A 56400-nucleotide genomic window follows, 5' to 3' on the forward strand; every position below is an offset into this window, starting at 1 on the left:
CGCAAGGGCATGTCGTGACCTCGCCGATGGTCGGCACGTTCTATCGCGCCCCGTCTCCGGGCGCCGATCCGTTCGTGCAGGTCGGCGATACGGTCAAGGAAGGCCAGACCATCTGCATCATCGAAGCGATGAAGCTTCTGAACGAGATCGAATCCGATCTCTCCGGCGTGATCAAGGAAATCCTCGTCGAAAACGGGCAGGCCGTCGAATACGGCCAGCCGCTCTTCGTGATCGGCTGACGCGAGTCGAATATCCGCTATGTTTGAAAAAATCCTCATTGCCAATCGCGGCGAGATCGCGCTCCGCGTTCAGCGCGCCTGCCGCGAGCTCGGCGTCAAGACGGTCGTCGTCTATTCGGAAGCCGACAAGGAAGCCAAGTACGTGAAGCTCGCGGACGAGGCGGTCTGTATCGGCCCGGCGCCGTCGAATCTCAGCTACCTGAATATGCCGGCGCTGATCAGCGCGGCCGAAGTGACCGACGCCGAAGCGATTCACCCCGGCTACGGCTTCCTGTCCGAAAACGCGGACTTCGCCGAGCGCGTCGAGCAGTCCGGCTTCGTCTTTATCGGCCCGCGCCCCGAGACGATCCGTCTGATGGGCGACAAGGTCTCGGCCAAGCAGACGATGATCAAGACCGGCGTGCCCTGCGTGCCCGGTTCGGAAGGCGCGCTGCCCGACGACCCGAAAGAGATCGTCAAGATGGCGCGCTCGGTCGGCTATCCGGTCATCATCAAGGCGGCGGGCGGCGGCGGCGGACGCGGGATGCGCGTCGTGCACACCGAAGCGGCGCTCGTCAACGCGGTCAACATGACGCGCGAAGAGGCAGGCCGCGCGTTCGGCAACTCGCAGGTCTATATGGAGAAGTTCCTCGAGAACCCGCGCCACATCGAAATTCAGGTGCTCGCGGATTCGTACAAGAACGCGATCTGGCTCGGCGAGCGCGACTGCTCGATGCAGCGCCGCCACCAGAAAGTGATCGAGGAAGCGCCGGCGCCCGGTATCGCGCGGCGGCTCATCGACCGCATCGGCGACCGCTGCGCCGACGCCTGCAAGAAGATGGGCTATCTCGGCGCGGGCACGTTCGAGTTCCTGTATGAGAACGGCGAGTTCTACTTCATCGAGATGAACACGCGCGTGCAGGTCGAGCATCCGGTCACCGAACTGATTACCGGCGTCGACATCGTGCAGGAGCAGATCCGCATCGCGGCCGGCGAAAAGCTTGCGTTCCGCCAGCGCGATATTCAGTTCCGCGGCCACGCGATCGAATGCCGGATCAACGCCGAAGACCCGTTCAAGTTCACCCCGTCGCCGGGCCGGCTCACGTCGTGGCATATGCCGGGCGGCCCCGGCATCCGGGTCGACTCGCATGCGTACAACGGCTATTTCGTGCCGCCGAACTACGATTCGATGATCGGCAAGCTGATCGCTTACGGCGCGACGCGCGAGCAGGCCATCAAGCGGATGCGCATTGCGCTTTCCGAGATGGTGGTCGAAGGCATCCAGACCAACATCCCGCTGCACCGCGAACTGATGCTCGATGCGAAGTTCGTCGAGGGCGGCACGAGCATTCACTACCTCGAGAACCGGCTCGCCGCGAAGCAGCAGGTTGCGCCGGAAGAAGCGTAAGCCGATGAGCTATCGGGAACTGGTCGTCGAACTCGCGCGCGAGCACGCGGAAAGCTTGTCCGACGCGCTGCTCGAGTTGGGGGCGCTGTCCGTCTCGGTCGAAGACGCGGACGCCGATACGCCCGACGAGCAGCCGCTGTTCGGCGAACCGGGGCTCACTCCCGAGCGCACCGCGTGGCAACACTCGCGCGTGGTTGCGTTGCTGGCGCCCGAGCACGAACCCGGCGTGCTGCTCGCGGCGGCGGCGAACGAGCTCGGCCTCGCGCCGATGCCGCCGTTCGCGGTTCGCGATGTAGAGGAGCAGGACTGGGTGCGGCTCACGCAATCGCAGTTCGATCCGATTCACATCGGCAAGCGGATCTGGGTCGTGCCGTCGTGGCATGACGCACCCGATCCGGACGCGCTCGTGCTCGAACTCGATCCGGGCCTCGCGTTCGGCACCGGCAGCCATCCGACCACGCGGCTTTGCATGGAGTGGCTCGAAGAAACGGTGACGCCGGAACAATCGCTGCTCGACTACGGCTGCGGCTCCGGCATTCTGGCAATTCTCGCGAAGAAATGCGGCGCGAACCCGGTGGTCGGCATCGATATCGACCCGCAAGCGGTCGACTCCGCGCGCTACAACAGCGAGCGCAATCATGCAGAGGTCACCTACGGATTGCCGGCCGACTGCCCTGCCGGCGAGTTCGATATTGTTGTCGCGAACATCCTGTCGAACCCGCTCAAACTGATGGCGTCGATGCTCGCGTCGAAGGTGAAACCGGGCGGACATCTCGCGCTGTCGGGCATTCTCGCGCGCCAGGCGCTTGAAGTGGCGACCGCTTACGCGCCGTGGATCGACATTTCGGTTTGGCGCGAACACGACGGCTGGGTGTGTCTCGCCGGGACCCGCCGCGAAAGTCATTAGAATAGGGCATATTTTCCACTCAACAGCCCGCGCGGCTCCCGGTTCAATATGGCTCTTGCGACGCGCTGTCCCTTCTGCGAAACAGTCTTCCGCCTTCAACCGGCGCAGCTCGCACTGCGCCGCGGTCTGGTGCGCTGCGGACATTGCCGCGAAGTATTCGATGCGTCGAGCAGTCTGTTCGATCTCGCCGACGGCGGCGATTTCCGCAGCGCCACGCCGATTACCGCCGATGAAGTTGCGCGGCTGACTGCGCAGGAGCCGCGCGCGGCCGGTGAAGGGTTGAGCGCGGCGGCGGCCTCCACTTCGTCCGCGGCTGCGTCCACTGCATCCAACGCGCAGAACGCGTCCGCTGCGGAGGAACGCGCCGCGCCGGTGCCTCCTCCGGCTGCTACGGCAGCCGCAGCTGCCGCTGATCTCCCTGCCGCTCCCGGAACGCCCGCGGCACCCGCCGCGCCGTTCGAGCCGGCATCGCCCGAAGCGCACGCACCGGGCTCGAGCGACGATCCGAACTCACCGGATTTCCGCGCGGACACATGGAACCCGTGGGCGCCCGCGCCGGACGCATCGGTCGATCGCCGTATCCGCCATAACGCCGCGACGATTCCGTACAACCCGGTCACGATTCCGCGTTCCGCGCAGCCGAAGCTCAAGCTCGAGTTCACCGAGGGGCAGGATCTGCACCTCGAAAATGCGACTGCGCGTCCGATCGAGCCGGCGTTCAGAACGCCCCCCGAGCCCGTCGTTCCGCATGCGGCCGCACAGCCGGGGGCGCAGGCGCCGCGCGACACCGCCGTGCCGCCGCCGCACGTGTGGCGCCGTCGCGAAGACGAGACGCGCCCCGAACCCGCGCTTGAACCTGCGGGTGGAGCCGTGGGTAGAGCCGATGAGGATCGCACACGAATCCCGCCGAACCTGTCCGACAACGAGCCGCGCTTCGGTCCCGGCTCGGCTGCTGCCGCAGCAGCAGCGGGTCCGGCTGCCGCGCCGCCGTTCGCCGCCGCGCCGCCCGGCGACGACGACAACGCATTCGCCGTCGTGCGCGAAAAGCGCACGTCCGAACCGCGGCGCCTTGGCTGGCGCATTGTCGGTATTCTTGTCGCGCTCGTGCTGTTCCTCGTGCTGCTCGCGCAGCTCGCCTGGTGGCAACGCGAAACGGTGATGGTCTACGCACCGGGTTCGCGGATGGTATTTGCGCAAGTCTGCGAGCACCTCGGCTGCACGGTCGCGCCGCCGCGCGATATCGACGGATTGCAGGTCGAGCCGTCGGATCTGCGGCAGGTGGACGGTCCGCACAAGCTCGAACTGCGCATGCCGCTGCACAACCGCTTCAACGTGCCGCTCGCGTACCCGGCCGTCGAACTGACGCTGCTCGACGAGCACAACAACATCGCGGTGCGCCGCGTGCTGTGGCCGCAAGACTATCTGAAGCCCGGCACGCAGATCGCCGCCGGCCTTGCACCGCGCACGACCGAAACGATGTTCGTGCGGCTCGACACCGGCAGCGCAACGGCAACCAATTTCCGCGTGCAGATTTTTTATCCATGACCGACCTCACGCGCGAGCACCCGCGGTCGCGCGTTTCCAACCATCGCGAATCTCACCAATCTTCGGAGCACAACATGAGTCAAGTTACGCTGGGCGGCAACCCGATCGACGTATCCGGCACGTTCCCGTCGGTCGGCCAACAGGCGCCGGCTTTCACGCTGGTCGGCCGCGACCTCAAGTCGGTCACGCTCGCCGAGTTCCACGGCAAGCGCAAGGTGCTCAATATCGTGCCGAGCCTCGACACGCCGACCTGTGCGACGTCGACTCGCAAGTTCAACGAAGCGGCCGGCAAGCTCGCCAACACCGCGGTGATCGTCGTGTCGGGCGATCTGCCGTTCGCCGCGTCGCGCTTCTGCACGACGGAAGGCCTCGCCAACGTCACCACCGCGTCGACGTTCCGCGGCCATGAGTTCGCCCGCGCCTACGGCGTCGACATCACGAGCGGCCCGCTCGCCGGCCTCACGGCACGCGCGGTCGTCGTGATCGACGAAAACGACAAGGTCGTGCACGCGGAGCTCGTCAGCGAGATCAAGACCGAGCCGAACTACGACGCCGCGCTCAATGCACTGAAATAAGGTGCGGGTGCGCCAGTAAACTACTGACGTAAACTTCACGCGCCGCGCGCACTCTACGTTCATTTTTCCGCGCATGCGCTTGCGCCGCGCTTCGGGTCCGGGCGACCACGAACGCGCGGCGCTGTCGTATCGACGCACCGGTTTTCACCTTTTTGCACATTTCCGTTCTTTCGACTTTTACAGGACGCTCGCCTTGGCTACGTTGATTTGCGGTTCGCTCGCCTACGACAACATCATGACCTTCGAAGGCCGGTTTCGGGAGCACATCCTGCCGGAACAGGTCCACATCCTGAACGTCAGCTTCCTCGTGCCGACGATGCGCCGCGAATTCGGCGGCTGCGCGGGCAACATCGCCTACGCGCTGCATCTGCTCGGCGGCGATGCGCACATCATGGCGACGCTCGGCGCCGTCGACGCGCAGCTCTATATCGACCGCCTCGATCAGCTCGGCCTCGCGAAGACGCACGTGCGCGTGCTGCCCGATACGTACTCGGCGCAGGCGATGATCACGACCGACCTCGAGAACAACCAGATCACCGCGTTCCACCCGGGCGCGATGATGCAGTCGCACCTGAACCGCGCGGACGAAGCGAAGGGCGTGACGCTCGGCATCGTTGCGCCGGACGGCTTCGACGGGATGATCCAGCATTCCGAACAATTCGCCGCGGCCAAGGTGCCATTCATCTTCGATCCGGGCCAGGGGCTGCCGCTCTTCGACGGTGCGTCGCTGCGGCGCATGATTGAACTTGCCACTTACGTTGCGGTCAACGATTACGAAGCCAAACTGGTGAGCAACAAGACCGGCTGGTCGATCGAAGAGATCGCGAGCCGCGTCGATGCGCTGATCGTCACGCGCGGCGAGCACGGCTCGCAAATCCATCACGCAGGCGGCATCGAAGAGATTCCGGCAGTCAAGGCGCAACGCGTGCTCGACCCGACCGGTTGCGGCGATGCATTCCGCGGGGGTCTTCTGTACGGCATCGAAACGCAACTGGGCTGGGCCACCGCGGGTCGCCTCGCCAGCCTGATGGGCGCATTGAAGATCGAGCACCAGGGGCCGCAAAACTACGCGCCGTCGCGCGCGGAAATCAACCAACGATTCAAGCAGGCGTTCGGCTACGCACTCGACGCGTAGACGGACCCGGTGCAGTATCGCAGTCAGGAAGTTTGGGGCCTGTCGGGGGCCCATAGGGAGTGAAAGATGAAAACAACGAATCGTTCGATGAATCGTTCAACCGAGCGGCGCGTCGCCGCGGCGGCGCTTGCTTGCGCCATCGGCGGCGCGCTCGCGCTGTCGGGGTGCGCGTACAACAGCAGTTCCGCCGACGTCTACACCGCGTCGCAGGCGCAGCGCGAGGAAACCGTGCGGATGGCCACCGTCGATAGCGTGCGCGCCGTGAAGATCAGCTCGAACAACGGCCAGCCGACCGGTCTCGGTCTGCTCGGCGGCGGCGCGCTCGGCGGCATCGCCGGCAGCCAGATCGGCGGGGGCACCGGGTCGATCGTCACGGGCATCATCGGCGGCCTCGCGGGCGCGGTGGCCGGCAATGCCGTCGAGAACGCCGCGGCCGTGCGCGATGGCGTCGAGATCACCGTGCGCCTCGACAACGGCGACATGCGCGCGATCACGCAGACCAACACCGGCGAGGTCTTCCTCGCGGGCGAGCGCGTGCGGCTGCTGTCGAGCGGCGGCATCACGCGGGTTACACACTGATCGACACACTGATCGACGCACCGCCGCCCAACGCAGCCCTGCTCAGGCAACACTCTCAGGCAACACTCTCAGGCCACGCTCCCGGGCCACACTCTCGTGGCCACGCGCAGGCGAAAAAAATCCCGCCGCCCACAGGGGGCGACGGGATCGAGGATTGAGTAGCGCTACTCAACCGAGCCGGCACACGCCTTGAATGCGCGTACCGCCGGCTCTCACAGCTTGTTGCTCTGCGTACTACCCTTACGGACGCGGACCCGTCGGAAACGGCCATGCAGCAGCCGGATTCAACGCGGTCTTGACCGTCGAAGCAGGCGCCGACGATGCAGCGGGCGCAGCCGGAGCAGGGGCGGCCTTCTTGGCGACTGCCTTCTTCGCAGGGGCAGCCTTCTTCGCAGGCGCAGCGGCCTTCTTCGCGGCAGCCTTCTTCGCAGGGGCAGCCTTCTTGGCGGCAGCCTTCTTCGCAGGCGCCTTTTTCGCGGCAGCCTTCTTCGCTACCTTCTTCGCAGCGGCTTTCTTGGCCGGCGCCTTCTTCGCAGCAACCTTCTTCGCTGCGGTCTTCTTCGCCGGTGCAGCCTTCTTCGCCGCGACCTTCTTCACTGCGACTTTCTTTGCTGCGACTTTCTTTGCTGCTGCCTTCTTCGCCGGCGCCTTCTTGGCGGCAACCTTCTTCACTGCTACCTTCTTCGCAGCAACCTTCTTCACTGCGACTTTCTTAGCAGCTGCCTTCTTCGCCGGAGCGGCTTTCTTCGCGGCAACCTTCTTCACTGCCGCTTTCTTTGCAGCAGGCTTCTTTTTGGCCATTGCCATGGTTTTCTCCTTCAGGTTTCAGATGAGAGTTAAATCAAACAACACCCTTCGTCATCAAAACCCGTTTCCCGCGGACGCTTTTCAGGGCGCGCGCTACGAAGCGGGCTATTCATCGGCGTACGCATATCCGACGCGCTTACGCTAATGAATACGGTAAGGCGCGCGTTGCCCCGTGGCATCGCGCGCCAAGTCCAGTCGACGTCGGATACCGACGCCGGCAAGCGTTTGATCGAGCCGCCCGAGCTCGCATGAGCCAGACGAGCGGCTTTTCGTAAGGGGAAGTTTGCCCATCCCACTGAAGGGTTCGCAAAGTGCCTCTGACCTTGGTGGGTCCGCTTTTGGACCCATGGGATGCCTATGGCACCCGGCACGCTCTGCATCAGGCAGTCAAACTCCTAACCAAATATGCCGCGGCCCGTGCCGGCGGCATCCCCATCAATCTCATACGCGGCGCGAGGGACGTTTACTCCCAGGAGAGCGCGCCGCCAGTCTGATATTCGATTACCCGCGTCTCGAAGAAGTTGCGTTCCTTCTTCAGGTCGATCATCTCGCTCATCCACGGGAACGGGTTTTCCTCGTTCGGGTACAGCGGATCGAGACCGATCTGCTGGCAACGGCGGTTGCAGATGAAGCGCAGGTAGCTCTTGAACATCGACGCGTTCAGGCCGAGCACGCCGCGCGGCATGGTGTCTTCGGCGTAGCGATATTCAAGATCGACCGCTTCCTTGAACAGCTCGCGGATTTCCGCGCGGAATTCAGCCGTCCACAGATGCGGGTTTTCAAGCTTGATCTGGTTGATGAGGTCGATACCGAAATTGCAGTGCATCGACTCATCGCGCAGGATGTACTGGTACTGCTCCGCCGCGCCGGTCATCTTGTTCTGGCGGCCGAGCGCCAGGATCTGCGTGAAGCCGACGTAGAAGAACAGGCCCTCCATCACACAGGCGAACACGATCAGCGACTTGAGCAGCTTCTGGTCTGCTTCGAGCGTGCCGGTCTTGAAGGCCGGGTCGGTCAGCGTATGGATGAACGGGATCAGGAATTCGTCTTTGGCGCGGATCGACGCGACCTCGTGGTACGCGTTGAAGATCTCGCCCTCGTCGAGCCCAAGCGACTCGACGATGTATTGGTAAGCGTGCGTGTGGATCGCCTCTTCGAACGCCTGGCGCAGCAGGAACTGCCGGCACTCGGGCGCCGTGATGTGGCGGTACGTGCCAAGCACGATATTGTTCGCCGCGAGCGAGTCGGCCGTCACGAAGAAGCCGAGGTTGCGCTTGACGACGCGGCGCTCGTCCTCGGTCAGCCCGTTCGGGTCTTTCCACAGCGCGATGTCGCGGGACATGTTGATTTCCTGCGGCATCCAGTGGTTCGCACAGCCCGACAGGTATTTCTCCCACGCCCACTTGTATTTGAACGGGACGAGCTGGTTCACGTCGGTCTGGCCGTTGATGATGCGCTTGTCGGCGACATTCACGCGCGCTTCGGCCGAAGCGGCGGAAGGGTTAGCGGTAGCGCCCGCAGCAACGGTCGAAGCGGTGGTGCGAACTGAAGCCTGGTCAGCAAGACGGGTGACAGCGGGAGCGACGGCGATGTCGCCCGCGAAGATGTCTTGCGCGGAGGGAGCTTGATGAGCGGAACGCGTTTCGACTTGCGAACCGACAACCGTTCCCGCAGCGTTACGCAACACGTTTTGTTGCGAAGCGCTCGACGGAGTTACGGCAGTGATCTCGTCATCCCAGTTGAGCATAAATGTCACCATCAATTTAGATCGGTTTGTACCATCTTTTCACGAGCGATAAAAGGGCTCGCTCATGAAAATTCGTGTTTTCGATTCACGTTGCGACCTTCATACAACACTTTGTTCAACAGACTGTGAAGGTCGATGCAGTGAACGCGATTGAAATGCGTGTCGTCGAATGCATGTCGACGCGTTGCGCTTCATCGTCGAGCGTCGTTTTGGAAGCGGCTTCGATGATGTGTTCGATGAGGCTTCGACATCACAAAAGCGACTTCGGCGCGCGCTTGCGATGTGCGGCGTTTCATTGCCAGAGGTGCTCGTGCACTACCGCTCGATCGACAACGTGCAGGCTTGCGCGAACCGCGTGCGTTGCATGTGATGCGCGTGCCGCGCTTGCCGCGCGTGTTGCACAGGTTGCTTCTGCTGCGCCGGCGGCGACGCGAATCGCGTGCCGCCGGCGTGTTACTGCGCGTTACTGGCAGGCTTCGCACTCTTCGAAGCCGGGGTCGCCCGGACGCATCATGCAGACGGGACCGTCCGCTTCCGGCGCCGCTTCGACAGCGGCGACAGCCGGCGCTTCCATTGCGGACGCAACAGCCGTTCCCGCTGCCAATGCCTGAACACCACCCGACGACACACCACCCAAGCCGCCTCCGACACCGAAGCCACCTGATGCACCACCGGCACCACCGGCACCACCGGCACCGCCGTCACCGCTCGGCACCGCGTTCAGCGCGCCGTGCGCGACCGTCGACTTCTCGACGTGCGTCGCCGCCATCGTGCGCAGGTAATAAGTGGTCTTCAGGCCGCGCAGCCATGCAAGCTTGTAGACCTCGTCGAGCTTCTTGCCCGACGCACCCGCCATATAGATATTGAGCGACTGCGCCTGGTCGATCCACTTCTGACGGCGCGACGCCGCCTCGACGAGCCACGTCGCGTCGACTTCGAACGCGGTCGCGTAGATCGCGCGCAGGTCGCCCGGAATCCGGTCGATGCGCGACAGCGAGCCGTCGAAGTACTTGAGGTCGGCGACCATCACTTCGTCCCACAGGCCGCGCGCCTTCAGGTCGCGCACGAGGTAGTCGTTCACCACCGTGAATTCGCCCGACAGGTTCGACTTCACATACAGGTTCTGGAAAGTCGGCTCGATGCACGCGGACACGCCGATGATGTTCGAGATCGTCGCCGTCGGCGCGATCGCGATGCAGTTCGAGTTGCGCATGCCGTGTGCCGCGATGCGCGAGCGCAGCGCGCTCCAGTCCATCGACTCGCTCGAATCGACTTCGACATAGCCGCCGCGCGCGTCGGCGAGCAGCTTCAGCGTGTCTTGCGGCAGGATGCCGCGATCCCACAGCGAGCCGCGGTACGTCGAGTAGCGGCCACGCTCCTGCGCAAGCTCCGTCGACGCCCAGTAGGCGTAGTAGCAGACCGCTTCCATCGACCGGTCGGCGAACTCGACCGCTTCAGCCGACGCGTACGGCGTGCGCAGCAGGTGCAGGCAGTCCTGGAAGCCCATGATGCCCATGCCGACCGGACGGTGCTTGAGGTTCGAATTACGCGCCTTGGCGACCGCGTAGTAGTTGATGTCGATTACGTTGTCGAGCATCCGCATCGCCACGCTCACCGTGCGCTTGAGCTTGTCGTGGTCGAGCACGAGCGTGCCGTCGGCCTGCTGCTTCATGTGCGCGACGAGGTTCACCGAGCCGAGGTTGCAGACGGCGATCTCGGTGTCGCTCGTGTTCAGCGTGATTTCGGTGCACAGGTTCGACGAATGGACGACGCCGACGTGCTGCTGCGGACTGCGGATGTTGCACGGATCCTTGAACGTGATCCACGGATGGCCGGTTTCGAACAGCATGCCGAGCATCTTGCGCCACAGATTCGCCGCCGGAATCTTCTTGAAGAGCTTGAGTTCGCCGCGCGCGACCTTGTCCTCGTAAGCCGTGTAAGCCGCTTCGAACTCGGCGCCGAACTTGTCGTGCAGGTCCGGGCAGGTGGACGGCGAGAACAGCGTCCAGTCGCCGCCTTCGTGGACACGCTTCATGAACAGATCGGGAATCCAGTTCGCCGTGTTCATGTCGTGCGTGCGGCGGCGGTCGTCGCCGGTGTTCTTGCGCAGCTCGAGGAACTCCTCGATGTCGAGGTGCCACGACTCGAGGTACGCGCACACCGCGCCCTTACGCTTGCCGCCCTGGTTCACGGCGACGGCCGTGTCGTTGACCACCTTCAGGAACGGCACCACGCCTTGCGACTTGCCGTTGGTGCCCTTGATGTGCGAGCCGAGCGCACGCACGCGCGTCCAGTCGTTGCCGAGGCCGCCGGCGAACTTCGAGAGCAGCGCGTTTTCCTTCAGCGCCTCGTAGATGCCGTCGAGGTCGTCGTCGACCGTCGTCAGGTAGCACGACGACAGTTGCGAGCGGCGCGTGCCCGAGTTGAAGAGCGTCGGCGTCGAGCTCATGAAGTCGAAGCTCGACAGCACGTTGTAGAACTCGATCGCACGCGCTTCGCGGTCGATCTCGCCGAGCGACAGGCCCATCGCGACACGCATAAAGAATGCCTGCGGCATCTCGATGCGCGTGCCATCGACGTGCAGGAAGTAGCGGTCGTACAACGTTTGCAGGCCGAGGTAGCCGAATTGCAGGTCGCGGTTTGCGTCGAGCGCCGCGCCGAGACGCTTCAGGTCGAACTGCAGCAGTTTTTCATCGAGCAGCTCCGCCTGCACGCCGCGCTTGATGAAGAGCGGGAAGTATTCGGCGTAGCGCTCGTCCATTTGCGCCTGCGTGACTTCCTCTTCGAGGATCTCGCGGCGAATGGTGTGGAGCAGGATGCGGGCGGTGACCTGGCTGTACGCCGGGTCTTTTTCGATCATCGTGCGCGCGGCGAGGATGGCCGAGTCGTAGACCTGGCTCATCGGCACGCCGTCGTACAGGTTCTTCACCGTTTCGGCGACGATCGGCTCCGCGCTCACGGCGTCGCCAAGGTTCGCGCAGGCCGATTCGATCAGCGCATGCAGCGCGGGCAGATCGAGCGGGCGCGTGACGCCGTTGTCGGTGACGTTCAGGCCCGCCTCGCCGACTTGCGCTTCCGCCGACTGGCTGCGCTCCTGATGACGCTTCTCGCGATACAGCACGTAGGCGCGCGCAACGTTATGCTCGCCGCCGCGCATCAGCGCGAGTTCGACCTGATCCTGAATGTCTTCGATGTGGAACGTGCCGCCGTTCGGGCGGCTGCGCACCAGCGCGCGCACGACGCCTTGCGTGAGCTGCTCCACGAGTTCGCGCACGCGCGCCGACGCTGCGCCTTGACCGCCGTTGACGGCCAGAAAAGCCTTCGTCGCCGCGATGGCGATTTTCGAAGGCTCGAACGACACCACGCTGCCGTTACGACGGATCACCTTGTAGTCGGCGAAAGTCGACGGCGCGAGCGCTTGCGCGCCCTGAGCCTCTCCGGCGTACGGGAGGCCAGTGGGTGCGCCCTCGTACCGGGTCGTCACGTTGTCGGTCGTTTGCATGTGCAAAAGCTCCTGGTCTTGGGGTGGTGCGGACCTAACCGCGGATTAAAACAATCGCTGCGCCGGCGCGGACGCGAGCGAGGTACGGATTGGATAAAAACTGCGGAGGGGATCACCGCCTGGATTGCCGCTGGAGTTGAGCTTCGGGTTGTCCCCGGAGCGCTCTGGAAAAACGCTACCGGGTTCGACCTCTTTGCGGCGGCGGGAACAGCGCAACGCGATGGCCGGTTCGGAACCACAAAGCAACTGATGACGACTCAGATGCGCGCGGACGAGCGTCTTCATCATGTGTGTTGCGATCACTGGCTGGTCCCTTTTTTCGAAATGGCTGAAGCTTCAACACGAGCTGGAAGCACGGAGTTGAAAACGCAAAACTGAAGACGCACGCCGCACTGCCTCGAGTGAGACGGACATCACTTCAGAACGCGTCACTTCAGTATTTTTTCAATGCCGGTAATGCTTTAGCACCCTTTGGTCACGATGCGGGTGCCGCCCCCGATCAACACAACATCTTGTGGAAAACTGCTTTAACGGCACCAAGTATAGTGGACTTTAGCGTTCCCGCAATCGAAAAATTTAGCCCGCGCGGGTTGACATTTCGCCCCACCGCAACCGGGCAAGGCCCGCGCACGAGCAAGCCCGGTCGAGCTTCGCGGGTTTTCGTCGCAGGCGCTCAGCGAGACGCCGGACGATGCCGATAGGGGAAATACTGATCGGGAAATGAAGTTTCGCGCTGCAGCCGCGCCCAGTCGAAATGCGGACCCGGGTCGGTCTTGCGACCCGGCGCGATGTCCGAGTGGCCGGCAATCGCATCGATCGGATAGTGCGCGGCCAACGCCTGCGCGAGTGCGGCGAGGGTCCGGTATTGCGCCGGTTCAAATGCGCTCGCGTCGCTGCCTTCGAGTTCGACGCCGATTGAAAAGTCGTTGCAGCGCTCGCGGCCGAAGAAGCTCGATGCGCCCGCATGCCAGGCACGCTCGTCGCACGACACGAACTGTTCGAGCGTGCCGTCGCGAAGAATGACGAAGTGCGCGGACACGCGCACGCCGCGCAGGTTTGCCGCGTAGTACGGATGCGCGTCGCAGTCGAGGCGGTTCTGGAACAGATCGGCGATGGCGCGGCCGCCGAACTCGCCCGGCGGCAGGCTGATGTTGTGCACGACGATCAGCGTCGGCACCGCGCCCGCGGGGCGCGCTTCAAAATTCGGCGACGGAAGTGGGCGCGCGGCCGCGACCCAACCGTCCGCGCCAACCGCAAAGCGCTGCTTCATCGGCCCTCGCGGCCTTTGGTTTGCGCGACGCGCGCCGCATAGCGCTGCGCGTGCTCATGACCGCAGAACGTCTGTCCGCCGACGGTCACCGAATCGCTCTTCGGCGCGTGCACGCCGCACTCGACGCAGCGGATCATCGGCTCCGGCAACTGGTGACGCGCGGCGCCGTTCGCTGCGCCCGCGGCACGGTTACTCGAAGACTGGCCGGCGCCGTTTGCATCGCTGTTTGCACCATGCGCCCCGGGTGCGCCGGGCTGGCCGCGCGTGCCATCGCCCGTGCGCGCGTCCTGACGCCGCAGCGCCTTGACGAGCCATTGGCCGACGAAGAAAAGCAGGATCAGCAGAATGATTTGCCGCATGGAAGCACTCAGACAACAGGACGGTGCAGCAGCACCTGGAACACAAAACGGCTGCCGATATAAGCAAGCAGCAACGCGACGAAGGCCGCGAGCACCCAGCGCAACGCGGCGCGGCCGCGCCAGCCCGATACTTTACGCGCAGTCAGCAGCGCGCCGAACATGAGCCACGAGAGGATCGCGAACACCGTCTTGTGATCGAAGCTGAGCGGCCGGTTAACGAGTTGCTCGTTGAACAGCATGCCGGACACGAGCGTGAGCGTGAGCAGCACGAAGCCTGCGCTGATCAGACGGAACAGCAGCTTCTCGAGCGTCAGCAGCGGCGGCAGCGTATCGAGCCAGCTCGACAGCCAGCCGTTGCCGGCTGCCGCATTGTGCCGCTGCAGCGCGCCGCCGCGGCCGCGCATCGCATGCAGACGCCGCTCGACGAGCAGCATCAGCACGGCGTGCAGCGCCGCAATCACGAAGAGCCCGTACGCGACGTTCGCGATCAGGAAGTGCAGTTTGAAAAGCGGCGCGGCCGCGTACGACAGCACGCGCACCCCGCCGAACACGAGCGGCAGCAGCGACGCGACGCAGGCAAGCGGCAGCGCGAGCAGCCGCAAGCCGTCGAGCGGAAAGAAGAAACTTTCGATCCAGTAGATGCCGACGCCGAGCCAGAACATCGCGGACAGCGCGAACGCGAAACCGAACACCATCGCGTCGTGCGGGAAGATGGTGGTGTGCAGCAATACGCCGTGCACGACCAGCGCGACGAACAGCAGGATGCGCGCGGCCGGCGACATGCCGACTGCCGTCCGCCTCGCGGATGCGCGTAACGACGCGCCTTCGATCGACGCGGCGCGCGCAGCCGTGGCCGGCGAATTCAGGTTGCCGCCCGCGGCCAGCGACGGCGCGCCCCCGAGCGCCGGCTCGCTCGCCGACTGCCGATGCGAACGCCAGCCCTCTACGGCAAGTCCGCCATAGAGGAGCGCAGTGAGGGCATACAGTACAATATCCATGTTCGAAGTTTACACTAGGGCCTTTGGCCGCGACGCCTGGCTACATGTGGGCCGGATGCGGGCTCCGTGCGGTGCCGCATGTGGTTGCTCCGCGTGGTGCGCCACGCAGGAGTGTCTGTGCCGCACACAGCGCACCGCATGCGCTGCCGCACACCCCGCCGTCGCGCGCATAGAGGGTCGCACTGCCCATCTGCACCGCACATCGTTACTCACCGGCTCCCCATGCTCGACAATCTCACTCAACGGATGGCGCGCGTCGTCAAGACGCTGCGCGGCGAAGCCCGGCTCACCGAAGCCAATACGCAGGAGATGCTACGCGAAGTTCGCCTCGCGCTCCTCGAAGCCGACGTTGCGTTGCCGGTCGTGCGCGACTTCATCGGCAAGGTAAAGGAAAAGGCGCTCGGCGAAGATGTCATCGGCAGCCTGTCGCCGGGTCAGGCGCTCGTCGGCGTGGTGCAGCGCGAGCTGACCGCGGTGATCGGCGGCGACTACGAAGGCAAGGCCGTCGAACTCAATCTCGCCGTCACGCCGCCCGCCATCATCCTGATGGCCGGCCTGCAAGGCGCGGGTAAAACGACGACGGTCGGCAAGCTCGCGAAGCTCCTGCGCGAGAAGTACAAGAAGAAGGTGCTCACCGTATCGTGCGACGTCTACCGTCCGGCTGCAATCGCTCAGCTGAAGACCGTGACCGAGCAGGTCGGCGCCGATTTCTTCCCGTCGGAACCCGATCAGAAACCGGTCGATATCGCGCGCGCCGCGGTCGATTGGGCCAAGCGCCACTATCACGATGTGCTGATCGTCGACACGGCGGGCCGTCTCGGTATCGACGAAGCGATGATGCAGGAAATTTCCGCACTGCATAGCACGTTGAACCCGGCCGAAACGCTGTTCGTCGTCGATGCGATGCTCGGTCAGGACGCCGTCAACACCGCAAAAGCGTTCAGCGACGCGCTGCCGCTCACCGGTGTCGTGCTGACGAAGCTCGACGGCGACTCGCGCGGCGGCGCGGCACTGTCGGTGCGGCATGTGACCGGCAAGCCGATCAAGTTCGTCGGCGTCGCGGAAAAGCTCGATGGCCTCGAAATTTTCTACCCGGATCGCATGGCGAACCGGATCCTCGGGATGGGCGATATTCTCGCGCTCGTCGAAGAGGCGCAGCGCGGCGTCGACGTGCAGGCCGCGCAGAAGCTCGCGGACAAGGTCAAGAAAGGCGGCGACTTCGACCTCAACGATTTCCGCGCGCAACTTTCGCAGATGAAGAACATGGGCGGCCTGTCGTCGCTGATGGACAAGCTGCCCGCGCAATTCCAGCAAGCCGCGGCCGGGGCCGATATGGGTCAGGCCGAAAAGCAGATGCGCCGGATGGAAGGCATCATCAACTCGATGACGCCGCAGGAACGCGCGAAGCCCGACCTGATCAAGGCGACCCGCAAACGCCGCATCGCGGCGGGCGCCGGCGTGCAGGTGCAGGAAGTGAACCGCATGCTCAATCAGTACGACCAGATGCGCACGATGATGAAAAAGCTGAAGGGCGGCAACCTGCAGAAGATGATGCGCGGCATGAAGGGCATGCTGCCGGGCATGCGCTAGACGCAATACTGCACGCAACATCGGGGCGCGATGCCGGGTTTATTCTGTGGCGCGCGGCGCCGTTGTCTCCCAAACTAATATGTATACCGTTACCGCCCGGCTACCGTCATGAACCGCGAAGAAGCCCTGCAGATTTTCAGCCAGTCCGAGGAGATCGTATCGGCCGCCGACGTCGACCGGTCGATCGAGCGGATGGCCCGCGAGATCCGCGCCGAGATGAGTGACGGGTTCCCGCTCGTGCTGTCGGTGATGGGCGGCGCCGCGGTGTTCACCGGCATGCTGCTGCCGCATCTCGACTTCCCGCTCGAGTTCGATTACATCCACCTCACGCGCTACCGGAACACCACGCAAGGCAGCCACGACATGCAGTGGCGTGTCGCGCCGGCCGAATCGGTGAAGGACCGCGTCGTGCTCGTGCTCGACGACATCCTCGACGAAGGCGAGACGATGGCCGCGATCCGCGACCGCATCCTCGCGATGGGCGCGAAGCGCTTTATGAGCGCGGTGCTGTGCGAGAAGGACATCACAAAGGCCAAGCCGCTGCGCCCGGACTTTTGCGGCTTCCAGGTGCCGGACCGTTATGTGTTCGGCTGCGGGATGGACGCGAAGGGCTACTGGCGCAATTTGCCGACAATCCGCGCGCTGACCGCGGGCGTGTGAGCGTCGCCGGCGCCGGTCGTCAAATCGGTCGTCAGAGCTGATGCACGAAGGCGCGGATGCCGGCCAGAATCATTTCGACTGAAATCGCGACCAGCACGAGGCCCATCAGCCGCTCGAACGCGGTAACCGTGCGCTCGCCGAGCCACTGCTGAATCCGCTCGGACATCACGAGCACGATTGCGCAGACCACCATCGTCACGCACAGCGCGGCGATCCACTCGAGCATCTTGCCGGGCGCTTGCGACGTCAGCAGCATGACGGTTGCGAGCGCCGACGGACCCGCCAGCGCCGGAATCGCGAGCGGCACGATCAGCGGCTCGCCGCCGCGCGTGACGCCGGTCAGGCCGTCCGGATGCGGGAAAATCATTCTGATCGCAATCAGAAACAGCACGATGCCGCCGCCGATGCGCAACGACAGATCGGTGAGGTGCATCATCCGCAAAAAGCGGTCGCCTGCCAGCATGAAGGCCAGCAGGATGCCAAACGCTATCGCAACCTCGCGCAGAATCACGACCGCCCGGCGGTGCGGCGTCACGCCCCTCAGACAGCTAACGAAGAGCGGAATATTGCCGAGCGGATCCGTAATCAGAATCAGCAGGATCGTTGCGGACAGGAAGTTGTACTCCATGCCCGCTCCGATTAGTGCGCGAGTGATGTCTTGATTTTATCGATCACCGATTGCGCGGCGGCGTCGACGGGCAGCAAGGTCGCCTCGGTATCGCGACGGCCCTGATACTCGATCTTGCCGTCTTTCAGGCCGCGATCGCCGATCACGAGCCGGTGCGGCACGCCGATCAGCTCCCAGTCGGCGAACATCACGCCGGGGCGCTCGCCGCGATCGTCGAGAATCACGTCGACACCGGCGGCCATCAGCTCGGCGTAGAGCCTGTCGGCCTGCTCGCGCACGGCATCGCTGCGGTCGTAACCCATCGGGCACAACACGACTTCGAACGGCGCGATCGATTCCGGCCAGACGATGCCCTTGTCGTCGAAGTTCTGCTCGATCGCCGCGCCGAGAATGCGCGTGACGCCGATGCCGTAGCAGCCCATCTCCATCGGCTGCGGCTTGCCGGTTTCGTCGAGGCACGTCGCGTTCATCGCGACCGAGTAGCGCGTGCCGAGCTGGAACACGTGACCGACCTCGATGCCGCGGCAAATCTCGAGCACGCCCTTGCCGTCCGGCGACGGATCGCCCTGCACGACGTTGCGGATATCGGCGACGGTCGGCTCCGGCAGATCGCGGCCCCAGTTCACGCCGGTCGTGTGATAGTCGACTTCGTTCGAGCCGACCACGAAGTCGCTCATGTTCGCGACTGTGCGATCGGCGATCACGTTGACCGGCTTCTTCGTATTCAACGGCCCGAGATAGCCCGGCGGCGTGCCGAACCACTCGACAATCTCGGCTTCTGTGGCGAAACGGAACTCGGCGAGGCCCGGCTGCTTGCTCGCCTTGATCTCGTTCAGTTCATGATCGCCGCGCAGCAGCAGCAGCCAGATGGTCGGCGCGGCGCCTTCGTTGTCGGTGGCGAGCACGATCGACTTGATCGTGCGCTCGAGCGGGATATTCAGATACTCGGCAACCTGCTCGCACTTCGCCTTGCCGGGCGTCGCGGTCTTCGTGAGCGGCTCGGCGGGCGCGGCGCGCTGCGCGATCAAGGGCAGCGCGTCGGCGGCTTCGACGTTCGCCGCGTACTGCGACGTCGGGCAATACGCGATCGCGTCCTCGCCGGTATCGGCGATCACATGGAACTCGTGCGAGCCGCTGCCGCCGATCGCGCCGTTATCGGCCGCCACCGCGCGGAATTCGAGACCGAGGCGCGTGAAGATGCGCACGTACGCGTCGTACATCTTGCGATACGACTCCTTGAGGCCTTCCACGTCCTTATCGAACGAGTACGCGTCCTTCATGATGAACTCGCGGCCGCGCATCACGCCGAAGCGCGGACGGATCTCGTCGCGGAACTTCGTCTGGACCTGGTAGAAGTTCACGGGCAATTGCCGGTAGCTCTTGATCTGGTTGCGCGCGATATCGGTGACGACTTCCTCGTGCGTCGGCCCAAGCACGAAGTCGCTCTGCTTGCGATCCTTGAAGCGCAACAGCTCGGGGCCGTACTTGATCCAGCGACCCGATTCCTGCCACAGCTCGGCCGGCTGCACCGACGGCATCAGCAGTTCGATTGCGCCCGCCCGGTTCATTTCCTCGCGCACGATCGCTTCCACTTTGCGGATCGAACGCAGGCCGATTGGCAGATAGTTATAGATGCCGCCGGCGACGCGACGGATCATGCCCGCGCGCACCATAAGCTTGTGGCTGACAATTTCGGCGTCGGCAGGCGCTTCCTTGAGCGTGCCAATAAAGAAACGGGAGGCTTTCATTCAGAGTTTTCCAAAAGCGGCGGAACCGGGTCGGGCCCGCCCGAAGAGATGAAACGGTAGCATTTGCGGACCGGTTCGCCAAATCCGCGCCAGATCTGTACGAAAAGCTCGCCAGTCGAGCGTGAAATGTGCGTGAAGCTCGCGCCGAATGCAATCACAGAATGCGTTCGCTTTGCCACGATCAGGGTCACGATCGGACGAGGAATCGCTTGACCGGTTGATCGGTTGATCGGCGACACGCGCTCAATGGCTTGCCGGCCGCCTTCGACATGTCCGCTCGCGGGCGACGATCCTGACGGCGCTGTCCGAAAATCCGCGCCCCATGTGCAAGCAACGGGGGATTGCGATCCGACATTTACCACGCGATATCGGACACGATCCTGGTCCAGGCCGGATCAAAGCCCGTGCAAACTAGGCGCAATACAGATTTCATTCAGATGAGTCTGAGGCGTCACCCGAGGTGCCGACTGCGGACCATCCGGGCTGCCACCGGGGTGCCGCCGGGGTGCCGCCGGGGTGCGTTTGGACCATTATCTGTTTATAATCAAAGCAATTTTAAAGGATTCGAAGGTGGTTGTATGCTGGATCGTGAAGGCTTTCGCCCGAACGTCGGCATCATCCTCTTGAACGCGCACAACGAAGTGTTTTGGGGTAAGCGGCTCCGTGAACATTCCTGGCAGTTTCCGCAAGGGGGCATCAAATATGGTGAGACCCCCGTGCAAGCGATGTATCGGGAGTTACACGAAGAAACCGGGCTGCTTCCCGAGCACGTCAAGGTGGTCGGTCGCACGCGCGACTGGTTGCGTTATGAGGTGCCGGACAAGTTCATCAAGCGTGAAGTACGCGGGCATTACCGTGGCCAGAAACAGATCTGGTTCCTGCTCCGGATGGTCGGGCGCGATTGCGATATCTGCTTGCGCGCCACGGATCACCCGGAGTTCGATGCATGGCGCTGGAATGACTACTGGGTGCCGCTCGACTGTGTGATCGAGTTCAAGCGGGATGTGTATCAGCTGGCGCTGACGGAGCTCTCCCGTTTCCTGCGCCGCGCTGCGCCGCGTACGGAAAAACCGGGCGGACATCATGGGCAGCGTTATCCGCGGATGGCGTCGTCGGTGAATGTGCCGCCGGGGTCGGGCATTTCTGCGCCCCCTGCTTCTTCGGCCTCATCTTCGCCGAACGTTGCGCCATCGGTCGGCAACACGTCGGGTGTTGCCGTTGAAGCGACTCTGCCCGCTCCGATGGAATCCGACTGTTCGGCAGCCGGAAGCGTCGCCGTTGGCGTGCCGGGTTTGCGCGAAGCGCCGCAAGACTGATATCGTGCAGCGCATTGCGGCGCCTCGCGCTGCGTCTGCCGGTGCGGCACATCGCCGCCGCGCCGGCGTTTCGGGGAATTTCACTTGAAATTGTTTGCTCTCGCGGTGGCATGTGTCGCCACCGGCGCCTTGCTCGCCGGCTGCTCCAGTAACAAGCAGCCGACGCCGCAAAAGGACGCGGACTTCCACTATCTGCTGGACATGCCGACCAACTGGACCGAGAACAAGGTCGACGCGCTGCCGCCGCTGCCCAACCAGGCCGACCTGCTGCCGTTCGAAGTCTCGCAAAATACGCCGCTCAGTTTCTTTATCGACGCGAAGTCGCTATCGGTGGGGTCGGACGGCGTCGTGCGCTATACGGTCGTCGTGACGAGCCCGAGCGGTGCGCGCAACGTCAATTACGAAGGCATCCACTGCGACAACTACACGTGGCGTCTGTATGCGGGCCTCAACGACGACCACGACGGCTGGGATCGCACGGTCGCAAACGACTGGGCACGCATCGAAAACGGTGACCTCAACGCGTACCGTGCGTCGCTGTATCAGGATTTCTTCTGCGCGAACCGGATGCCGGTGGGCTCGGCAAAGACCATCGTCAACAACATCCGGTACAAACGGACGCAGGGCGAATTGATGACCCGGTGATTGTGCTGAACCGTTGATTGACCGGTGCGTCGTTCTCGTGATGCGTTCTCGTGATGCGTTCTCATCGCGCGTTCGGATAGCGCAACCCGGGCGGCGCGATGCTCGCGCGCACTGCCGGGCCAAACGCTAAACGAGCACAAGATTATCGCGGTGAATCAGTTCGGGCTCGAGCATATAGCCGAGCACCGATTCGATCTCGCCGCTCGGGCGACGTTGAATCAGCTTTGTCTCCGAACTGCTGTAATTGGTCAGGCCGCGCGCCACCTCGCGCCCTGCCCCGTTCACGCACGCAATGACCTCGCCGCGCGCAAAAGCACCCTGCACGTCGACGACCCCGATCGGCAGCAGACTTTTGCCGCCCTCGGTGAGCTTTTCCACCGCACCGTCGTCGATCACGACATGGCCGCGCACCTGCAGGTGATCGGCCATCCATTGCTTGCGCGCCGCCATGCGTGCGGTGCGCGCGATCAGCTGCGTGCCGATCGCTTCACCCGACGCAAGCCGCGCGAGCACGTCCGCCTCGCGGCCGCTGGCGATGACCGTGTTCGCACCGCTGTGCGCCGCGCGCTTCGCCGCGAGAATCTTGGTCAGCATGCCGCCGCGGCCAATGCTCGAGCCCGCGCCGCCTGCCATCGCCTCCAGCTCCGGCGAGCCCGCGTCGGCCTGCTGCACGAGCGTCGCGGTCGGATCCTTGCGCGGATCGGCGGTAAAAAGCCCTTGTTGATCGGTGAGGATGATCAGCGCATCGCCTTCGATCAGATTCGCGACCAGCGCGCCGAGCGTATCGTTGTCGCCGAACTTGATTTCGTCGGTGACCACCGTGTCGTTCTCGTTGATGATCGGCACGACGCCAAGGCGCAGCAGCGTCAGCAGCGTCGAGCGCGCGTTCAGATAACGTTCGCGGTCCGCGAGGTCCGCATGCGTGAGCAGAATCTGCGCGGTGCGGATCGAGTGTTCGGCAAAGCGGCTTTCATAGACCTGTGCGAGCCCCATTTGCCCGACCGCGGCGGCGGCCTGCAATTCGTCGATTTCGCGCGGCCGTTTCGTCCAGCCGAGGCGCTGCATGCCCTCCGCGATCGCACCGGAACTGACGAGCACGACTTCCTTGCCTTGCTCGCGCAGCGCGGCGATCTGCGCGGCCCAACGGCCGATTGCCGCATGATCGAGTCCGCGCCCGTCATTCGTGACGAGGCTCGATCCGACTTTCACAACGAGCCGGCGGGAATCTGCGATGACGGAACGCATTGTGCGCGATCTCCAACAGGGTTCATGGGTGATTCGTCAGGCCGGCAACCACTAACGGCGCCCGAGGCAACCGCATTGCCGCTGTGATCAGTCGTGCGGTGGCGCCGATACGCCGCTGCTACCACCCTCGGACTCCGCGCGAAAACGCACATCGGCGGCGAGATCTTCCGCTTCGGCCGCGCGGTGCGCATCCGAGTGTTCGGCAAGATAGTCGTACACCGCGTAGCAAAGGCTTTCGCAACCCTGCCCCGTCAACGCGGAAATCTGATACACGGGCCCGTCCCATTCGAATTCTTTGAGAAACGCGGCGACGCGCGCTTCGCGCTCTTCTTCGGGAATCATGTCGAGCTTGTTCAACACGAGCCAACGCGGCTTCGCGTACAGCAACTCATCGTATTTGCGCAGTTCGTTGACGATCGCTTTTGCTTCGCCGACCGGATCGACCGCTTCGTCGAACGGCGCGAGGTCGACGATGTGCAGCAGCAAGCCCGTGCGCTGCAAATGCCGCAAAAATTGATGACCGAGGCCTGCGCCTTCCGCCGCGCCTTCGATCAAGCCCGGAATGTCGGCAATCACGAAACTGCGGCTCGGCCCCACACGCACGACACCGAGATTCGGTGCAAGCGTGGTGAACGGATAATCGGCGATTTTCGGCCGCGCATTCGATACCGATGAAATGAACGTCGATTTACCCGCGTTCGGCATGCCGAGCAGGCCGACATCGGCAAGCACTTTCAGTTCGAGGCGCACCATGCGACGCTCGCCGGGCTTGCCGTCGGTCTTCTGGCGCGGCGCACGGTTCGTACTCGATTTGAAGTGCAGGTTGCCAAGGCCGCCCGCACCGCCCTTCGCGACCTGCACGACCTGGTTGTGCTCGGTGAGGTCGGCGATCAGTTCGCCGGTGTCGAGATCGGTAATCACGGTACCGACCGGCATGCGCAGCGTAATGTCGTCGCCGCCCTTGCCGTAGCAATCGGAGCCGCGCCCGTTCTCGCCGTTGCGCGCCTGATGCTTTTTCGAATAGCGGTAGTCGATCAGCGTGTTGATATTGCGATCCGCGACCGCAAAAACGCTGCCGCCGCGCCCACCATCGCCGCCATCCGGCCCGCCGAACGGGACGAACTTCTCGCGGCGCATCGACGCGCTGCCATCCCCTCCGTCGCCGGCGATGACTTCGATTTTCGCTTCGTCAATGAACTTCATGAGTTGCTCCGTCCCGTTTGTTACTGCTGCTGTTTAGTGCTGTTTGGTGCTTTGCGAACCAGACGTGCTGCCGCTATTTTGCCCCGCGCCGCAAGGGTTCAACAATCTGCCGATCGGCCAGTTGCGGTGCGCACGCGAAGCGTGCTTGCCGCATGGAAGAAAAACCAATAAAAAAGGCCCCGCTCAATTCGCGGGGCCTTTTCCGGTGCTGAAGCCCAACCTGTTTAACGTAACCCAACTACGCGCAAATGCGCGCAACCGCGTTATCGCAACAAGTTAGCTCAGGCCGCTGCCGGGACGACGTTGACCGTGTGCTTCTTGTCAGCGCCTTTCGTCGTGAACTTGACGTGACCGTCGACCAGCGCGAACAGCGTGTGATCCTTGCCGATACCGACGTTCAGGCCCGGGTGCAGACGCGTGCCGCGCTGACGGACGATGATGCCGCCAGCGAGGATTGCCTGACCGCCATAAACCTTAACGCCGAGGCGTTTCGACTCGGAGTCGCGGCCGTTCCGGGACGAGCCGCCTGCCTTTTTGTGTGCCATCTGATAGCTCCTTGCCCGATGCGCTTACGCGTTGATCGCGTCGATGCGCAGTTCGGTGTAGTTCTGGCGGTGGCCGCCGTGCTTCTGGTAGTGCTTCCGGCGACGCATCTTGAAGATGGTCACTTTGGCGTGACGACCGTGAGAGACAACGGTAGCCTTGACGGAAGCCCCACTGACCAGCGGCGTACCGAACTTAATCGATTCGCCTTCGCCCACTGCGAGAACCTGGTCGAGCGTGATTTCTGCGTCAATGTCTGCCGGTATCTGTTCTACTTTAAGTTTTTCGCCGACAGCAACCTTGTACTGCTTGCCGCCGGTTTTTATGACCGCGTACATTGAAAACCTCACTCTTTATTCGTGATTCATTTTTCCGACGCACCACGCGCGGAAACCCGTGATTATACATAGAGTTAGCTGCACGGTCAAAGTCAATCGACGTTGCGCCGCAGGAAGCCGGCTCAGGTACGCGTGACAACCGTCCGGCGCCTGTCCGATGCGCGCCTCGTACCTCGAACATAGGCCGAATGGCCGGAAAAGCCGCGCACACCGACCCGGCGGCGCGGAAACTGCGCGATTCGCCTTATAATCCGCCGCATTACCCCAAATCGCCACCATGTCGTCGACCGCCACTCCCGCACCCAACGCCGCCAGCCTGCTCGCGCCCATCGCCGAAGACATGCAGCAGGTCAATCGCGTCATCCGGCACCGTCTGGCGTCCGAGGTGATGCTGATCAATCAGATCTCCGAGTACATCATCAGCGCCGGCGGCAAGCGCCTGCGTCCGGCGCTGCTGCTGCTCGTCGCGGGTGCGCTGGGCGATACCACCGGCCAGCGTCACGAACTGGCTGCGGTGATCGAGTTCATCCATACGGCCACGCTGCTGCACGACGACGTCGTCGACGAATCCGATCTGCGGCGCGGCCGGCAGACCGCGAATGCGCTTTTCGGCAATGCGGCCAGCGTGCTGGTCGGCGACTTTCTCTACTCGCGCTCGTTCCAGATGATGGTCGGCGTCGGCAAGATGCGTGTGATGGAAATCCTGTCGGAAGCAACGAACATCATTTCCGAAGGCGAAGTGCTGCAACTGCTGAACATGCACGACGCGGACGTCGACGAAGCGCGCTATATGCAGGTGATCCGCTACAAGACCGCGAAGCTCTTCGAGGCCGCCGCGCAGTTGGGCGCCGTGCTGTCCGACGCGGACGAAACGATCGAAGCCGCCGCCGCCGAATTCGGCCGGCGCATCGGCACCGCGTTTCAGATCATGGATGACTGGCTCGATTACACCGGCACGCCGGAATCGATGGGCAAGAACGCCGGCGACGATTTGCGCGAAGGCAAGCCCACGCTGCCGCTGATTTATCTGATCGAACGCGGCACGCCGGAGCAGGCGGCGCTCGCGCGCGATGCGATCGTGCAGGGCGGCACGGATCGCTTCGAAACCATCTTCGAAGCAATCACGCGTTCGGGCGCGCTCGACCACACGCTGCAATGCGCGAAGCAGGAAGCGCACGCTGCCGCGGCCGCGATTTCTTCGTTTCCCGATTCCATTTACAAGGAAAGCCTGCTAGAATTATGTTCTTACTCGACGACGAGACAGTCTTAAATAAGACCGAATCGCTGAGCGAGTCCAGTAAGAGTCACGCAGCATCATGCAGGATAAATCGGGGTGTAGCTTAGCCTGGTAGAGCGCTACGTTCGGGACGTAGAGGCCGGAGGTTCGAATCCTCTCACCCCGACCAGAATTTCTTGAAAAACCGCGCAACGACGTAGCGCGGTTTTTTTTCGCCCGCATTTTATCCCGCTTCGGCTCCGCTGCTGGGCGTTCCGCGGCCCGAGTCTGCAAATCCCCGTTCAAGCTCCGTCCAACGGCCTCTATCTTTCGGCCAATGGGGCGCACCGAACCCCTCTGCTATATTCTCCCCATCCCCTTCCCCTGACTTCACGACGCGTGGAACAACTTCCCTTATGGGCGCAGATAGGCGCCGTCCTGGTCCTTCTGATCTGTTCGAGTTTCTTCTCCATTTCCGAAACGGCGATGATGGCGCTCAACCGTCATCGGCTCAAGCACCTCACGAACAAGGGGGTGCTCGGCGCGAAAACGACGCAGGGCCTGCTCTCGCGCACGGATCAGTTGCTGAGCGTGATCCTGATCGGCAACAACCTCTTCAATACGATCATCCCGGTACTCACGACATCGATTGCACTGCGCACGTTCGGCAGCAATAGCGTCGTGCTGTCGGTGTCGACGGGTATCGTCGCGTTTCTGATTATCGTGTTCGCGGAAATTGCGCCGAAGATCGTCGGTGCGACGTACCCCGAAAAGATCGCGCTGCCTGCGAGTTTTCTGATTGCGCCGCTGATGCGCATCGCGAAGCCGCTTATCTGGTTCGTGAATCTGTTCGCCAACGGCTTTTTGCGCCTGCTGCACATCAATACCGGCGGCACGCGCGATCAGCGCCTGTCGACCGAAGAATTGCGCACCATCGTGCTCGAATCGGGCAGCTTCATGCCGACCAAGCACCGCAGCATCCTGCTCAATCTGTTCGACCTCGAGAACATTTCGGTCGACGACGTGATGATTCCGCGCCGCCGCATCGAGGCGCTCGACTTCGATGCGCCGTTCGATCAGATCCTGCATCAGCTCGAAACCTGCTATCACAACAAGCTGATCGTCTATCAGGGCGATATCGATCGCGTACTCGGCGTGCTGCACGTACGCAAGACGCTTGCGGCGCTTCACAACCAGGAGCTCGAGCGCGAAACACTGCGCGAACTGCTCGCGGAGCCTTATTTCGTCCCGTCCGGCACACCGGTCTTCCAGCAGCTGCAGTACTTCCAGGAGAGCCGCCATCGCACCGCCCTCGTCGTCAACGAATATGGCGAATTGCAGGGACTGGTCACGCCCGAGGACATCATCGAAGAGCTGATCGGCGAATTCACGACGTCCGTGCCGCGCAGCGCAAGTTCGCGCGGCGGATGGGACGACAACGGGGAATGCATCGTGGCGGGCAGCATGCCGCTGCGCGAGCTGAACCGCTGGCTGCAACTACGGCTGCCGACCGACGGTCCGAAGACGCTCAATGGTCTGATCCTCGAAATTCTCGAAGAGATTCCCGAGGGCGACGTCTGCGTGCGGATCGCCGATGTCAAGCTCGAGGTGATGCGCAGCGACGATCAGGCGATTCGCACCGTGAAGCTGTTCCGCCCGGGGCAGAAAGCCGGCGCGAAGGTCGCAAGACTGCTGGGGCGCTAGCGCAGGCACCGCGCACAGCGATCGCCACACCGCACACCGCACGCAGCACACATCACGCGGGGCAGCGCGCATCGTACTGCAAATGAATGCGGTGCACAGCTAGCCGAACGGCCTAATGGCGGTCCCCGCCGCGATCCCGGATGATGACGCCGTCCAGTTGCACAGGCGGCTCACGGCCGGTTTTCGATGACCCTTCTTCCTTCTTTCGCCCCACACGCGTCAAACTTCGCGGGCGCGCGGCACGCGACGCCCGGCGCGGCCTTTCGAACCGTCGCGCACGACGCTGATGCGGCGCAGCGCGCAGCACCGCTCGCCGCATCCACCGCTAGCGCCGCGCAACTGAGCGCGCTGACTGTATCAAGCGACGCCGACGCCGCACCGGCGGTTCGTCTGCTCACGGAAACGCTGCAGGAAGCGGCGCGCCGCAATGCGTCGGATCTGCATATCGAGCCGTCGGAACACGGCTGGCGAATCCGCTTGCGCATCGACGGCGTGTTGCATGAAACCGCGCAACCGCCTGCGCATCTGCGCGACGCATTCGTCACGCGCGTAAAGGTGCTCGCGCGCATGGATATCGCCGAGCGCCGCGTGCCACAGGACGGGCGCCTGCGACTCGCGAGCGGCGCGGGGCGAGTCGAAGACTATCGGGTGAACTCGCTGCCCACGCTGTACGGCGAAAAGCTCGTACTGCGCCGGCTCGAGTCTCTGCCTGCCGATCTTTCGCTCGGTGCGCTCGGCCTCACGGCCGAACAGTGCGCGAGCGTCGAACAGGCGATCCGCGCGCCGCACGGCCTCATGCTTGTAACCGGTCCAACGGGCAGCGGCAAGACGCTCTCGCTGTACTGTTTCCTGCAGATGCTCAATGCCGTCTCGCGCAACCTGTGTTCGGTCGAAGACCCGGCGGAAATCCAGCTCGCGGGCATCAACCAGGTCAGTGTGCGGGAAAAGGCCGGCCTCACGTTCGCCACCGCATTGCGCGCATTTCTGCGACAGGACCCGGACGTGATCATGGTCGGTGAAATCCGCGATGAAGAAACCGCGGACGTCGCCGTCAAGGCCGCGCAAACGGGACACCTCGTACTGTCGACGCTGCACACGAACGACGCGCCCGCCGCCGTCGCACGGCTCATCGACATCGGCGTCGAACCGTACAACCTCGCGGGCGCGCTGCGCATGGTTACCGCGCAGCGTCTCGTGCGCAAACTCTGCATGACGTGCAAGACGCCGGACGCGCAGTCCGCCGCCGCGCTGAGCGCCGCACTGAGCGCCGCGCTGCACGCGGCCGGCGCCTCCGCGGACAGCGTCGAAGGCCGGCTGCCCTATGCGGCGGTGGGTTGCGCGGCATGCCACGGCATCGGCTACCGCGGACGTATCGGCATTCATCAGGTGATGCCGGTATCCGACGCGATGCGCGAGTTGATCGTCACGCGCGCAAGCACGCAGACGCTCGCGCAACAGGCGCGCGCCGAAGCGGTCGGTACGCTGCGCGACGCCGCGCTCGCGCGCGTGATCGACGGCACGACGAGCCTCGCCGAAGCGCTATGCGCAACCGAGATCGCATGAGGACCGCCGCAATGGTGATGGATTCGTTATCGCAGGAACTGCGTTTCCGATGGCGCGGCATCGAGGCTGACGGCACACACCGGAGCGGCTCGGTCATCGCGCCCGATCTCGCAGCGGCGCGCGCGAAGCTCAGACGCGACGGCCTCTTTATCGTCGAACTCGCCGCGCACGGCCCTGCGCCGCGTGCGCAGGCACGCCCCGCCGACGTCACGCGCTTCACGCGGCAACTCGCGAGCCTGTTGCGCGCGGGCTTGCCGCTTGCGCCGTCGCTCGAATTGCTGGCCGACGCGCCGGCGTCCTCCGGCAAAGCGCTCGGCATGTCGCGCATCGTCGGCGCGCTCGCGCGCGACATCGTCGCGGGCGTCAGCTTCTCGCAGGCGCTGCGCTCGCGAGCGGAGCCGTTCGGTCCGTTGTACGCGCAACTGGTTGCGGTCGGCGAAGCATCGGGCTCGCTTGCGCAAGTGCTCGCTCGCATTGCGGACGACCGCGAGCGCTCTGCCGCGCAGCGCGCAAAGGTACGCGCGGCGCTGACCTATCCCGCTGCCATCCTTGTACTGGCGATCGCCATCACCGCGGCGCTGCTGATAGGGGTCGTCCCAACCTTCAGGCAAATCTTCGACGGCTTCGGCGCCGCGCTGCCCGCGCCGACGCAAGCGGTACTCGCGTTATCCGCCGGAGCCGCAAAATGGAGCGTGCCGATCGGCGTGTCCTGTATCGCCGCGGGCGCGAGCTTCGCGAAATGGCTGCGCATGTCGGAGGCCGCGCGCCTCAAATGCGCGCGGTTATCGTTGCGCGCGCCCGTTATCGGACCGCTCCTGACCACGCTTTGCGCGGCCCGCTGGAGCCGCGCGCTCGGCACCTTGCTCGCGGCCGGCACGCCGCTCGCCGATGCGTTCACGTCGCTCGATCACGCAACCGGCAATGCGTACTTCGATCGCGCGACGGCCGGCATTGCCGCGAGGTTGCGCGATGGCGAGCGGCTTGCGGCCGCCATGCAGGCCACCCAATGCTTTCCGCCCGAAGTCGTGCAGCCGGTCGCGGTCGCCGAAGAATCGGGCATGCTCGATACGATGCTGCTCGATGTCGCATCACTGTGTGATCGTCAGGTAGACGAAAAGACCGGCACGCTTGCGAGCCTGTGCGAACCGCTCGTGATCGCGGTGCTCGGACTGCTCGTCGGCGGGCTTGTGATTGCAATGTATCTTCCCATCATTCAACTCGGCAACGTGGTGTAGCATCCAGCCGAATCGAGACATTAACCATGCCGGCCGCGTTCAGAACCGTGTCAGACCACCTCTACAACATCTCGTATCCGTCGCCTTCGGGGTTGTCTTCGGCGCCCTTCGTGTCGTCCTCGGGGTTGCCAGTCGGGTTGCCAGTCGGGTCGCCCTTCGCGTCGGTCGTTGCCTGGCTCGACAACCTGTCGGCTGCCGTCGGCGCGGCCTTCGCCATGCTGCCGCTCCCTGTGCAGATCGTCTTCACCGTCGCGTTCGGGCTCGTGGTCGGCAGTTTTCTGAACGTCGTCGTGCACCGGCTGCCAATCATGCTCGAACGCGCGTGGCGTGCCGAAGTCGCGGACGCCACCGGTCAGCACTTCGAAGACGACGGCCTGCCGCCGCGCTATAACCTGTGGCTGCCGCGCAGTGCATGCCCGCATTGCGGCCACGTGCTGCGCGCGTGGGAGAACGTGCCCGTCTTCAGCTATCTGCTGTTGCGCGGCCGCTGCTCGCAATGCAAGACGCGCGTGAGCGTGCGTTATCCGTTGATCGAAATCGCAAGCGCCATCTGCGCAGTCGCTGCGCTCATGCTGTTCGGTCCGACCGGCACCGCGCTCGCTGCGTTCGGGCTCTGCGCCACGCTGCTCGCGACGAGCGCCATCGATATCGACACGCACCTGCTGCCCGATTCGCTGACGCTGCCTTTGCTATGGGCTGGCCTGATCCTCAATTTCGGCGGCCTCTTCGCGAGCCTGTCCGACGCCGTGCTCGGCGCGATCGCCGGCTATCTCGCGCTATGGTGCGTACACTGGGCGTTCAAGCTCGTACGCGGCATCGAAGGCATGGGCTATGGCGACTTCAAGCTGCTTGCCGCGCTCGGCGCATGGCTTGGCTGGGCCGCGCTGCCGCAAATCATTCTGATCGCCGCGGTCGCCGGCGCGCTCGTCGGTCTCGTGGCAACGTGGCGTGGCCGGATGCGCTTCGAAGAGCCGCTGCCGTTCGGTCCGTTTCTCGCGGCCGGCGGTGTGCTCACGCTGTTTCTCGGTACGCCGCTTTATTTCGCACTCGGAGGCTGACGCATGTTTGCTGTTGGGTTGACGGGCGGCATCGGCAGCGGCAAGTCCTTCGTCGCCGACCGCTTCGCGGCGCGCGGCGTGCCGATCGTCGACACGGACGCGATCGCGCACCGCATCACGGGGCCGCACGGCCTCGCGATGCCCGCCATCGCGAGCGAATTTGGCGCTTCGTTCGTCGCGCCCGACGGCTCGCTCAATCGCGCGCGGATGCGAGCGCTTGTCTTCAGCGACGAAAACGCGCGGCGCCGCCTCGAAGCGATCACTCACCCGTTGATCCGTGCGGAGACCGAACGTGAGCGGCGCGCCGCGAGCGGGCCGTATGTGGTGATCGTGGTGCCGCTCCTCGTCGAATCGGGAAGCTGGAAAACGCGTGTGAATCGCGTGCTCGTCGTCGATTGCAGCGTCGAAACGCAAATCGAGCGCGTGATGCGCCGCAATGCGTTCACGCGCGAGCAGGTGCTCGCGATCATCGCCCGGCAAGCAACGCGTGAAGCGCGTCTCGAAGCCGCCGACGACGTGATCGTCAACAGCGACCTGTCGCCATTCGAATCAATCGACGCCCGCGTCGAGGAACTGCACCGCCAGTATGTGTCCGGGTCATCTGCCGACGTTCGATAATCCCCGTATATAAAGGCGGATCCGGCACGGCGTTGAGGTCATCCGGGCCGCGAGGACGTCTTGCAGACGCCCGCGATACGTTAAAGGTCGGCGGAAATTCGGGCAGTGCGCCGCGATTTTGCAGTAACCGAAGCGAAACATAAGCGAAAAAATTGCGAACTGGACGGATCCACTGTTTCATTGCTAGGGTAGAGTCACGGCATTAGAATGTCCTGCAATTCAGTCACCGACCACGCGCGAGGCGATCCCGCTTGATTCTTTACGAGTATCCCTTCAACGAGCGAATCAGAACGCTGTTGCGCCTCGAAGATCTGTTCGAGCGCTTTACGTTCTTTTTGACTCAGGAAGATCCGAGGGAACATCACGTCGCGCTCACCACCCTGTTCGAGATCGCGGAAGTCGCCGGTCGCGCCGACCTGAAGTCGGACCTGATGAAGGAGCTCGAGCGGCAGCGTCAAACGCTCGCACCGTTCCGCGGCAACCCGGGCATCGAGCAGAATGCGCTCGAAGCCGTGCTCGGAGAAATCGAGCAAACGCTTGCGGGCCTTGCGCAAATGCAGGGCAAAACGGGCCAGCATCTGGCCGACAACGAGTGGCTCTCCAGCATCCGCAGCCGCGCGATCATCCCCGGCGGCACCTGCAAATTCGATCTTCCGTCGTACTACGCATGGCAGCAGACGCATCCGGATCAGCGTCGCCAGGATATCGCGAAGTGGGTCATGCCGCTGCTGCCGCTGCGCGATGCGGCCGCCATCGTGCTGCGTCTTGCGCGCGAGTCGGGCCAGGCGTCGAAGGTGATGGCGATGCAAGGCAGCTACCAGCAGATGCTGTCGGGCCGCACATATCAGCTGATGCAGGTGCGTGTGGCACCGGAATTGCGCGTGATCCCGGAAGCGAGCGCCAACAAATACATGCTGTGGGTCCGCTTCACGGTGCAGGACGGCGACCTTCGTCCGCGCTCAGTCGACGTCGACGTGCCATTTCAGCTCACGCTGTGTAGTCTGTAGGGGTTAGTCGCCGATCGGCATCGGCGGCGCGGGACGGCAGACCGGGCACGCACAATGCGCGGCGCGATACGCTTTAATCTATAACCCGCGCCCCCAGATTCGACGCTCGTAACGTTTCGATCGAACCATCGTCACAGACCAGACAGAATGACCACCGTCGTAAAATGCCCGACTTGCGGCAAGGATGTCCGTTGGACCTCGGAAAGCCGCTTTCGCCCGTTCTGCTCCGAACGGTGCAAGCAAATGGATCTCGGCGCCTGGGCCGCCGAGAAATACCGGATCGGCAGCAACGATGATGAGCCGCCGTCAGACGAAGCGCCCGGCGAAAGCGCACATCATTGAAGCGAGCGGCAAAGGTGGCGGGACAGCGACCTTATCGCAGCAGCCCGCGCGGCGCGCAGCGATAGCCCGTGCTCACTCTGTCACTTTGTCATTCGGCCGCGAGCCACTCGAGCACCGGTATCGTCGCGGGCAGCAAAGGCGTGACGTCAGCAGGCAGCGTTTGCCAGACGAACGCCTGGCCCTCGCGCCCGTGCGGCTCGCCGGCCCACTCGGTCACCTTGCAGAAAAAGAGCCGCACATACGCGTGCGGATAGTCGTGTTCGAGCGTATGCCAGCGGTGGCACGCCTTCACGTCGATACCGAGTTCCTCGTGCAGTTCGCGCGCGAGCGCCGCCTCGACGGTCTCGCCGGGCTCGAGCTTGCCGCCCGGAAATTCCCAGTAACCCTCATACGGCTTGCCCGCCGGCCGCTGCGCAAGCAGATAGCGCCCGTCCGGCTGCACGAGCACACCGACCGCAACCTCGGTAACCGGCCGCGCCGCCGCCGCGCCTTGCGGTGCATTATCGGCGGCGTTGTTTGCGCCAGCCGTCATGCTGCCGCCCGGCGGCCCGACCAGTCGCGTGCGAACTGCCACGCGACGCGCCCCGAGCGCGACCCGCGTTCGAGTGCCCACACGAGCGCATCGCCGCGCGCGTCTTCGACGCCCGCGTCGTCGCAACCGAAATGGCGCAGCCAGTGCGCGACGATCGTCAGGTAATCGTCCTGCTTGAACGGATAGAAGCTGACCCAGAGACCGAAGCGTTCCGACAGCGAGATCTTTTCCTCGACCACTTCGCCGGGGTGAATCTCACCATCGGCCGTATGCTTGTACGTCTCGTTGTCGCTCATGTACTCGGGCAACAGATGACGGCGGTTCGACGTCGCATAGATCAGCACGTTGTCCGATTGCGCGGCCACCGACCCGTCCAGCGCCACCTTCAGCGCCTTGTAACCCGATTCGCCTTCCTCGAACGACAGATCGTCGCAGAACACGACAAAGCGCTCGGGCCGCGTCGAGATCAGATCGACGATGTCGCCGAGATCGTGCAGGTCGTCCTTGTCGACTTCGATGAGCCGCAGGCCGTCCTTCGCATACGCATTGAGGCACGCCTTGATCAGCGACGACTTGCCGGTGCCACGCGCGCCCGTCAGCAGCACATTGTTCGCCGGCTGCTGGTGGACGAACTGCCGCGTGTTCTGCTCGATCAGTTCCTTCTGGCGGTCGATGTTCTGCAGGTCCGCCAGCGAGATCAGGGAAATGGACGGCACCGGCTGCAGAAAGCCGCGCCCCTGGCGCTTGCGCCAGCGAAATGCGACCGCGGCCGACCAGTCGACATCGGGCGCCGCGGGCGGCAGCATTGCTTCGAGACGGCCCAGCACCGCTTCGGCGCGGGTCAACAGTTGTTCGAGTTTGTCCATGGCTAATGTGAGAGGCGGTCGGGATCCACGCAGCGCCGGCTCGATTCAAGCGGCGCCGCACCCGATCAGGAACGGTAATCGGCGTTAATGCTTACGTATTCGTGCGACAGGTCGCAAGTCCAGATCGTGGCTCGCGCGTCGCCGCGGCCTAGCAGCACGCGAATCAGAATCTCGCTCTTCTTCATCACGCGCTGGCCGTCTTCCTCACGATACGCCGGATTGCGCCCGCCTGCCTTCGCGACGAGCACGTCGTCCAGATACAGATCGATCTTGCCGACGTCGAGATCGTCGACGCCCGCATAGCCGATCGCCGCGAGAATGCGGCCGAGGTTCGGATCGGAGGCGTAGAACGCCGTCTTCACAAGCGGCGAGTGGCCGATGGCATACGCGATCTGCCGGCATTCGGCGACGCTCGTGCCGCCTTCGACCTGCACCGTCATGAACTTGGTTGCGCCCTCGCCGTCGCGCACGATCAGCTGCGCGAGCGTCTGCGCGACGTCGGTCACCGCGTCGCGCAGCGCGGCGTAAGCGGCCGAATCGGTCGACGTGATCGCCGGCAGGCTCGACTTGCCCGACGCGATCAGGATGAAGGAATCGTTCGTCGACGTATCGCCGTCGATCGTGATGCAGTTGAACGAGCGGTCCGCGACATGTTTGACGAGCGCGTCGAGCACGGGCTGCGCGACGGCCGCATCGAACGCGAGGAACCCGAGCATCGTCGCCATATTCGGCTTGATCATGCCCGCACCCTTGCTGATGCCGGTCAGCGTGACCGTATGGCCGTCGATGTTCACCTGGCGCGACGCGGCTTTCGGCAGCGTGTCGGTGGTCATGATCGACTGCGCGGCGTCGTACCAGTGCGCGGCAGCACGGTTCGCCAGCGCGGCGGGCAAGCCGGCCTTCAGACGGTCGATGGGCAGCGGTTCGAGAATGACGCCGGTCGAAAACGGCAGCACCTGCTCGGGCGCAAGGCCCGCGAGGCGCGCAAGCTCGTTGCAGGTTTCGCGCGCGTGCGCGAGGCCCGGCTCGCCGGTGCCCGCATTCGCATTGCCGGTGTTGATGACCAGCGCGCGGATGCCCTTGCCGCGCTGTCCGCCGCTGCTGCCGCCGCTGCCAGCCCCACTACGCACGCGCTCCAGATGCTCGCGGCACACGGTCACCGGCGCCGCGCAGAACCGGTTCGACGTGAACACGCCGGCGACCGTCGCACCGTCGTCGACGGAGATCACGAGCACGTCCTTGCGATTCGCTTTGCGGATATTCGCTTCGGCCCAGCCGAGCGTGACGCCCGGTACCGGATGGAGTTGAGCGGGTTCGATCGAAGGGAAATTGACAGCCATGGTGGCGACCTGTCGAAGCTGAACATGCCGGCGCGCTAGTAGGCGGGCGCCGTCAATGAGGATCGTAACTGGCGGGTCGGCAAGGCGCCGCGCCGCCGCGAAATGGCTTGCACTGTACCGTATAAAACGCACCGGCGGCGTCGCGTAAAACGGCTGTGCCAAGCGAAACGGCGCGCAGTGCGCGCGCCGTCTTCAAACATTCACGCGATCTTGCCGTGACACTGCTTGTACTTCTTGCCGCTGCCGCACGGGCACGGGTCGTTGCGGCCGACCTTCGGGATACCGTCGCTCGCGCGCGGCGCACCGGCGCCAGCCGCAGCGGCCGCGCCGCCGCGTGGCGCATGGCTCATCGCATCGCCGATCATCGTCGCGGCGGCATCGGCGGCCACGGGCGCGGCGGCCACGGCCGTGGCCGCGTTCGAATCGGAGTAGTCCGCATGCCGGAACTCGACATTCTCGAGGTGGCTGCCCTGCTCTTCGTACTGCTCGGCCGCCTGTTCGAGTTGCTCCGGCGACTGGATCTGCACGTTCATCACAATCCGCGTGACTTCGAGCTTCACCGCATCGAGCATCGCGGCGAACAGTTCGAACGCCTCGCGCTTGTATTCCTGCTTCGGGTTCTTCTGCGCATAGCCGCGCAGGTGAATGCCCTGGCGCAGGTGATCGAGCGCGGCCAGGTGCTCGCGCCAGCTGCGATCGAGCGTCTGCAGCATGATCGAGCGCTCGAACGCGCTGAACGATTCGCGGCCCACGAGCGTGACCTTCGCTTCATACGCTTCGTCCGCCGCGGCGGTCACGGCTTCGAGAATCTCGTCCGCGTCGATCGACTGCGATTCGTTGATCATTTCCTGAATCGCGAGATCGAGCTGCCAGTCGTTGCGCAGCACTTCTTCGAGCTCGGGCACGTCCCACTGCTCTTCGATGCTGCCCGCCGGCACGAACTGGCGCACGATCTCGCCGATCACGCCATGGCGCATGGCGCCGATCGTCTCGGCGATGTCGTGCGCTTCGAGCAGTTCGTTGCGCTGCTGGTAGATCACCTTGCGCTGATCGTTCGCGACGTCGTCGTATTCGAGCAGCTGTTTGCGGATATCGAAGTTGCGCGCCTCGACCTTGCGCTGCGCCGATTCGATCGAACGCGTGACGATACCCGCTTCGATCGCCTCGCCTTCGGGCATCTTGAGCCGGTCCATGATCGCGCGCACGCGGTCGCCGGCGAAAATGCGCAGCAGCGGATCTTCGAGCGACAGGAAGAAGCGCGACGAACCCGGGTCGCCCTGACGGCCCGCGCGGCCGCGCAGCTGGTTGTCGATCCGGCGCGACTCGTGACGCTCGGTGCCGATGATGTGCAAGCCGCCCGCGGCCTTTACCTGATCGTGCAGCGTCTGCCACTCGCCATGCAATTGCGCGATGCGACGCTGTTTTTCGTCGGCGGGAATCGAGTCGTCCGCTTCGAGGAAGGCCGCCTGCTTTTCCGCATTGCCGCCGAGCACGATATCGGTACCGCGGCCCGCCATGTTGGTCGCGATCGTGATGCGCTGCGGCCGTCCCGCTTCGGCGACGATCGCCGCTTCGCGCTCGTGCTGCTTCGCGTTGAGCACCTCGTGCGGCAAGCCGGCCTTCGTCAGCAGATGCGACAGCAGTTCCGAGTTCTCAATCGACGTCGTGCCGACCAGCACCGGCTGGCCGCGCTCATAGCACTCGCGGATGTCGCGGGTCACCGCGTCGTAGCGTTCGCGCGCGGTCTTGTAGATCTGATCCTGGCGGTCGAGCCGCTTCGGCGGCCGGTTCGTCGGAATCACGACCGTCTCGAGACCGTAGATCTCGTTGAATTCGTACGCTTCGGTGTCCGCCGTGCCGGTCATGCCGGACAGCTTGCCGTACATGCGGAAGTAGTTCTGGAACGTGATCGATGCGAGCGTCTGGTTTTCGCTCTGGATCTTCACGTGCTCCTTCGCCTCGACTGCCTGGTGCAGGCCGTCGGACCAGCGGCGGCCGGCCATCAGACGCCCGGTGAATTCGTCGACGATGACGACTTCGCCGTTCTGCACGACATAGTGCTGGTCGCGATGGAACAGCGTATGGGCCCGCAGCGCCGCATAAACGTGGTGCATCAGCGTGATGTTCTGCGGCGCGTAGAGGCTTTCGCCGTCGCCGATCAAGCCCCACTCGGCGAGCAGACGCTCGGCCTTCTCGTGGCCCGATTCGGTCAGGAACACCTGACGCGCTTTTTCATCGAGTGTGTAGTCGCCGGGTTTCTCGACACCCGTGCCGTCGGCCTTCTCTTCGCCAATCTGCCGCTCGAGCAGCGGCGGCAGCGCATTCATGCGCACATAGAGTTCGGTATGGTCTTCGGCCTGACCCGAAATGATGAGCGGCGTGCGCGCCTCGTCGATCAGGATCGAGTCCACTTCGTCGACGATTGCAAAGTTGAGCGCCCGCTGCACGCGCGCCTCGGTCTCGTAGACCATGTTGTCGCGCAGGTAGTCGAAGCCGAACTCGTTGTTCGTGCCGTACGTGATGTCCGCGGCGTAGGCTTCCTGCTTGAGGCTGTGATCCATCTGCGACAGGTTCACGCCGACCGACAACCCGAGGAAGTTGTAGAGCCGCCCCATCCACTCGGCGTCGCGCTGTGCGAGGTAGTCGTTGACGGTCACGACGTGCACGCCGCGGCCCGACAACGCATTCAGATACGCGGCGAGCGTGGCGACGAGCGTCTTGCCCTCGCCGGTGCGCATTTCGGCGATCTTGCCGTAGTGCAGCACCATGCCGCCGATCAGCTGCACGTCGAAGTGACGCATCTTCAGCACACGCCTGCTCGCTTCGCGACAGACCGCGAAGGCTTCCGGCAGCAGCTTGTCGAGCGACTCGCCGCCCGCCACCCGCTGACGGAACTCGCCGGTTTTTGCGCGCAGCTGGTCGTCCGTCAGTTTCTCGATCTGCGGCTCGAGCGCATTGATCGACGCGACGGTCTTTTGATATTGCTTGACGAGGCGCTGGTTGCGACTGCCAAAAATCTTTTGTAGAAAACCGGTGATCATCGGGTCGGTGTCTCTGCGTCGCGGCTTCGGCTGGGAAAGCGAGCAAGCGCGGCCGGGGTCGTGCCCTCGCTTACCCGTTGTCGGAAGTGCCTCGGCGGCTTGTCAAGGAGTGAATTCGAATCGGGGATTTTAGCACGCGCCCCAACGCGCGCCTGTGTCGAGCGTAAGATCGCTGACGGCTGTTCCCGACGGCCATTGTGGCGCTTGCTCGAGCGTGCGTCATGATGCATGCATGAAGCCGCTTCGCCCCGACCGACGCCCGGTCGCAGCCCGCCTATCTCACATGGCGGCAAGCAAATGGTGCACGGTACAATAGCCTGTTCATGCGGCATCGCCCGCGCTCGCGGTTCTTCAGCGCCACCACTGTCAAACATGAGCCGCTCTTCGTCGAATTCAAGGCCACCGTTTTCGAAGCCGGCCGCCCGGTCGGGGTCGGCACCGTTCTCACCGTCATACGATGTGCGGCGCCCACAGCGGCTCGCCGACGTATTGGCGCGCACCGATGCTTTTTCGGCGCTGCGCGCGGGCGTCGAGCAGATCGCCGCGCTGGAACGCGACCTCGCCGAACTGCTGCCCGACTATCTGGCGACGAGCGTCGAGCCCGGTTTTATCAAGGATGGCGTACTGGCGATCTTTGCCGCGCACAACGCGCTCGCCGCGCGTTTGCGGCATCTGGAGCCACGGCTCGTGGCCGATTTGCAGCAACGCGGCTGGGCGGTCGAATCGTTGAGAATCCGCGTGCGGCCAAAGGCAGTTGAACCGCCTCCACCGATCAAGCAGGCGCGCATGACCCGGATGGGCGCGGAGGCCCTTCATGAATTGAGCGAGTCGCTCGAGCCGTCGCCGCTGCAGGCGGCGCTCGCCCGTATGGCCGCGCGGCATCGCAAATAAAGCCACGCGCCGGGGCGCGTTCCGCTGCGCTGCAAAAACAAAAAAGCGACCCGGTGGGATCGCTTCTTCATTAGCCGGCATGGGGTGCCGTACGCGAGGCAAACCGCCCCGCGCGCAGCGCTTATGCAAACGCCGTCTGCGTATCGTACGCAAAACCGCGCGGCGCCTTCTGCGGATCGTCGAACGTGACGATTTCGTACGCATCTTCATGCGCGAGCAGCTCGCGCAGCAGCGCATTGTTCAGACCATGGCCCGACTTGTACGCGTCATACGACGCGAGCAGCGGATGGCCGACCACATACAGGTCGCCGATCGCGTCGAGCATCTTGTGCTTGACGAACTCGTCGTCGTAACGCAGCCCGTCGTTATTCAGAATGCGGTACTCGTCGAGCACGATTGCGTTGTCCATGCTGCCGCCGCGCGCCAGGCCCAGTTCGCGCATCGTTTCCACTTCATGCGCGAAACCGAACGTACGCGCACGCGCGATTTCGCGCACATACGACGTGTTCGCGAAATCGACCTCGAGGGCCTGGCCGGTCTTATCGACGGCCGGATGGCGGAAGTCGATCGTGAACTTGAGCTTGAAGCCGAAATACGGATCGAGGCGCGCAAACTTGTCGCCATCGCGAATTTCGACCGGCTTCTTCACCTTGATGAACTTCTTCGCGGCGTTCTGTTCCTCGATGCCGGCCGACTGGATCAGAAACACGAACGAGGCGGCGCTGCCGTCCATGATCGGAATTTCTTCAGCGGTGACGTCGACATAGAGGTTGTCGATGCCGAGGCCCGCGCAGGCGGACATCAGGTGCTCGACCGTCGACACGCGTGCGCCGTCCTTCTGCAGTACCGATGCGAGCCGCGTATCGCCGATCGCCATCGCCGACGCAGGGATGTCCACCGGCGTGGGCAAATCCACGCGCGCAAAGACGATGCCGGTATCCGGGGCCGCAGGACGAAGCGTCAGATCGACCTTGCGTCCCGAATGCAAGCCGATGCCGACCGTCTTGACGATCGATTTGATAGTGCGCTGCTTCAACATGATGGTTTTCTGTTCCATTCAGCATCCCGATTGGCCTTGCACCTGAACGTTGCGAGGCCTGAACGTTGCAAACAAGCGCAACTGCGATCAAGCGCAACTGCAAACAAAGGCAACGTCGAGGACCAGCGATTGAAATCGCCAATCGAGACTTTTTAACCCATAGAGCCGATTATACTCCATCGGCCTCTGAGGCATCGCCGTCTGGTCGTATCAATCTGTTTCGCGACGTTACGCGAGACGCGAATGCTGCGATGCCTGTTCAAACGAAGGGGGGCCGATGCCCGGAATGGAGGCGTTTCCAGTCACCGGCCCAGCGGTTGGACACGTTACGGCCTGTCACAATGGCGTCACCATTGACGTTGCCGTAACGCAACAACCGGACTACTTCAACGTCGCGAGAACGCTCTGCGCATCGCTGACTTCGAATTTGCCGGGTGCCTCGACGTTGAGCGTCTTGACCACGCCATCGTCGACCACCATCGCGTAGCGCTGCGAGCGGATGCCCATGCCACGCGCCGACAAATCCTGATCCAGACCGAGTGCCCTGGTGAAAGCCGCACTACCGTCCGCCATCATGCGCACCTTGCCCGCGGTGCGCTGATCGCGTCCCCACGCGCCCATCACGAACGCGTCGTTGACGGACACGCACCAGATTTCGTCGATGCCCGCGGCACGCAACTTCTCGGCCGCTTCGACGTAACCCGGCACATGTTTGGCCGAACAGGTCGGCGTGAACGCGCCCGGCAATCCGAAGATCACCACGCGCTTGCCCGCCGTTTCATGACTCACGCTGAAGCTGTTCGCTCCGATCGTGCAGCCCTCGCGCGCCTCGTCGATCATTTCGAAAACGGTCGCGTCGGGCAGTTTTTCACCAGTCTTGATCATGCTCGTTCCTTCACTCGATGCGGGAGCCGCACGCACTTATACGTGCAAAAGCGCACATGGAAACCGGCGTTTGATCCGACCTCATTTCATCAATGAGCATGGCAAAACCGGTCCGGCCGCTTCGAAAATTCGAAGAGGGCAACCGTCCTTGCCGCGCGTCTTGCGAGACGCGGTCTGTGAGCCGTTCCACTGTCACGCTCGTGCATTCGAAGGGCGCCACCACGCTAATGCAGCACATGCAGCACGTGCCAACGCAGAGTGCGCCGCGACGAAAGCCCGCTCCTCGCGTGTCAGTCAGCCTGCTTGCGCAGGAAAGCCGGGATGTCGTACGTGTCGACGCCCTTTTCCTGCAGCGCCTGCACGTGCGAAGCCGCGGTATCGCGCGACGTGCGCCACACGGCCGGCGTATCGAGCGAACCGTAGTCCGCCGTCTGCGCCGGTTGCGTTGCGTAGCCGTGCTGCATTGCGTGATTATTGACCGGAGCGTTGTCGGTACCGGTGCGCAGGAGCGTCATCGGTGTCGACTGCTGTTTCTTCGCAGCCCGGCCCAGGCCCGTCGCCACGACGGTCACGCGCAGCGCGTCGCCCATCGCGTCATCGTACACGGCGCCGAAAATCACCGTTGCGTCGTCGGCAGCATAGCTCTTGATCGTGTTCATCACTTCGCGCGTTTCCGACAGACGCAGCGAACGGCTCGACGTGATATTGACGAGCACGCCGCGCGCACCCGACAGATCGACGCCTTCGAGCAGCGGGCTTGCAACCGCCTGCTCGGCCGCAAGACGCGCGCGATCGACGCCGGCCACCGTCGCCGTGCCCATCATCGCTTTGCCCTGCTCGCCCATCACCGTCTTCACGTCTTCGAAGTCGACGTTCACGAGACCGTCGACGTTGATGATTTCCGCGATGCCGGCTACGGCGTTGTTCAGCACATCGTCAGCGCACTGGAAGCACTTGTCCATCTCGGCGTCATCGCCCATCACCTCGAACAGCTTGTCGTTCAGAACGACGATCAGCGAGTCGACGTGATCCTCCAGTTGCTGCGAACCTGCTTCGGCGACGCGCATGCGCTTGCCGCCTTCGAATTCGAACGGCTTGCTCACGACGCCGACCGTCAGAATCCCCATTTCCTTCGCAATCTGCGCGACGACCGGTGCCGCGCCGGTGCCGGTGCCGCCACCCATGCCTGCGGTGATGAACACCATATGCGCGCCGCGCATCGAGTCGGCAATGCGCTCGCGCGCTTCCTCAGCGGCCGCGCGGCCCATTTCCGGCTTGGCGCCCGCACCGAGACCGGTCTTGCCGAGCTGCAGCACCGTGCTCGCGCGCGAACGCGACAACACCTGCGCGTCCGTGTTCATCACGATGAAGTCGACGCCCTGCACGCCGCGGTTGATCATGTGCTGCACCGCGTTGCCGCCCGCCCCACCGACGCCTATCACCTTGATGATAGTGCCGTTGGTTTCCGTTTCCAGCATCTGGAATTCCATATTGCCTCCGTCAAGAAAAAAGTCTCAATCGGCCGTTATCCGGCAGGGGATCGGGCAACCCCCTGTCGCGCGCCGGCCGCCGGCACCGGCGCGAATTCGATTCGTTAAAAGTTGCCGAGGAACCAGTCCTTCATGCGCGTGAACACCTGTCCCATCGAGCCGGACTGCACAGCAACCTTACGGCCGCGCATGCGCTGCGAGCGCCCTTCGACAAGCAGACCCATCGCGGTCGAATAGCGCGGATTGCGCACCACGTCCGCGAGACCGCCCGCGTATTCGGGCACCCCGATCCGCACCGGCTTCAGGAAAATGTCCTCGCCGAGCTCGACCATGCCGGGCATCATCGATGCGCCGCCGGTCAGCACCACGCCGGAGCTCAGCAGTTCCTCGTAACCCGACTCGCGCACGACCTGCTGCACGAGCGAAAACAGTTCTTCGACACGCGGCTCGATCACGGCCGCGAGCGCCTGGCGCGACAGCGTGCGCGGACCGCGCTCGCCGAGCCCCGGCACTTCGATCATTTCGTCCGGATCGGCCAGTGCCTGTTTCGCGATGCCGTAGCCGACCTTGATGTCTTCCGCATCCGGCGTCGGCGTGCGCAGCGCCATGGCGATGTCGCTCGTCACCTGATCGCCGGCGATCGGAATCACCGCCGTATGACGGATCGCGCCTTCGCTGAAGATCGCGATGTCGGTCGTGCCGCCGCCGATATCGACGAGCACCACGCCCAGTTCTTTCTCGTCATCGGTCAGCACCGCGAGCGACGACGCGAGCGGCTGCAGGATCAGATCGTTCACTTCGAGCCCGCAGCGGCGCACGCACTTCACGATGTTCTGCGCCGCGCTCACGGCGCCGGTCACGATATGCACCTTCACTTCAAGCCGGATGCCGCTCATACCGATCGGCTCGCGCACGTCTTCCTGGCCGTCGATGATGAATTCCTGCGTGAGGATATGCAGCACCTGCTGGTCGGTCGGAATGTTGATCGCCTTCGCCGTTTCGATCACCCGCGCCACATCTGTTTGCGTGACTTCCTTCTCCTTGATCGCGACCATGCCGCTCGAATTGAAGCTGCGGATATGGCTGCCTGCGATGCCGGTGAACACATTCGTGATCTTGCAGTCGGCCATCAGCTCCGCTTCCTCGAGCGCGCGCTGGATCGACTGCACGGTGGCTTCGATATTCACCACCACGCCTTTCTTGAGCCCCTTCGACTCGCTCTGGCCAAGGCCGATCACTTCGTAGTGACCTTCGCCTTTCAGCTCGGCGACAATCGCCACGACTTTCGCCGTCCCGATATCGAGGGCCACCAGCAGATCTTTATAGTCTTTACTCATAGCGTGCTCATTGCGAGTGATGTCCTGTTACTTCTTGCCCTTGTCGGGTTCCGTAATGAAGCGCATGCCAGCTGCACGAATCGCAAAACCGTTCGGATAACGCAAGTCCGCATACTCGATGTCCTTCCCCCAGCGCTGCGTCACCGCCGACCACGCCGCCGTCAAACGCCGGCAACGGTCGTACAGCGTGTCCTGATTGCGCTCGCGGCCCAGTTCGACCTGCATGCCGTTCGACAGCTTCACGGTCCACGCATAACGCGGCGACAGCGTCACTTCGTCCGGCGTCGCCCCGATCGACGCAAACCACTTCTCGAAGTCGCGATAACGCGCGACGACTTCCTTCGCTGACCCATCCGGCCCGTCGAACGCCGGCAATTCCTGTTCGAGCTCGCCCTGGTTCGCGGTGAAGAGCTCGCCGTCGACGCTCACGAGCTGATCGCTGCCCCACGTGCCAAGCGGCTTGTACTCCTCGAGCGTCACCGACAGCGCATTCGGCCACACACGGCGCACGCTCGCATGCCGCACCCACGGCATCTGCTCGAACGACTGCCGCGCAGCGTCGAGGTCGACGGTGAAGAAGTTGCCCTTCAGCCGGCCGACCACCGTCGCGCGCACCGTCGGCGAGTTGATGTGCTCGGTATCGCCGTCGATGCGGATCTCGCGCAGCGCGAAGTTCGGGCGCTGGATCAGCCAGTACGCGCCCGCCGCCAGCAGCACGAGCACCAGCAACGCGTTGAGCGCGTTGGCGGCGAGGTTCAGCTGGCGAACGTTGTTCCACATGTTGGCCCGTTAGTCTTTCAGCGTCAGCGACAGGATCTTCACGACCAGCTCCGAATAGCTGATGCCGACCGCGCGCGCCGCTTTCGGCGGCAGCGAGTGATCGGTCATGCCCGGCGCCGTGTTCACCTCCAGGAAATACGGGTTGCCTTGCGCGTCCATCATGAAATCGGCGCGGCCCCAGTCGGTGCAGCCGAGCACATCGAACGCGCGGCGCGACAGCGCCTTCAGATGCGCTTCGACCGCGGGCTCCAGACCGCACGGAATCAGATACTGCGTGTCGTTCGCGATGTACTTCGCGTGATAGTCGTAGAACTCGCCGGCCGGCACGATGCGGATGATCGGCAGATCGAGATCGCCGCACACGCACGCCGTGTATTCGCCGCCGCCTTCGATGCTCTTCTCGACGACGATGATCGTGTCGTACTTCGCCGCTTCCTCGAGCGCCGCGACGAGCGCGTCGGCCGCTTTCACCTTGATTACCGCGACGCTCGAGCCTTCGCTCGCCGGCTTCACGAAGAGCGGCAAGCCGAGCTTCGCGACGATGTCTTTCGCGCGCGCGGCATAGTCGTCGCCGCGCAGCACCGCTTCGAACGGCGGCGTCGGCACGCCGAGCTGCTGCCAGACGAGCTTCGTGCGGAATTTGTCGAGCCCGAGCGCCGAGCCGAGCACGCCGCTGCCCGTATAACGGATGCCGTAGAAATCGAGCGCGCCCTGAATCTGGCCGTTTTCACCATAGCCGCCGTGCAGCGCATTAAAGGCGCGTACGAAGCCTTCGTCTTTCAGCGCCGCGAGCGGCCGCTCGGACGGATCGAACGGATGCGCGTCGATGCCGGCTTCGCGCAAGCCCTGCAAGACGAGACGGCCGGAGTTCAGCGACACTTCGCGCTCGGCGGATTCACCGCCGAGCAGCACAGCCACCTTGCCGAAGTCCTTTGGATTCACACTACTCATTTCGCACCTTCATTTGCTACGGCCAACCGGCCCGGCACACCGCCGATCGATCCCGCACCCATCGTGATCACCACATCGCCCGCACGCACCACGGCCGCGAGCGCTTCCGGCACTTCATCGACCGTTTCGACGAACACCGGTTCGATCTTTCCCGCCACGCGGATCGCGCGCGTGAGCGAACGCCCGTCCGCGGCGACGATCGGCGCCTCGCCGGCTGCGTAGACTTCGGTCAGCACGAGCGCATCGACCGTCGACAGCACCTTCACGAAGTCTTCGAAGCAATCGCGCGTGCGCGTGAAGCGATGCGGCTGAAACGCGAGCACCAGCCGCTTGTCGGGAAACGCGCCGCGCGCGGCCGCGATCGTCGCGGCCATTTCGACCGGGTGATGCCCGTAGTCGTCGACCAGCGTGTACGCGCCGCCATCGGCGACCGGCACCTCGCCATACCGTTGAAAACGCCGGCCGACACCATTGAATTCCGCCAGCGCTCGCTGGATATCGGCGTCTTTCACTTCGAGTTCAGTCGCAATCGCAATCGCCGCGAGTGCGTTCTGCACGTTGTGCATGCCGGGCAGGTTCAGCACGATGTCGAGCGGCGCCGCGTCTTCGCGCATCGCGGTGAAATGCATCTGGCCTTCGCGCGCGACCACATTGACCGCGCGCACTTGCGCATCGGCCGCGAATCCGTAACGGATGATCGGCTTCGACACGAACGGCAGAATCTCCTTCACGTTCGGATCGTCGACGCACAGCACCGCGATGCCGTAAAAGGGCAGCCGGTGCGTGAATTCGATGAACGCCTGCTTGAGCCGCGCGAAGTCGTGGCCGTAGGTGTCCATGTGATCGGCGTCGATGTTCGTGATGACTTCGATCACCGGGAACAGATTCAGGAACGACGCATCCGACTCGTCCGCTTCGGCGACGATGAAGTCGCCCGTGCCCAGACGCGCGTTCGCGCCGGCGCTGATCAGCCGCCCGCCGATCACGAAAGTCGGATCCAGACCGCCCGCGGCGAGCACGCTCGCGACCAGCGACGTGGTCGTGGTCTTGCCGTGCGTGCCGGCGATCGCAATGCCTTGCTTCAAGCGCATCAGTTCCGCGAGCATCACCGCGCGCGGCACGATCGGAATGCGCCGGTGGCGCGCCGCGAGCACTTCGGGGTTATCGCCGCGCACGGCCGTCGACACGACGACCGCATTTGCGCCTTCGATGTTTTCCGCGTCGTGCCCGATCGCGATACGCGCGCCGAGCGCGGCGAGGCGCTCGGTCACCGCATTGCGCGCGAGGTCCGAGCCGCTCACCTGATAGCCGAGATTGACGAGTACCTCGGCGATGCCGCTCATCCCGGCGCCGCCGATCCCGACGAAGTGAATATGTTTGACGATATGTTTCATTGCTGACTTCCTTCCGGGACCGCGCTGTGCGCGAACCCCGCTACGGTTGCGCAAATCTGCGCAACCTGTTCGGTCGCATCGGGCCTGGCCAGCGACCGTGAACGCTTCGCCATGTCGACCAGCGTTTCGCGCGTCTGTCCGCGCAGCCAGTCGGCAAGCTTCTCCGCCGACAGATCGCGCTGTTGCACGACGACCGCCGCGCCGTTCTGCGCGAGAAATGCGGCGTTCGTGGTCTGGTGATCGTCGACGGCAAACGGGAACGGCACGAAGAACGCCGCGACACCGACGGCCGCGATCTCGGCGACCGTCATCGCGCCCGAACGGCAGATCACGAGATCCGCGTTCGCGTAGGCGCTCGTCATGTCGTCGATAAACGGCACCAGGTGCACGTCGTCTCCCGCTGCGTTGCCGATTTCGATGCCGGCTTCCACGTAGTTCGCGCGCGCCGCGTCGATGTGCTTTGCGCCCGCCTGATGCACGATGCGCGGCCGCTCGTTCGGCGCGAGGTGCGCCAGCGCTTTCGGCACGACTTCGTTGAGGCCGGCGGCGCCGAGACTGCCGCCGACCACGAGCACATTCAAAGGACCGCTTCGCAATGCATACCGTGCTTCGGGTGCCGGCACGCGCGCAAGTTCCTCACGAATCGGATTGCCGGTCCATTCCGCGTTCGGCAGCGCATCCGGAAACGCAACGAGCACGCGTTTCGCGAGCTTCGCGAGCACCTTGTTCGCGAGGCCCGCGATCGAATTCTGTTCGTGCAGCACGAGCGAGCGGCCCGACAGCCACGTCATGACGCCAGCCGGAAAGGTGATGTAGCCGCCCATGCCGAGCACGACGTCGGGCTTCACGCGACGCAGCACCGCGAGGCTTTCCGCGCACGCACGCAGCAGGTTCAGCGGCAGCATCAGCTTGGTTTTCATGCCTTTGCCGCGTAAACCGCCGAAGCGCACGAACTCGATCGGAACGCCGTGCTTCGGCACGAGCGTCGCCTCCATTCCGGTCGGGTTGCCGAGCCACACGACGCGCCACCCCCACGCCTGCATCCGATGCGCGACGGCGAGCCCCGGGAACACGTGTCCCCCGGTGCCGCCGGCCATCACCATCAGCGTGCGCGGATCGGTTGCGAGTCGCGTCATACCTTCCCTCCGCGCATCAGCACCCGGTTTTCATAATCGACGCGCAGCAGCACGGCGATCGCGAGGCAATTGAGCAGAATGCCGGAACCGCCGTAGCTGACGAGCGGCAACGTGAGCCCCTTGGTCGGCAGAAGACCGAGGTTCACGCCCATATTGATAAAGGTCTGCGCACCGAACCAGATGCCGATGCCTTTCGCGACGAGGCCGGCGAACGTGCGGTCGAGCGCGAGCGCCTGACGGCCGATTTCGAAGGCGCGGCGCACGATCCAGTAGAACAGCAGAATCACGACCATCACGCCGACAAAGCCGAGTTCCTCGCCGATCACGGCGAGAATGAAGTCGGTGTGCGCTTCGGGCAGATAGTTGAGCTTTTCGACGCTGCCGCCGAGGCCCACGCCGAACCATTCACCGCGGCCGAACGCGATCAGCGAGTGCGTCAACTGATAGGCCTTGCCTTGCGCGTAGCGGTCGTCCCACGGATCGAGGTACGCGAAAATCCGCTCGCGGCGCCACGGCGACGCCCACACGAGCAGCGTGAATGTACCGACCGCGGTGGCCACCAGCCCGCCAAAAATCTTGCCGTTCACGCCGCCGAGAAACAGCACGCCCATCGCAATCGCGGCGATCACCATGAAGGCGCCCATATCCGGCTCGAGCAGCAGCAGCATGCCGACGACGCCGACCGCGAAGCCCATCGGCAAAAAGCCCTTCGCGAAGCTGTGCATGTATTCCTGCTTGCGCACCGTGTAGTTCGCTGCGTAGATCGTCACGGCGAGCTTCATGATTTCCGATGGCTGCATATTCGTGATGCCGAGCGGAATCCACCGGCGCGCGCCGTTCACGCCCTTGCCGATGTGCGGAATCAGCACGATCACGAGCGCGGCGAGCGCGATCAGGAAGAGCTTCGGCGCGTACTTGTCCCACGTCGAAATCGGAATGCGGAAGGTGACGATGCCGATCACGCCGCCGAGAAACACATACAGAATCTGCCGCACGAGAAACGCGTAGTCGCGGTACGACGCGTACTTCGGCGAATCGGGCATGGCGATCGACGCCGAATACACCATCACGACGCCGAGGCCGAGCAGCGCGACCGCGACCCACAGCAGCGAATGGTCGTAATCGAGCATGCGCGAGCGCAGCGGGCGCACGCCGTTGACGGCGCTAGCGAGCCCGCCCGCAATGCCGCGGCCCGATGTGGCGCCATGCGTGGCGCCCGTTCCCGCACCCGAGATCTTTCCAGACGCGACCGAGCCGCGTTGCCCTGAGAGGCGCGATCCGAAGCGTTCCGACCAGCTCATATCATCGTCCCCCGTTCGGCGGCAATGTCCTCGACCGTGCTGCGGAACACCTCGGCACGGTGCGCATAACCCTTGAACATGTCGAAGCTCGCGCACGCGGGCGACAGCAGCACGGCGTCGCCGGGCTGCGCGAGCGCGCTCGCCGCGCGCGTCGCTTCTTCGAGCGTCGCGTGATCGGCGAGTGCGATGCCGGTGTCGGCGAGCGCTTCGCGAATGCGTGGCGCGTCGCGGCCGATCAGCATCACCGCGCGGCACCAGCGCGTGACGGGCGCCGCCAGCGGTTCGAATTCCTGACCCTTGCCGTCGCCGCCGGCAATCAGCACGACGCGCTGCGCGAGACCGTCAAGCGCCGCAACCGTCGCACCGACGTTCGTGCCTTTGCTGTCGTCAACGTAATCGACGCCGTCCACCGACGCGATCAGCTCGACGCGATGCGGCTCGCCGCGGTATTCGCGCAAGCCGTGCAGGAGCGGCGCGCCCGGCAGCCCGACCGCGCGCGCCAGCGCAAACGCGGCGAGCGCATTTGCCGCGTTGTGCAAGCCGCGGATGCGCAGCGCGTCGGCCGGCATCAGGCGCTTCAACGCGATGTTCGGCGGCGTCGTGCTTTCGGCCTTGCGGCGGCGCGATGGCATCGGTTCCTCGGCGGCATCGCGGTCTTCGCCTTCGACGAGCCACAGCATGCCGTTGTCGCGCAACAAGCCGTAGTCGCCGTCGCGCGCCGGTTCGTTCAGGCCGAACGTGACGACCGGCGCGGCACTGTCCGCCGCGGTCGCAAGCGCCATCACGCGCGCGTCGTCGCGGTTCAGCACACGCACCGTGTTCGCGCCGAAGATACGGCCCTTCGCGGCCGCGTACGCATCGAGGCCGCCGTGCCAGTCGAGATGGTCCTGCGTGATGTTCAGTACGGCGGCGGCGTCCGGCGCGAACGTATGCGCGGTTTCGAGCTGGAAGCTCGACAACTCGAGCACCCAGATATCGGGCAGCGCGGTGTTGTCGATCGCTTCGCTGAGCTTGTCGAGCGCGGCCGGACTGATATTGCCGGCCACCGCGACCTTCTTGCCCGCGCGTGCGCAGAGCAAACCGGTCAGGCTCGTGGTCGTGGTCTTGCCGTTGGTGCCGGTGATCGCGATCACCTTCGGCGCGTAGCCGCTTTCACCGAGCGTCTTCAACGCCTGCGCAAAGAACTCGAGCTCGCCCCACACCGGAATATCGCGTTCGCGCGCGGCGGTAATCAGCGGCAGCAGATCGGCGGCAAGCGGCGACAGCCCGGGGCTGATCGCAACGAGTTTGACGCCTTCGAGCAGCACCGTCGAAAACGCGCCGCCGACGAAATCGGCATCGACCCGATGCGCTTCGAGCGCGGACAGATTCGGCGGCACTTCGCGCGTGTCGGCTACGCGCAGGCGGCAACCGTGCCGCGCGCACCAGCGCGCCATCGCGAGGCCCGATTCACCGAGCCCCAGCACGAGCACCATCGGCTTTTGCCGATCCCGAAACTTCTCGCCGAACATCGCTTGCTTTCCTTTGTGCTGCTTAGCGCAACTTGAGCGTGGACAAACCGAACAGGCACAACATCAACGTGATGATCCAGAAACGCACGACCACCTGCGTTTCTTTCCATCCCGATAACTCGAAGTGGTGATGCAGCGGCGCCATCTTGAAGATGCGCCTGCCTTCGCCATAACGGCGCTTCGTATATTTGAACCACGTGACTTGCAGCATCACGGAAAGCGTTTCGGCGACGAAGATGCCGCCCATGATGAAAAGCACGATCTCCTGGCGCACGATCACCGCAACGGTGCCGAGCGCGCCGCCGAGCGCCAGCGCGCCGACGTCGCCCATGAACACCTGCGCGGGGTGCGTGTTGAACCAGAGAAACGCGAGGCCCGCTCCGCCGATCGCGGAGCAGAAAATCAGCAATTCGCCGGCGCCCGGGATATGCGGGAACAGCAGATACTTCGAATAGACCGAGCTGCCCATCACGTACGCGAACACGCCGAGCGATGCGCCGACGAGCACGACGGGCATGATCACGAGGCCGTCGAGACCGTCGGTGAGATTGACCGCGTTGCTCGCGCCGACAATCACCAGATAGGTGAGCGCGATAAAGCCCCAGACGCCGAGCGGATAGCTGATCGACTTCAGGAACGGCAGCATCAGGTCGGCGCGCGCGGGCAGGCCCATCGACAAGCCGCTGCGCACCCACGCCATGAACAGGTCGAACACGCGCACGTTGCTCGCTTCGGAAACGCTGAACGCGAGATACACGGCCGCGAACAGGCCGATCACCGACTGCCAGAAATACTTCTCGCGCGACGACATCCCGCGCGGATCCTTGTAGACCACCTTGCGGTAGTCATCGACCCAGCCGATCAGCCCGAAGCCGAACGTCACCAGAATCACGATCCAGATAAACCGGTTGGTCAGATCGGCCCACAGCAAGGTCGACACGGCGATGCCGATCAGAATCAGCACGCCGCCCATCGTCGGCGTGCCCGATTTGACGAGGTGCGTTTGCGGACCGTTCGTGCGCACCGCCTGGCCCACCTTCATCGCCGTCAGCTTGCGGATCACCCACGGACCGCACACCAGCCCGATCAGCAGCGCGGTAATCGTCGCTGCGACCGCGCGAAAAGTCAGATAACTGAACACGCGCAAGAAGCTTGCGTCATTCTGCAGCCATTGCGCCAGCGCCAGTAGCATGCGTGGTTCCCTTCTCTTTCAATGCGCGGCGGGCGTGTCGCCCGTCGCATCGGTTTGTGGACTTGTCAAGGCGTCCACCACGCGCTCCATTTGCATGAAGCGCGAGCCTTTCACCAGAAATGTTGCGGTTGCCGTGTAGCCGCCCTGCTGCAATTGCGCAACGAGCGCGGCCGGATCGGCGGCGTGCTGCGCCGGCGGACCGTACGCGGCGCACGCGTCGCGCGATGCATCGCCCATCGCATACAGCGCATCGACGCCGCACTCTTTTGCGTACGCGCCGATCTCGCGATGAAACGCCGGACCTTCGTCGCCGGTTTCGCCCATATCGCCCATCACGAGCACGCGCGGCGACGGACGCGCCGCGAGCACGTCGATCGCCGCGCGCATCGAATCGGGATTCGCGTTGTACGTGTCGTCGATCACGGTCGCGCCGGCAAGCGTGCCGAGCGCCGCACGCTTGAGCTGCAGACGGCCCTTCACCGCGCCGAACGATTCGAGACCGCGCCGGATCGCATCGAGCGACACGCCTGACGCGAGCGCGGCGGCCGTCGCGGCCAGCGCATTGCGGGCGTTGTGCGCGCCGAGCACCTGCAGCGTCACATCGATGCCGCCCTGCGGCGTGACGATGCTGAGCGTGCGGCCGTCGAAGCGGCCCGTGACGGCGGCTTCGGTTATGCATTCGTCGGTGTTCAGCGCGAAATCGATCACGTTGTTGCCGGTTGCCGCGACGCGCCAGATGCCTGAATAGGCGTCGTCGGCCGGGAACACGGCGATGCCGTCGGGCGTCAGCGCATGAATCACACTGGCGTGTTCGAGCGCGACCGCTTCGACGGTCGCCATGAATTCCTGGTGCTCGCGCTGCGCGTTGTTGACCACCGCGACGGTCGGCTCCGCGATCTTCGCGAGCAGTTGCGTTTCGCCCGGGTGATTCATGCCGAGCTCGACGACGGCGAGCAGGTGCGCGTCGCTCAGGCGGAACAGCGTGAGCGGCAGACCGACGTCGTTGTTGAAGTTGCCGGCGGTCGCAAGGCGCGAGGCTTCGCCGACCTCGGCCGCGAAGATCGACGCGATCATTTCCTTGACCGTCGTCTTGCCGTTGCTGCCCGTGACCGCGACGAGCGGCATCGCGAAACGGCGGCGCCAGCCGCGCGCGAGCGCGCCGAGCGCGACGCGCGTATCGGCCACGCGCAATGCGGGCAGGCGCCAGTCGCCGGGACTGCGTGTGACGAGCGCCGCGTTCACCTGACGGCTCGCGACCTCGGTCAGGAAGTCGTGCGCGTCGAAGCGCTCGCCCTTGAGCGCGACGAACAGATCGCCGGGCCCTGCGGTGCGGCTGTCGGTCGAGACGCGGTCGAACGTGACCGAATCGTCGCCGAGCACGGTCGCGCCCGGAATCAGCGCGGCGGCTTCGCGCAGCGAGAACATCGCTTTCGTTTTGCCTGATCCGGTCGCCATCATTCGCCCCCTCCGCGCGCTTGCGTCGCACGCGCGGCAAGCGCGAGCCGTGCATGGTCCTGATCCGAAAACTCGCGCTTCTTGCCCATGATTTCCTGTGTGGCTTCGTGGCCCTTGCCCGCGAGCACGATCACGTCTTCGCGCGCCGCGCTGCGGATCGCCTGCAGGATCGCGCTCGCGCGGTCTTCGATGCAGCGCGCTTTCGACGGCTGCGTCATGCCGGCGACGATCTGATCGATGATCGTTTGCGGATCTTCGCCGCGCGGATTGTCGCTGGTCACGACGAGCGCGTCCGCGCTGCGTTCGGCGATCGCGCCCATCAGCGGGCGCTTCGTCGCATCGCGATCGCCGCCGCAGCCGAACATGCAGACAAGCTCGCCGCCGCGCGCCTGTGCGATCGGGCGCAAGGCGGCAAGCGTCTTTTCGAGCGCGTCCGGCGTGTGCGCGTAGTCGATCACGACAAGCGGCTCGTCGTTTTGCAGACGGCCGCCGAGGCGCTGCATGCGGCCGTTCACCGGCTCGAGTCTGGCGATTTCCTCGAGCGCGGCGTCGAAAGGCACATTCGCCGCCAGCAGCGCGCCGAGCACGCCGAGCAGATTGCTGACGTTGAACGCGCCGAGCGTGCCGACTTCGACATCGGCGCTGCCCCAGTCGGAGACCAGATGAAACGCGGTGCCCGTGGCGGTCGCGCGCACGGCGCTGGCGATCAGCGCCTGATCGGCGAGCAGCGCGCTGACATCGGCCGCCCCCACGCCGCCTTCGAGCGAATACGCGATCGTGCGCGCATGCCCTTTCGTGCTGGCAATAAGGCGGCGCCCCGCTTCGTCGTCGGCGTTGATGACGGCGACGCGCAGCTCGGGCCATTCGAAAAGACGCGTTTTCGCCGCTTCGTACGCGGCAAACGTGCGGTGATAGTCGAGATGGTCCTGGGTCAGGTTCGTGAATACCGCGATATCGAATTTGGTGCCGTTTACGCGCCCTTGATGCAAGGCATGCGACGACACTTCCATCGCGATCGCCTGCGCACCCTCATTACGCAAATGCGCGAGGTTGCGTTGCAGTTGCGGTGCATCGGGCGTCGTAAAGCCGGTATGAACGAGATGCCCGGGCATGCCGCTGCCGAGCGTGCCGATCACCGCGCACGGCGTGCCGTGCGCCGACAGCGCGGTTGCAATCCATTGCGTGCACGACGTCTTGCCGTTCGTGCCGGTCACGCCGATCACGCGCATCGCGTCGCTCGGGTCGTGGTACCAGGCGCTCGCAATCGCGCCCGCGAGTTCGTTCAGTGCGGGCACCGCGTGGGCAATCGCGGCGGCGGGTTTTGTCGTCGTCAAGCCTTCCGGCTGGTAAAGCACCGCCGCGGCGCCGCGTTCGATCGCGTGATCGATAAACGGCCGGTTGTCCGCGCCTTCGACCGCATACGCGAGAAAAGCGTCGCCGTTCGCGAGCGAACGCGTGTCCGCATGCAGTTGCGCACCGGACTTCACATGCGCGCTCAGCCACGCGAGGGCGTCGTCGATCTGCGGACGCGCCGGATGGGAGAAACGCAG

The 56400-nt window shown here is 64.2% G+C and carries 52 protein-coding genes and 1 tRNA gene (1 of these 53 running past the window's edge); 21 read left to right on the plus strand and 32 right to left on the minus strand.

Translation table 11 applies throughout. The features are described from left to right. The 7 genes from accB to ACYPXD_RS26630 all read left to right on the plus strand — a co-directional run. Positions 1-239 (plus strand): acetyl-CoA carboxylase biotin carboxyl carrier protein (accB, locus tag ACYPXD_RS26600; protein ID WP_459718307.1); only part of this gene is annotated, 239 nt, incomplete at its 5' end. A gap of 19 nt (positions 240-258) precedes the next feature. Then, entirely contained in the window at positions 259-1626 is a 1368-nt protein-coding gene (accC, locus tag ACYPXD_RS26605; protein WP_459718310.1) for an acetyl-CoA carboxylase biotin carboxylase subunit, read from the plus strand. A 4-nt stretch (positions 1627-1630) separates the two neighbouring features. Next, positions 1631-2533 carry a 50S ribosomal protein L11 methyltransferase gene (gene prmA, locus ACYPXD_RS26610; protein ID WP_459718312.1) on the plus strand — a complete coding sequence of 301 codons (903 nt, stop codon included), beginning with the start codon at positions 1631-1633 and terminating at the stop codon, positions 2531-2533. A 48-nt stretch (positions 2534-2581) separates the two neighbouring features. Further along, a complete protein-coding gene (locus ACYPXD_RS26615) occupies positions 2582-4078 on the plus strand; it encodes a zinc-ribbon and DUF3426 domain-containing protein (RefSeq protein WP_459718315.1) in 1497 nt (498 codons plus the stop codon). Positions 4079-4152: 74 nt separating this feature from the next. Beyond that, the gene (gene tpx / locus ACYPXD_RS26620; protein ID WP_459718319.1) at positions 4153-4653 is read left to right on the plus strand and encodes a thiol peroxidase; all 501 of its coding nucleotides are present in this window, start codon (positions 4153-4155) and stop codon (positions 4651-4653) included. A 193-nt stretch (positions 4654-4846) separates the two neighbouring features. Then, the gene (locus ACYPXD_RS26625) at positions 4847-5788 is read left to right on the plus strand and encodes a carbohydrate kinase family protein (protein WP_459718322.1); all 942 of its coding nucleotides are present in this window, start codon (positions 4847-4849) and stop codon (positions 5786-5788) included. 87 nt (positions 5789-5875) lie between these two features. Continuing rightward, the gene (locus tag ACYPXD_RS26630; RefSeq protein ID WP_459718326.1) at positions 5876-6367 is read left to right on the plus strand and encodes an outer membrane lipoprotein; all 492 of its coding nucleotides are present in this window, start codon (positions 5876-5878) and stop codon (positions 6365-6367) included. Positions 6368-6607: 240 nt separating this feature from the next. Here ACYPXD_RS26630 and ACYPXD_RS26635 read toward each other — a convergent pair whose 3' ends face one another. The 8 genes from ACYPXD_RS26635 to ACYPXD_RS26670 all read right to left on the minus strand — a co-directional run bounded on the left by ACYPXD_RS26635 (position 6608) and on the right by ACYPXD_RS26670 (position 15050). Then, positions 6608-7174, minus strand: coding sequence for a histone H1-like DNA-binding protein (locus tag ACYPXD_RS26635; protein WP_308830788.1), 567 nt, complete (start codon positions 7172-7174; stop codon positions 6608-6610). 29 nt (positions 7175-7203) lie between these two features. After that, positions 7204-7554, minus strand: a complete 351-nt coding sequence (locus ACYPXD_RS26640; protein WP_459718331.1) for a hypothetical protein — start codon at positions 7552-7554, stop codon at positions 7204-7206. An 83-nt stretch (positions 7555-7637) separates the two neighbouring features. Next, positions 7638-8921: a ribonucleotide-diphosphate reductase subunit beta gene (locus tag ACYPXD_RS26645; protein WP_459718334.1), complete on the minus strand. Its 1284-nt coding sequence runs from the start codon at positions 8919-8921 to the stop codon at positions 7638-7640. A 463-nt stretch (positions 8922-9384) separates the two neighbouring features. Continuing rightward, positions 9385-12423 (minus strand): ribonucleoside-diphosphate reductase subunit alpha, encoded by a 3039-nt coding sequence (locus ACYPXD_RS26650; protein ID WP_459718338.1) that lies wholly within the window; start codon positions 12421-12423, stop codon positions 9385-9387. A gap of 45 nt (positions 12424-12468) precedes the next feature. Next, positions 12469-12711 (minus strand): hypothetical protein, encoded by a 243-nt coding sequence (locus ACYPXD_RS26655; protein WP_459718340.1) that lies wholly within the window; start codon positions 12709-12711, stop codon positions 12469-12471. A 385-nt stretch (positions 12712-13096) separates the two neighbouring features. Then, positions 13097-13693 carry a 1,6-anhydro-N-acetylmuramyl-L-alanine amidase AmpD gene (gene ampD, locus ACYPXD_RS26660; RefSeq protein ID WP_459718343.1) on the minus strand — a complete coding sequence of 199 codons (597 nt, stop codon included), beginning with the start codon at positions 13691-13693 and terminating at the stop codon, positions 13097-13099. Continuing rightward, positions 13690-14052, minus strand: a complete 363-nt coding sequence (locus ACYPXD_RS26665; protein WP_459718346.1) for a PP0621 family protein — start codon at positions 14050-14052, stop codon at positions 13690-13692. The genes ampD and ACYPXD_RS26665 overlap by 4 nt, the downstream gene beginning before the upstream one ends. Positions 14053-14060: 8 nt before the next feature. Beyond that, positions 14061-15050, minus strand: coding sequence for a cytochrome C assembly family protein (locus ACYPXD_RS26670; RefSeq protein ID WP_459718349.1), 990 nt, complete (start codon positions 15048-15050; stop codon positions 14061-14063). A gap of 222 nt (positions 15051-15272) precedes the next feature. Between ACYPXD_RS26670 and ffh the strand changes: the two genes are divergently transcribed. Next, positions 15273-16640 carry a signal recognition particle protein gene (ffh, locus tag ACYPXD_RS26675; protein WP_459718352.1) on the plus strand — a complete coding sequence of 456 codons (1368 nt, stop codon included), beginning with the start codon at positions 15273-15275 and terminating at the stop codon, positions 16638-16640. A gap of 108 nt (positions 16641-16748) precedes the next feature. After that, positions 16749-17300: a hypoxanthine-guanine phosphoribosyltransferase gene (locus tag ACYPXD_RS26680; RefSeq protein WP_459718356.1), complete on the plus strand. Its 552-nt coding sequence runs from the start codon at positions 16749-16751 to the stop codon at positions 17298-17300. A gap of 31 nt (positions 17301-17331) precedes the next feature. Here ACYPXD_RS26680 and ACYPXD_RS26685 read toward each other — a convergent pair whose 3' ends face one another. Continuing rightward, the gene (locus tag ACYPXD_RS26685) at positions 17332-17928 is read right to left on the minus strand and encodes a MarC family protein (RefSeq protein ID WP_219798878.1); all 597 of its coding nucleotides are present in this window, start codon (positions 17926-17928) and stop codon (positions 17332-17334) included. A gap of 11 nt (positions 17929-17939) precedes the next feature. Next, positions 17940-19676 carry a proline--tRNA ligase gene (locus ACYPXD_RS26690; RefSeq protein ID WP_459718359.1) on the minus strand — a complete coding sequence of 579 codons (1737 nt, stop codon included), beginning with the start codon at positions 19674-19676 and terminating at the stop codon, positions 17940-17942. A 578-nt stretch (positions 19677-20254) separates the two neighbouring features. Here ACYPXD_RS26690 and ACYPXD_RS26695 point away from each other — a divergent pair. Then, a complete protein-coding gene (locus ACYPXD_RS26695) occupies positions 20255-20992 on the plus strand; it encodes an RNA pyrophosphohydrolase (protein ID WP_459718362.1) in 738 nt (245 codons plus the stop codon). Positions 20993-21076: 84 nt separating this feature from the next. Then, positions 21077-21637 (plus strand): CNP1-like family protein, encoded by a 561-nt coding sequence (locus ACYPXD_RS26700; RefSeq protein WP_459718365.1) that lies wholly within the window; start codon positions 21077-21079, stop codon positions 21635-21637. Positions 21638-21763: 126 nt separating this feature from the next. On the opposite strand, the gene proB is transcribed toward ACYPXD_RS26700, so the two are convergent. The 4 genes from proB to rplU form a co-directional block, all read right to left on the minus strand. Continuing rightward, positions 21764-22882, minus strand: coding sequence for a glutamate 5-kinase (gene proB, locus ACYPXD_RS26705; RefSeq protein WP_459718368.1), 1119 nt, complete (start codon positions 22880-22882; stop codon positions 21764-21766). A gap of 87 nt (positions 22883-22969) precedes the next feature. Further along, complete coding sequence (gene cgtA / locus ACYPXD_RS26710; RefSeq protein WP_459718371.1) at positions 22970-24085, minus strand: Obg family GTPase CgtA; 1116 nt, start codon at positions 24083-24085, stop codon at positions 22970-22972. Positions 24086-24366: 281 nt separating this feature from the next. Further along, complete coding sequence (gene rpmA / locus ACYPXD_RS26715; RefSeq protein ID WP_459718374.1) at positions 24367-24630, minus strand: 50S ribosomal protein L27; 264 nt, start codon at positions 24628-24630, stop codon at positions 24367-24369. 24 nt (positions 24631-24654) lie between these two features. Then, entirely contained in the window at positions 24655-24966 is a 312-nt protein-coding gene (gene rplU / locus ACYPXD_RS26720) for a 50S ribosomal protein L21 (RefSeq protein ID WP_006025184.1), read from the minus strand. 277 nt (positions 24967-25243) lie between these two features. Between rplU and ACYPXD_RS26725 the strand changes: the two genes are divergently transcribed. From ACYPXD_RS26725 to ACYPXD_RS26745, 5 genes are all read left to right on the plus strand, one after another. Then, a complete protein-coding gene (locus ACYPXD_RS26725; RefSeq protein WP_459718384.1) occupies positions 25244-26236 on the plus strand; it encodes a polyprenyl synthetase family protein in 993 nt (330 codons plus the stop codon). A 59-nt stretch (positions 26237-26295) separates the two neighbouring features. Further along, positions 26296-26372, plus strand: a tRNA-Pro gene (locus ACYPXD_RS26730). 209 nt (positions 26373-26581) lie between these two features. Continuing rightward, positions 26582-27886: an HlyC/CorC family transporter gene (locus ACYPXD_RS26735; RefSeq protein ID WP_459718387.1), complete on the plus strand. Its 1305-nt coding sequence runs from the start codon at positions 26582-26584 to the stop codon at positions 27884-27886. A gap of 186 nt (positions 27887-28072) precedes the next feature. Continuing rightward, entirely contained in the window at positions 28073-29449 is a 1377-nt protein-coding gene (locus ACYPXD_RS26740) for a GspE/PulE family protein (RefSeq protein WP_459718390.1), read from the plus strand. Next, positions 29446-30684 (plus strand): type II secretion system F family protein, encoded by a 1239-nt coding sequence (locus ACYPXD_RS26745; protein ID WP_459718394.1) that lies wholly within the window; start codon positions 29446-29448, stop codon positions 30682-30684. The genes ACYPXD_RS26740 and ACYPXD_RS26745 overlap by 4 nt, the downstream gene beginning before the upstream one ends. 61 nt (positions 30685-30745) lie before the next feature. Here ACYPXD_RS26745 and ACYPXD_RS26750 read toward each other — a convergent pair whose 3' ends face one another. After that, positions 30746-30901, minus strand: coding sequence for a hypothetical protein (locus tag ACYPXD_RS26750; protein WP_459718397.1), 156 nt, complete (start codon positions 30899-30901; stop codon positions 30746-30748). On the opposite strand from ACYPXD_RS26750, the gene ACYPXD_RS26755 reads away from it, so the two are divergent. The 4 genes from ACYPXD_RS26755 to yacG all read left to right on the plus strand — a co-directional run bounded on the left by ACYPXD_RS26755 (position 30900) and on the right by yacG (position 33709). Then, complete coding sequence (locus ACYPXD_RS26755) at positions 30900-31742, plus strand: prepilin peptidase (RefSeq protein WP_459718400.1); 843 nt, start codon at positions 30900-30902, stop codon at positions 31740-31742. The genes ACYPXD_RS26750 and ACYPXD_RS26755 overlap by 2 nt on opposite strands. A gap of 3 nt (positions 31743-31745) precedes the next feature. Further along, a complete protein-coding gene (gene coaE / locus ACYPXD_RS26760; protein ID WP_459718403.1) occupies positions 31746-32360 on the plus strand; it encodes a dephospho-CoA kinase in 615 nt (204 codons plus the stop codon). A gap of 251 nt (positions 32361-32611) precedes the next feature. Next, a complete protein-coding gene (zapD, locus tag ACYPXD_RS26765) occupies positions 32612-33367 on the plus strand; it encodes a cell division protein ZapD (RefSeq protein WP_219798867.1) in 756 nt (251 codons plus the stop codon). A 147-nt stretch (positions 33368-33514) separates the two neighbouring features. Further along, positions 33515-33709, plus strand: coding sequence for a DNA gyrase inhibitor YacG (gene yacG, locus ACYPXD_RS26770; protein ID WP_459718406.1), 195 nt, complete (start codon positions 33515-33517; stop codon positions 33707-33709). 88 nt (positions 33710-33797) lie between these two features. Here yacG and ACYPXD_RS26775 read toward each other — a convergent pair whose 3' ends face one another. From ACYPXD_RS26775 to secA, 4 genes are all read right to left on the minus strand, one after another. Continuing rightward, positions 33798-34241: an NUDIX domain-containing protein gene (locus ACYPXD_RS26775; protein WP_459718410.1), complete on the minus strand. Its 444-nt coding sequence runs from the start codon at positions 34239-34241 to the stop codon at positions 33798-33800. Further along, a complete protein-coding gene (locus tag ACYPXD_RS26780) occupies positions 34238-35107 on the minus strand; it encodes an ATP-binding protein (protein WP_459718413.1) in 870 nt (289 codons plus the stop codon). Before ACYPXD_RS26780 ends, ACYPXD_RS26775 begins: the two co-directional genes overlap by 4 nt. 65 nt (positions 35108-35172) lie before the next feature. Then, positions 35173-36447, minus strand: a complete 1275-nt coding sequence (gene argJ / locus ACYPXD_RS26785; RefSeq protein WP_459718417.1) for a bifunctional glutamate N-acetyltransferase/amino-acid acetyltransferase ArgJ — start codon at positions 36445-36447, stop codon at positions 35173-35175. A 200-nt stretch (positions 36448-36647) separates the two neighbouring features. Then, on the minus strand, positions 36648-39488 hold the full coding sequence (secA, locus tag ACYPXD_RS26790; protein WP_459718420.1) for a preprotein translocase subunit SecA: 2841 nt from the start codon (positions 39486-39488) through the stop codon (positions 36648-36650). 372 nt (positions 39489-39860) lie between these two features. Here secA and ACYPXD_RS26795 point away from each other — a divergent pair, with 372 nt between their 5' ends. Further along, entirely contained in the window at positions 39861-40379 is a 519-nt protein-coding gene (locus ACYPXD_RS26795; protein ID WP_459718423.1) for a DciA family protein, read from the plus strand. 121 nt (positions 40380-40500) lie between these two features. Here ACYPXD_RS26795 and lpxC read toward each other — a convergent pair whose 3' ends face one another. From lpxC to ACYPXD_RS26860, 13 genes are all read right to left on the minus strand, one after another. Then, positions 40501-41418 carry a UDP-3-O-acyl-N-acetylglucosamine deacetylase gene (lpxC, locus tag ACYPXD_RS26800; protein WP_459718521.1) on the minus strand — a complete coding sequence of 306 codons (918 nt, stop codon included), beginning with the start codon at positions 41416-41418 and terminating at the stop codon, positions 40501-40503. 381 nt (positions 41419-41799) lie between these two features. Further along, entirely contained in the window at positions 41800-42303 is a 504-nt protein-coding gene (locus ACYPXD_RS26805) for a redoxin family protein (protein WP_459718426.1), read from the minus strand. 290 nt (positions 42304-42593) lie between these two features. Continuing rightward, the gene (gene ftsZ / locus ACYPXD_RS26810) at positions 42594-43793 is read right to left on the minus strand and encodes a cell division protein FtsZ (RefSeq protein WP_459718429.1); all 1200 of its coding nucleotides are present in this window, start codon (positions 43791-43793) and stop codon (positions 42594-42596) included. A 104-nt stretch (positions 43794-43897) separates the two neighbouring features. Then, positions 43898-45130 (minus strand): cell division protein FtsA, encoded by a 1233-nt coding sequence (gene ftsA, locus ACYPXD_RS26815; protein ID WP_075158229.1) that lies wholly within the window; start codon positions 45128-45130, stop codon positions 43898-43900. 27 nt (positions 45131-45157) lie between these two features. After that, on the minus strand, positions 45158-45910 hold the full coding sequence (locus ACYPXD_RS26820) for a cell division protein FtsQ/DivIB (RefSeq protein WP_459718433.1): 753 nt from the start codon (positions 45908-45910) through the stop codon (positions 45158-45160). A gap of 9 nt (positions 45911-45919) precedes the next feature. Then, positions 45920-46861: a D-alanine--D-alanine ligase gene (locus ACYPXD_RS26825; RefSeq protein WP_459718436.1), complete on the minus strand. Its 942-nt coding sequence runs from the start codon at positions 46859-46861 to the stop codon at positions 45920-45922. Then, positions 46858-48255 carry a UDP-N-acetylmuramate--L-alanine ligase gene (murC, locus tag ACYPXD_RS26830; protein ID WP_459718440.1) on the minus strand — a complete coding sequence of 466 codons (1398 nt, stop codon included), beginning with the start codon at positions 48253-48255 and terminating at the stop codon, positions 46858-46860. The genes ACYPXD_RS26825 and murC overlap by 4 nt, the downstream gene beginning before the upstream one ends. Next, a complete protein-coding gene (murG, locus tag ACYPXD_RS26835) occupies positions 48252-49391 on the minus strand; it encodes an undecaprenyldiphospho-muramoylpentapeptide beta-N-acetylglucosaminyltransferase (RefSeq protein ID WP_459718443.1) in 1140 nt (379 codons plus the stop codon). The genes murC and murG overlap by 4 nt, the downstream gene beginning before the upstream one ends. After that, entirely contained in the window at positions 49388-50692 is a 1305-nt protein-coding gene (gene ftsW, locus ACYPXD_RS26840) for a putative lipid II flippase FtsW (RefSeq protein WP_459718447.1), read from the minus strand. The genes murG and ftsW overlap by 4 nt, the downstream gene beginning before the upstream one ends. Further along, positions 50689-52203, minus strand: coding sequence for a UDP-N-acetylmuramoyl-L-alanine--D-glutamate ligase (murD, locus tag ACYPXD_RS26845; protein WP_459718450.1), 1515 nt, complete (start codon positions 52201-52203; stop codon positions 50689-50691). Before murD ends, ftsW begins: the two co-directional genes overlap by 4 nt. Positions 52204-52225: 22 nt before the next feature. After that, positions 52226-53395 carry a phospho-N-acetylmuramoyl-pentapeptide-transferase gene (gene mraY / locus ACYPXD_RS26850; RefSeq protein WP_075158236.1) on the minus strand — a complete coding sequence of 390 codons (1170 nt, stop codon included), beginning with the start codon at positions 53393-53395 and terminating at the stop codon, positions 52226-52228. 18 nt (positions 53396-53413) lie between these two features. Beyond that, complete coding sequence (locus tag ACYPXD_RS26855; RefSeq protein ID WP_459718456.1) at positions 53414-54853, minus strand: UDP-N-acetylmuramoyl-tripeptide--D-alanyl-D-alanine ligase; 1440 nt, start codon at positions 54851-54853, stop codon at positions 53414-53416. After that, positions 54850-56400, minus strand: the 3' portion of a protein-coding gene (locus ACYPXD_RS26860; protein ID WP_459718459.1) for a UDP-N-acetylmuramoyl-L-alanyl-D-glutamate--2,6-diaminopimelate ligase. Its footprint extends 9 nt past the window's final position; the window shows 1551 of its 1560 coding nt (coding positions 10-1560); its start codon lies beyond the right edge, outside the window; the stop codon is at positions 54850-54852. Before ACYPXD_RS26860 ends, ACYPXD_RS26855 begins: the two co-directional genes overlap by 4 nt.

The organism is Paraburkholderia sp. 2C (assembly GCF_054589215.1).

What these genes read in the sequence shown, in the direction of transcription:
- accC (WP_459718310.1), top strand. Translation starts at nt 259, where the DNA reads ATGTTTGAAAAAATCCTCATTGCCAATCGCGGCGAGATCGCGCTCCGC.
- prmA (WP_459718312.1), top strand. Translation starts at nt 1,631, where the DNA reads ATGAGCTATCGGGAACTGGTCGTCGAACTCGCGCGCGAGCACGCGGAA.
- ACYPXD_RS26615 (WP_459718315.1), top strand. Translation starts at nt 2,582, where the DNA reads ATGGCTCTTGCGACGCGCTGTCCCTTCTGCGAAACAGTCTTCCGCCTT.
- tpx (WP_459718319.1), top strand. Translation starts at nt 4,153, where the DNA reads ATGAGTCAAGTTACGCTGGGCGGCAACCCGATCGACGTATCCGGCACG.
- ACYPXD_RS26630 (WP_459718326.1), top strand. Translation starts at nt 5,876, where the DNA reads ATGAATCGTTCAACCGAGCGGCGCGTCGCCGCGGCGGCGCTTGCTTGC.
- ACYPXD_RS26635 (WP_308830788.1), bottom strand. Translation starts at nt 7,174, where the DNA reads ATGGCAATGGCCAAAAAGAAGCCTGCTGCAAAGAAAGCGGCAGTGAAG.
- ACYPXD_RS26640 (WP_459718331.1), bottom strand. Translation starts at nt 7,554, where the DNA reads ATGCAGAGCGTGCCGGGTGCCATAGGCATCCCATGGGTCCAAAAGCGG.
- ACYPXD_RS26645 (WP_459718334.1), bottom strand. Translation starts at nt 8,921, where the DNA reads ATGCTCAACTGGGATGACGAGATCACTGCCGTAACTCCGTCGAGCGCT.
- ACYPXD_RS26650 (WP_459718338.1), bottom strand. Translation starts at nt 12,423, where the DNA reads ATGCAAACGACCGACAACGTGACGACCCGGTACGAGGGCGCACCCACT.
- ACYPXD_RS26655 (WP_459718340.1), bottom strand. Translation starts at nt 12,711, where the DNA reads ATGATGAAGACGCTCGTCCGCGCGCATCTGAGTCGTCATCAGTTGCTT.
- ampD (WP_459718343.1), bottom strand. Translation starts at nt 13,693, where the DNA reads ATGAAGCAGCGCTTTGCGGTTGGCGCGGACGGTTGGGTCGCGGCCGCG.
- ACYPXD_RS26665 (WP_459718346.1), bottom strand. Translation starts at nt 14,052, where the DNA reads ATGCGGCAAATCATTCTGCTGATCCTGCTTTTCTTCGTCGGCCAATGG.
- ACYPXD_RS26670 (WP_459718349.1), bottom strand. Translation starts at nt 15,050, where the DNA reads ATGGATATTGTACTGTATGCCCTCACTGCGCTCCTCTATGGCGGACTT.
- ffh (WP_459718352.1), top strand. Translation starts at nt 15,273, where the DNA reads ATGCTCGACAATCTCACTCAACGGATGGCGCGCGTCGTCAAGACGCTG.
- ACYPXD_RS26680 (WP_459718356.1), top strand. Translation starts at nt 16,749, where the DNA reads ATGAACCGCGAAGAAGCCCTGCAGATTTTCAGCCAGTCCGAGGAGATC.
- ACYPXD_RS26685 (WP_219798878.1), bottom strand. Translation starts at nt 17,928, where the DNA reads ATGGAGTACAACTTCCTGTCCGCAACGATCCTGCTGATTCTGATTACG.
- ACYPXD_RS26690 (WP_459718359.1), bottom strand. Translation starts at nt 19,676, where the DNA reads ATGAAAGCCTCCCGTTTCTTTATTGGCACGCTCAAGGAAGCGCCTGCC.
- ACYPXD_RS26695 (WP_459718362.1), top strand. Translation starts at nt 20,255, where the DNA reads ATGCTGGATCGTGAAGGCTTTCGCCCGAACGTCGGCATCATCCTCTTG.
- proB (WP_459718368.1), bottom strand. Translation starts at nt 22,882, where the DNA reads ATGCGTTCCGTCATCGCAGATTCCCGCCGGCTCGTTGTGAAAGTCGGA.
- cgtA (WP_459718371.1), bottom strand. Translation starts at nt 24,085, where the DNA reads ATGAAGTTCATTGACGAAGCGAAAATCGAAGTCATCGCCGGCGACGGA.
- rpmA (WP_459718374.1), bottom strand. Translation starts at nt 24,630, where the DNA reads ATGGCACACAAAAAGGCAGGCGGCTCGTCCCGGAACGGCCGCGACTCC.
- rplU (WP_006025184.1), bottom strand. Translation starts at nt 24,966, where the DNA reads ATGTACGCGGTCATAAAAACCGGCGGCAAGCAGTACAAGGTTGCTGTC.
- ACYPXD_RS26725 (WP_459718384.1), top strand. Translation starts at nt 25,244, where the DNA reads ATGTCGTCGACCGCCACTCCCGCACCCAACGCCGCCAGCCTGCTCGCG.
- ACYPXD_RS26740 (WP_459718390.1), top strand. Translation starts at nt 28,073, where the DNA reads ATGACCCTTCTTCCTTCTTTCGCCCCACACGCGTCAAACTTCGCGGGC.
- ACYPXD_RS26745 (WP_459718394.1), top strand. Translation starts at nt 29,446, where the DNA reads ATGAGGACCGCCGCAATGGTGATGGATTCGTTATCGCAGGAACTGCGT.
- ACYPXD_RS26755 (WP_459718400.1), top strand. Translation starts at nt 30,900, where the DNA reads ATGCTGCCGCTCCCTGTGCAGATCGTCTTCACCGTCGCGTTCGGGCTC.
- ACYPXD_RS26750 (WP_459718397.1), bottom strand. Translation starts at nt 30,901, where the DNA reads ATGGCGAAGGCCGCGCCGACGGCAGCCGACAGGTTGTCGAGCCAGGCA.
- coaE (WP_459718403.1), top strand. Translation starts at nt 31,746, where the DNA reads ATGTTTGCTGTTGGGTTGACGGGCGGCATCGGCAGCGGCAAGTCCTTC.
- yacG (WP_459718406.1), top strand. Translation starts at nt 33,515, where the DNA reads ATGACCACCGTCGTAAAATGCCCGACTTGCGGCAAGGATGTCCGTTGG.
- ACYPXD_RS26775 (WP_459718410.1), bottom strand. Translation starts at nt 34,241, where the DNA reads ATGACGGCTGGCGCAAACAACGCCGCCGATAATGCACCGCAAGGCGCG.
- ACYPXD_RS26780 (WP_459718413.1), bottom strand. Translation starts at nt 35,107, where the DNA reads ATGGACAAACTCGAACAACTGTTGACCCGCGCCGAAGCGGTGCTGGGC.
- argJ (WP_459718417.1), bottom strand. Translation starts at nt 36,447, where the DNA reads ATGGCTGTCAATTTCCCTTCGATCGAACCCGCTCAACTCCATCCGGTA.
- secA (WP_459718420.1), bottom strand. Translation starts at nt 39,488, where the DNA reads ATGATCACCGGTTTTCTACAAAAGATTTTTGGCAGTCGCAACCAGCGC.
- ACYPXD_RS26795 (WP_459718423.1), top strand. Translation starts at nt 39,861, where the DNA reads ATGAGCCGCTCTTCGTCGAATTCAAGGCCACCGTTTTCGAAGCCGGCC.
- lpxC (WP_459718521.1), bottom strand. Translation starts at nt 41,418, where the DNA reads ATGTTGAAGCAGCGCACTATCAAATCGATCGTCAAGACGGTCGGCATC.
- ACYPXD_RS26805 (WP_459718426.1), bottom strand. Translation starts at nt 42,303, where the DNA reads ATGATCAAGACTGGTGAAAAACTGCCCGACGCGACCGTTTTCGAAATG.
- ftsZ (WP_459718429.1), bottom strand. Translation starts at nt 43,793, where the DNA reads ATGGAATTCCAGATGCTGGAAACGGAAACCAACGGCACTATCATCAAG.
- ftsA (WP_075158229.1), bottom strand. Translation starts at nt 45,130, where the DNA reads ATGAGTAAAGACTATAAAGATCTGCTGGTGGCCCTCGATATCGGGACG.
- ACYPXD_RS26820 (WP_459718433.1), bottom strand. Translation starts at nt 45,910, where the DNA reads ATGTGGAACAACGTTCGCCAGCTGAACCTCGCCGCCAACGCGCTCAAC.
- ACYPXD_RS26825 (WP_459718436.1), bottom strand. Translation starts at nt 46,861, where the DNA reads ATGAGTAGTGTGAATCCAAAGGACTTCGGCAAGGTGGCTGTGCTGCTC.
- murC (WP_459718440.1), bottom strand. Translation starts at nt 48,255, where the DNA reads ATGAAACATATCGTCAAACATATTCACTTCGTCGGGATCGGCGGCGCC.
- murG (WP_459718443.1), bottom strand. Translation starts at nt 49,391, where the DNA reads ATGACGCGACTCGCAACCGATCCGCGCACGCTGATGGTGATGGCCGGC.
- ftsW (WP_459718447.1), bottom strand. Translation starts at nt 50,692, where the DNA reads ATGAGCTGGTCGGAACGCTTCGGATCGCGCCTCTCAGGGCAACGCGGC.
- murD (WP_459718450.1), bottom strand. Translation starts at nt 52,203, where the DNA reads ATGTTCGGCGAGAAGTTTCGGGATCGGCAAAAGCCGATGGTGCTCGTG.
- mraY (WP_075158236.1), bottom strand. Translation starts at nt 53,395, where the DNA reads ATGCTACTGGCGCTGGCGCAATGGCTGCAGAATGACGCAAGCTTCTTG.
- ACYPXD_RS26855 (WP_459718456.1), bottom strand. Translation starts at nt 54,853, where the DNA reads ATGATGGCGACCGGATCAGGCAAAACGAAAGCGATGTTCTCGCTGCGC.